Below are 57671 nucleotides of genomic sequence, written 5' to 3' on the forward strand. Positions count from 1 at the left end.
TCTACAAAGCCTTGTGCGTAGTAGTGGGAGATTGCTCACACTTTAGTTATTTAGAGGCCGCTTACCTTCATTGGGCTTTTTAGACAGCCTCGGCCCTTAGTGATAGCTGAGTTCCAAAGGTATGGCATGTTCCATATCATTGTTACTTCAGGGTGAAGCAGTTGCTTACTGTTGCTGTAACCCAAGAAGATGGCACATTTATTTCTCCTCCTTATGAAGGAGGAGATTAAGAGGTGGTTGAACATAACGGCGAGTGAGGCTACCAAAAAATGCAATTTCAATGCCGTTCTTACCGGCATGCTGACCCACTCCTGACCTCTCCCTACTGCTCGCAGGGAGAGGGACGCTTGTCTGCATTCCGTGTTAGGCAAAAAGCTCCATAGCCTTTCTTAGAATTCCAGCTAAACTGCCAGGCAAAATACCCACTACTAAAGTCTCTTCCCCTACGGGTAGGGGAAGAACAAGATGGGGTCAGGAAATAGCAAGTAACCAAACCTGCTAAATATATACCTTTTTCCCTCTAGAGATGAACGGTCGACCGCTACAAAAATTTGATTACCTTGATTCTGTCCGACGAACCTTAAACACCGCTGTGTTGCATTAGATACTTGAACATACTTTCGTTAAAACATCCTCAAATTTATTTTCAAAAAATCTGTAATAATTTCGTTTTTGCTAGTCTAACATAGTAGAAGGCACAACAACCTTAACCTTTTGGACGCTATATCTACTATGATTTTATCTTTTTCAAGGATACAAATTCGACTACATACAATACTTGCCATACTCCTGCTTTTCTTAGCACCAACAGTAGTTGAGGCTCAATCAGAAAGTCCCAAAACGGTGTATAATGAGCCGGCATTTACCGCAGAGATCTATGGCTCGGGCACTCCTCTTTATATGATTCCCGGTTTGGCAAGTAGTGGGGAGGTTTGGCAGGGCACTGTTGATAAGCTCAAGGATCAATATGAGTGCCATGTTTTCACATTAGCCGGTTTTGCCGGGAAAGAGCCGATAGATCAAAAACCCTATCTGAAGACCATAAGAGATCAGCTGATTGACTATATCGAAAGTAATGGAGCAGGAGTCGTAATGGGACATAGCCTGGGAGGCTTTTTATCGCTATGGATAACAGCTGAGGATGATCGACTTGTAAAAAAATCAGTAATTGTTGATTCATATCCCTTTTTAGCAGCCCTGCGCCAGCCAGAGGCTACCGAAGAATCGGTGCAGTTTCCCCGCCAAATGATGATTCAACAGATGACAGCAATGGATTCTGCCCAGTTTCGCCAGCAGCAGAAAAACACCCTATCAACGATGATATCAGACGAAAAAAATATTAAGAAAGCATTACAGTGGTCAATGCACTCCGACCGGGCCACCATCGTGCATGCGATGGGTGATTTAATGCAGGCAGATCTTCGGGATGAGCTTCGCAATATCAAAACACCAACTTATGTTATGCTTGCTGGCAATTTTTCGATGAATGGGAGGTCGCTATATACTAAAGAACAGGTTCAGCAGATGGCGCAAGAGCAGTATCAACATCTTTCGGAAAAGACCATAAAGGTGGCAGAAAATGCCAGGCATTTTATTATGATGGATGATCCAAAGTGGTTTTATCAAACGCTTAGGCAATATTTGAATGCAGAATAAGAAGCAACACAGCGAACAATTTAAGCGTCTTTATCAGCGTCACAGTGATAAAGTATATCGTATTTGTGTGGGATATTTGAAGGATCAGAATGAAGTAAAGGATCTATTCCAGCAGGTGATGTTGAGTATTTGGAAAAACCTGGATTCGTTTCGGGAAGAGGCCCGGATAACAACGTGGATCTATCGTATTGCTGTAAATACAGCTATTACGTTTACAAAAAGCAGGAAGCGCTTTGATCAACGTTTTCAGCTGGAATCCGATTTTACGGATATGGAATACGAAGGAGTGGATGAGCTTTCAGCCGATCCGCTGCCTCAGCTACAAGAGCTTCAGGATTGTATTCATAAGCTCAAAAAGCAAAACCGATTAATTATCACACTTTACCTGGAGGGGCTAACCTACAGCGAAATCGGTGAAGTGGTGGGCATCTCTGAAAACTATGTAGGAGTAAAGATAAGTCGTATTAAAAAGGAACTTGAAGAACGAATGAGGTAACCCAATGAATTTAGACGAGCTAAAATCAGATTGGCAATCAATGGACAAACCATCAACATTTGAAGTGGATAGTAAGCAGTTTAAAAAGATGATTAACTATTTTGAGCAGATTCAACAAAAAACAAGGAAAGAGAATATTATTATGAGTATTCTCTTTGTGCTGAGCATTGCCTTTTTATGGGCTATGTATTCGTTTATGAATAATGCTTCGTGGTGGGTATGGAGCGGGGTCAGTATTCTAAGCGTTGAGATGGTTGCTGCGGCAGTATTTGCCTGGTATCGCAATACCGGTAAAAAGTGGAAACAGCTGCGCCGGGAGAGTCAACAGTATTTGAGTTTGGCTATCAGAAAGCTAAAATATCGAAAATTCTTGATGCTTGTGATTATCCCTATTTACACCTTGTTGTTAATTGTAGCTATTAACCTCATTTATATAGATGTACTCAGTGATCTTCGCCTGCTGTGGCGATGGGCTATTCATTGCGGGGTGAGTGTTGTCTTGGCCGGCTTTGTGGGATTTGAGATTCGCCGTAGATATAGGAGAGAACAACAGGAGATTACTCCTCTCATCGATGAGTTTGAAGCGATCAAGGAAGGGATGGATTAGTATATTTTATACTATATTTTAAAAAATAGTACCAATTAAAATTAGTAAGATATCTCACATGTTTATGTGACTGTTTTGGTGTGCCAATATATTAACTTATAGATAACCGTTTAACAGAAACGCTAAATTCCCAGAGACGAAGATGATGAGAAAAGCTACTGCCATATTTGTACTGTTATTTGTGATTTCATGTAGCGGAGCAGAAGGGCCTGCGGGGCCTCAGGGACCGCAAGGACCGGCATCCGGCAAAGTTTATGAGATAAATCGTAGTTTTACTGAATCCAACAATTATACTGTATTCTCTGAATTCCCTGATGATATTACTGTGTTGGAAAGTGATATTGTAATGGTCTATCTATTGTGGGAAATAGATCCGGAAACAGGAAATGATGTATGGCAGCCGCTTCCCGTATCAGTATTTTTTGATAATGGAGAGTTGCAGTATGGTTTTGACCATACCTTGGCAGATGCCAAGATCTTTTTAACGGGAGATGTTGATTTGAGCACTGTTGGAGATGAGTTCACCAAAGATAGAAAATTTAGAATAGCCATTTTGCCTGCTGATTATGTGCAATCAAAGAAAGTAGATGTATCGAACATGGAGGATGTAGTGAATACCGTGGGTCCCTTAAATGTGGAGCACTTAGAGCTCTCAGAAAATTAGAATATGTCAGACTTTCCAAGTTTTTAAAAACTTGGAAAGTCTTTCTTCCAGGCTTGGTGCCTCTTTATTCTAAAAGTAGGCGATTAATTTTATTGTAATTCTTTCTCTTATTATGATAGTCAATAAATGACTGTTTATTGCCAAAGAAATTAATGACTTGTTGCCTTTTTACCTTACTAGCACATTGGCTAACTAGTGAGTTATAGGATGAAAACTTCCAGCCATAATACCTGTTTGTCAGGTGATGATGAATTGGGTTGTGATGGATGTAATGAATTAAATGCTTAAGGTAATGTTTAGAGTCTACTTGTACCCGTTTAAATTTCTTTTGGAAGAGGCTTCCTGTTCTATCATAGTATTTGTTAAATGATTTAGTATAGGATATAAATAATTTTCTGAATTGGTTCAGGATTAATTCTGATTCAGTTTTTTCAGATTTACAGAACTTCGAAAGATGATCACTATCTTTAACCTTAATGAGGAAATGAAAGTGATTAGGAATGAGGCAGTACACCCATACCTCTACATACTCATCCAGGTATTGGCTCCATTTCTGTAAGAAAAAATGATAGTTTTCATCGTTTTTAAATAACAATTCCGAACCAATGGCCCGATTGTAAACGTGATAGAAATGTCCAGCTACGAATTGTGAACTGTATTCCCTCATGATGAATAACGCTGGTTTTATCGTATAAACAACGTTAGCAAACTAATTATTAAATTTTAGACTTTCCAAGTCTCTAAAACTTGGAAAGTCTTTTATTACTCCGGATCATAGCTGAGGTTAGGTCCCAGCCAGCGTTCCACTTTTTCTACACTCATTTCTTTACGTTCGGCATAATCTTCAATCTGATCTTTTCGGAGATTCCCCACATTAAAGTAATCCGATTCGGGGTGGGCAAAATACAGTCCACTTACGGATGCAGCCGGATGCATAGCGCACGATTCGGTTAGGGTGATGCCCGTTGTTTCCGGGACATCCAACAGGTCAAAGAGGATACGCTTCTCGGTATGATCCGGTTGGGCAGGGTAGCCGGCTGCCGGACGAATACCATCATACTGCTCTTTTATAAGCTCTTTGTTCGTAAGGTCCTCATCAGGAGCGTAGCCCCAGATATCGGTACGCACTTTTTCATGGATAAGCTCGGTAAAGGCTTCTGCCAGTCGGTCAGCCAGTGCCTTGGTAAGGATGGCATTATAATCATCATGATCATCCTCAAACTGTGTAACCAGCTCTTCGGAGCCAAGGCCGCAGGTTACGGCAAAGCCCCCCATGTAATCCTTGATGCCGGAACTTTTGGGAGCTACAAAATCCGAGAGTGCTTTGTTGGGCTGTCCCCGGCGTTTTTGAGCCTGCTGGCGCAGCATGTGAAGAGTAGTAAGCACTTCCTCCCGACTGTCATCGGTATAGAGTTCTACATCATCGCCCACGGCATTGGCAGGATATAGTCCCATCACAGCCTTGGCTTTTAAAAGTTTTTGATCCACAATTTTGTCCAGCAGCTCATTGGCATCTTCATAGAGTTTCTGTGCTTCTTCGCCATACTTTTCATCTTCGAGTACCTCCGGGAAACGTCCTTTCATCTGCCAGGCAATAAAGAAGGGACCCCAGTCGATGTAGTTGCGAATCTCATTAAGCGGATAGTTGTCAAAGACTTGAGTGCCCAGTTTATTGGGTTTTATGATTTCCGACTCTTCCCAGTCAATATCCGTTGCATTCTCACGAGCTTTATCTATTGGGAGATACGTTTTGCGGTTTGATCGCCCTTCATGACGTTCGCGTAACTTCACATACTCATCTTTGGTCTTGTCGACGAAATCGTCGCGCAGCGTTTTAGATACCAGGTTCCCGGTAACGGATACACTGCGAGAAGCATCCAGTACATGAATAACCGGCTGTTCATAGTTAGGTTCAATTTTAACAGCCGTATGCATGCGCGAGGTTGTGGCTCCGCCAATCATCAGCGGCTGGTCAAACTCTTCGCGATCCAGCTCCTTCGCCACGTGCACCATCTCATCCAGAGAAGGGGTGATAAGGCCGCTGAGGCCGATAATATCTACCTTCTCTTTACGGGCCTCTTCCAGGATTTTATCCGCCGGAACCATTACGCCCAGATCTACTACATCAAAATTATTGCAGCGCAGCACTACGGACACGATGTTTTTTCCGATATCGTGAACATCACCTTTAACAGTAGCAAGCAGTACTTTCGCCTTGGGCTCGCTGTTTTGGTTTTTCTCTTTCTCCTTTTCGATATACGGTATTAAGTGAGCAACCCCTTTCTTCATAACCCGGGCACTCTTAACGACCTGCGGAAGAAACATCTTGCCTGAGCCAAAAAGATCGCCTACCACGTCCATACCATTCATCATGGGACCTTCAATAACCTCAATAGGTTGGTCAAACTGCTGGCGGGCTTCTTCCACATCATCCACAATGTAGTCGACAATTCCCTTCACTAGTGCATGTTTGATACGTTCTTCTACCGGTTCTTCGCGCCATTCGGCGGTCTTTTTTTCTTTCTTCGTGCCTTTGTCTTTAATCTTTTCAGCATGGTCTACCAGGCGTTCGGTGGCATCATCACGACGATTAAGGATAACATCCTCAACAAGTTCTTTTAGCTTGTCAGGGATCTCCTCATAGACTTCCAGCTGTCCGGCATTGACGATCGCCATATCAAGCCCGGCCTGTATAGCATGATATAAAAAGGCAGCGTGCATGGCCTCGCGGACCCGGTTGTTACCACGGAAAGAGAACGAAATATTACTGAGTCCCCCGCTTACTTTAGCCAGCGGCAAGTTCTCTTTGATCCATTGCGTAGCTTCAATAAAGTCTACCGCATAATTACGATGCTCTTCAATACCGGTAGCTACGGTTAGAATGTTCGGGTCTAGGATGATATCCTGTGGCGCAAAGCCCACTTCTTCAGTGAGGATGTTATAGGCTCGCTGGGCAATTTCAATACGTCGCTCGTAATTGTCGGCCTGTCCCTTTTCGTCGAAGCCCATCACTACAACAGCACCGCCAAAATTGAGGATCTCGCGGGCATGTTCTTTAAACTCTTCTTCACCTTCTTTAAGACTAATAGAGTTTACTACACATTTCCCCTGTATGGCTTTAAGGCCGGCTTTGAGTACCGACCATTTCGAAGAATCCACCATGACCGGAACCCGGGAAATATCGGGCTCTGCAGCTACCAGCTGTAGGAAGTCGACCATCACTTCTTCCGACTCCAACATACCTTCATCCATATTGATGTCGATGATCTGGGCTCCGTTTTCAACCTGCTGACGGGCAACAGAGAGTGCTTCTTCGTACTCTTCGTTTTTAATAAGACGTTTAAACTTTCGTGAGCCCATCACGTTGGTACGTTCCCCGATATTTACAAAATTGGTATCAGGTCGAACGACCAGCGGTTCCAGTCCACTGAGCCGCAAGTACGGTTCTTGTTCCGGTATCTCACGAGGCGAGCATTCTTTTGCTGCTTCTGCAATAGCTTCAATATGTTCGGGCGTGGTACCACAGCATCCGCCGACCAGGTTTACAAAATCGGAATCAGCATAATCCCGAAGCTGTTCCGCCATAAATTCCGGCGTTTCATTGTATTCGCCCATCTCATCGGGGAGTCCGGCGTTGGGATACAGGCTGGTATGGCAGGTTGCAACATTAGCAAGCTCTTCGATATAGGGTCGCATCTGTTTAGAACCCAGCGAACAGTTCAGCCCCACGCTGATCAGGTTTTTAGTGTGGGATACCGAGATCCAGAACGCTTCGGTTGTTTGTCCCGAAAGGGTGCGTCCGCTTTGATCCACAATGGTCCCAGAAATCATAACCGGCAACTCTTTGCCGATCTCTTCGTTGAACTTGTGGATGGCATAGATGGCGGCCTTGGCATTTAAGGTATCGAAAATAGTTTCGATAAGCAGAATGTCTGCGCCCCCGTCGACCAAGCCTCGAATCTGTTCGGTATAGGCTTCTTTGAGTTGGTCAAAAGTGATATCGCGATAGCCGGGGTCTTCCACATCCGGAGAAAGGGAGAGTGTTTTATTCGTAGGCCCAATGGCACCGGCCACAAAACGGGGCTTGTCCGGGTTTTGTTCCGTAAACTTATCAGCTACCTCGCGGGCATTTTGGGCCGCAGCAACATTAAGCTCATAGGCCAGATCCTCCATATGGTAGTCGGCCTGCGAAATGGAGGTGCTGTTAAAAGTGTTGGTTTCAATAATATCGGAGCCTGCAGCCAGGAATTGGCTGTGGATATCTTTAATGATCTCAGGTTGGGTGAGACTTAAAAGGTCGTTATTGCCTTTTAGCTCAGAATCCTCGAAATCCTTAAATCGTTCGCCTCGATAATCGCTTTCGGAAAGGTCGTGATTCTGGATCATTGTGCCCATGGCACCATCCAGAATTAAAATACGATCCTGTAACAGATCTTTAATTTGATCAAATTTCATGTAAGTAAATCTCAGGTAATAGGTTATAAGGTACTTTTGGTTGCACAAAAACTTTTCAACTAAGCCACGAAGTGATTACCTTAACACTGTTTTACCATTCTAGATGTGATAATGCTAGAATTGCGTAGCTCGCAGAAAAATTTTTGGACTCTAAGTTACAAATAATAGTAGAAGAAATGAAAGTTATAGAACATTACGATCAAGCGGATGAACCTTTGATCTCTTTCGAAATCATTCCACCTAAGAGAGGGGGATCGGTGAAGAAGGTTTTTGAATCGCTTGATAAGGTGATGAAATACAACCCGCCCTTTATTGATGTGACCTATCATGCAGCCGAATCGTACTATGAAGAGCTTAGCGACGGCACCATAAAGCGGCATGTTAAACGGAAGCGACCGGGCACAATTGGCCTTTGTGCGGCAATAAAGCATAAATATGGGGTTGACCCCGTGCCGCATCTTATCTGTGAAGGATTTACAAAAGAGGAAACCGAAGATGCTCTTATCGAGCTCAACTTTTTGGGGATTGATAACGTGCTGGCTATTCGCGGCGATGCCCAGGAGAATGCTACACCGCGTCTGAAAAACGGTACGTTCAATAAATATGCTATTGATTTGGTGAACCAGATCAAGGATATGAATAGAGGAAAGTACCTTGAAGATATTGTAAATGCGCATGAAACGAACTTCTGTGTGGGCGTGGCCGGCTATCCTGAAAAGCATTTTGAGGCACCAAACCTTGACTTTGATATCGAACAGCTTAAGAAGAAAGTGGATGCCGGCGGTGATTATATCGTCACGCAGATGTTTTTTGACAACGAGGCCTATTTCCGTTTTGTGGATAAATGCCGTGATGCCGGTATTAAATGTCCCATTGTACCGGGGTTAAAAGTACTTACCCGAGAACGACACCTTAACTTTTTGCCCAAGTTTTTCCACTTGAATATTCCGGAAGCATTATCCGATGAAGTACAGGCCGACCCTGAAAATGCGCGAGAGATCGGGGTTGAATGGGCCGCCCAACAGTGCACCGAACTACTTGAAGGGGGCGTGCCCGGTATCCATTTCTATATTATGGGCGACCCTACTCCGGCTCTTGATGCAGTAGATCAACTTCCATTGGGCCATGACGTGGTGAAACGGTAGTAACTTATTGTTGAATTTGATGAAAGAAACCCCGGTATCGAGAGAATGCCGGGGTTTTTTATTGTAGGGGCAAGTCGTCGCCCCTCCCTTAATTGAAGTACCAAATTAGGCCCCGTCCTGTTTTTAAAAATATAATAGCCGTTGAATAGCTTTAGAGCCGGCTTTCGGTTGTCGTCGGTCTCCCCGGGAAATGACAGTATTCCATGCCGACGATTTTTTGTTGCTATTATGGGCAAAAAATAGGTATATATGAACTGCAGTGGCCCATTTTGCCACGGCTTTTAATAGCACCTTAGAGGAATTGAAATTTAACTAATGACGCTATATCCCCACCGCTGTAATTCTTTTAATAGCACCTTAGAGGAATTGAAATCTCATTAGTGAGCTCTTGTAATAAGGGCCGCCCGGGCTACTTTTAATAGCACCTTACAGGAATTGAAATTAATTCCTAATTCGTAATTTATAATTTTTAATTAACTCTTAATAGCAGCTTGTAGGAATGGAAACTGCTTTTACGGTCGTCAGCCGTCGGTTAACGGATCCATGAAGCTGGAATTAATTTTTAATTCGTAATTGATAATTTTTCATTGTCATTTACAATAGCACCGTAAAAAAATAAGAGTAAGTACGGACGCACTATAGCACGCCCGTACGTTAATCTTTTACCGAACAAAAACCGGTTCCGTTTTATCTTCGGTATGCTCTTCGCTGTAGCTATAATCATTACCGTTAAAGCCTAGTAACCCATCGTAGGAGCTGACTTCATTTTCGATGAGATAACGAGCCATAGTCCCACGGTTCTTTTTGGAATAAAAACCGATAGTCTTCAGTTTACCGTTTTTGAAATCCTTGAACTTCGGACTAATAACATCCACTTTTAAATCGTTTGGCTGCAAGGCTTTGAAATACTCTTTGCTGGCCAGGTTTACGAAAAGCTCGTCATTATCCAGTTCATCATTTAACGCTTCGGTAAGGCTGTCGTCCCAAAAATCGTAGAGCCTGTCATGGCCATTGACCTGCATTTTTGTTCCCATTTCCAGTCGATAGGGTTGCATTAAGTCAAGTGGACGGAGGATGCCGTACATACCCGAAAGGATACGCAGGCTATTTTGCATGGTATCGATATGCTCTATGCTATAGGCATCCAGCTCTTTGAAGGCCGAACCGTTAAAAGCATAGATGCAAGGGCGCGCATTTTCCTTTGTAAAAGGGGGAGAAAACTTTTGATAGCGTTCATAGTTCAGGTCTGCCAGATTCTGGCTGATATCCATAAGCTCTTTGAGCTCATCTTTCGACATCTGGGCCAGTTCATCATTCAGTGTTTCCGCTTCATCTAAAAAACGCGGTTGTGTCGCTTTATCTGTTGGTAATTCACTTTCGTAGTCCAGTGATTTAGCCGGGGACATTACAATTTTCATGGCAATAGATTATTAATATTAAATATTCTTTTTCTGAAAGTAGGATCTATAACCTGATTTACAAAACGAATCATTCCATGCTCAGCGATTTCTAGTTTTGAGGAGCGATTCCTTTTGCTAAGGAGATTAAAATGATTTTCTAGTAGAACAGGGAGCCCAAACTTGACAGCATATAAAGCTCTTTGAACGATTAGTTGGAATTTTCGTAGTAGATAAGTCCACCGCCGTTGCCGCCGGACCAGAAGTCAGGATCTCCGTCTCCGTCCAGGTCACCGAATCGCGGGGCCGCCAAGCGGGGTACTTCAAGAGGCAGGGGGAGTTCTTCTGCAGAAAAAGCCGGTTGCCGGGCCGTGCCGGTATTCCGGTAGAAGAGTAGTCCCTCAATTTTGGTACCCAGAAAGAGATCTAAATCACCGTCCGAATCAATATCATATAGTTCCGGGGCACTGCGGTGCTTGGCTTCAACATTAGCGAAGGCTCCTTTTTTAAGCACAAATTTAGCTTTCCTCGGTGTACCTTCATTTTTATAATACGCGATGCTACCACCGGAATTTCCTACTAGTAGATCTAAATCTCCGTCCGCATCGAGGTCGCTAAGTACTGGCGCACTGTTACTGCCACGCTCTAGCTCTATCAATGACTTGTTGGCTAATTTAAATCCATCCGTTGTGTTTCTGTAATAAGCGATACGTCCTTTCCAGGTACCCAGCAAAAGGTCATCTCGTCCATCACCGTTGAGGTCACCTAGTGCAGGTGCGTAGTGATAGGCATTGGGCAGCTTCAAAGTCTCTTGCTGATATAAAGATGTTTTCCCTTTCTCACTTCTATTTTCAAATTGGTATACAACGGAGGTATTACGGTTGCCGGGCTCAATTTTATTGGCAAGAAGCAGGTCCTCATCTCCATCTCCGTCTAAATCGCCTATTGCAGGCATACTTTCATTTCCGATATCAATAGTGTTTAAAAACCGCTTGGATTGGCGTTTAAAGGAGCCGTTATCTTTTTGCTCGTAAAAGTGGAAATTATCTGATAAGGATTGGTTGGCATTATAGGCTCCTCCCAGTACACCGATGAATAAGTCAAGATCTCCATCTTGCCCCCAATCGGTAAAGGCCGGGGCATTATAGCCACTCGATTGCACTGGGTTCGGGGAAGGAAAGGGCCGGGGTTCTCCTTGCAGTACGGGATTTCTGCACGAACCGGTATTTTCAACTAGAAGCAGGCTCGGCTCAAAGAAATCACCCCAAAAAAGATCTTGATCGTTGTCGTTGTCGATATCAACGAAGGTAAGGGTGTTAGCTCCATGCATAGTACCGATCTGTTTGACAATCTCGATCCCTTCAAAGCGCTTGTTGACAAGCTCGAATTGAGGGATGTCTTGGTTGTCAAGCCCGGTTGATTCATACCGCATAACGGTTCCATCCAATCGACCGATAAAGAGGTCAAGATATCCGTCACAATCAATATCCGTTACGTTGGGAATGTTTTGGCGGTCTGAGAATAGGGGCTTCCCATTTGCACCTTTGAGCGTATCGGCCGCCAGGGTAAAGTCGGGCTGCTCTGTTGATCCGTCATTGCGATAATACCGGATGTAGCTGTAGGGTTGTTCAGCAAGCAGATCCATGTCTCCATCCTGGTCCATATCAGCAAAACGAAACCATTCGCCGATATCAAGGTTACGGAATTTATCAGTCTGCCAGCTAAGCGGGAATGATGATTCAGAAGAGGAGTGTTCGAAATGGATAAGCTTATTCGAGTTTTCCTGGACAAAAAGATCGGGGTCATCATCGCCGTCAATATCCACAAACTGCGGGCGTGGGTTATTAAAGCCGCCTAGAAATGGTTGGTCGATTGGCGCCCCGCTGCCGTCATAAACCGGGAATGGTGCTACGACCCGATGATATTTCGTATCTGCCTGACCAGAGCCATCATTTTGTTGGCTTGTAGAACGAATTCCACTGCAGCCGGATATTAAAATTAACGAGGTGGCAAAGACAAGTAGATTAGAGAACGTTTGATATGGCATTTTCTTGGAATACGTTGAAAATTGCAATAGGAGGTAAAAATGAGGGCTTACCCTCTGTTTCAATTATTGCCGTGCTCGCGTACCAATACCTGTTGCATAGGTTTCCACTTCGATTACCTTTTCAATATCGTAGGTTTCTGTGTTAATAACAGTAATAGTACCGGGAGGATCAGCGGTAGCGGAGGAATGGCTTGCCTGGTATGTTCCTTGGCGATTGTTGTTTGAGATATACAGGTATTGGCCATCCGTTGAAAGCGCACTTCCATGCGGTTGTGCAATGCCATTAGCCGTAATAGTTGCATCTACGGTAGGTGTTTTTATATCAAGTGCTGTAACCGTATGATCTCCTTTATTGCCAAAATAGACAAACTGGCCATCAGGCGAAAAGACCGGGTGCCAGGGCTGAGCGCCAACCTCAATAGTATCGGTTAAAGTTGGTGATGCGGGATTACTCAAATCAAAAATAAGCGCTTGCCCGGTCATTTGTGCTGTAGCCACCATTCTCTCCCCATCGGGAGAAATAGCAAAATCAACAAATACATGCGTTTGGCCGTCAAGGGTGGTTAGATTTGTTTCGTTAGTTTCGAGGTTATAGGAAAAAATCTGGTTTTCAGCCAGGCTTGCCACGTAGATCCAGTTCCCTTTGGGAGAGCTGGCAATAGCATGAGGACGTCTGAAGAAAGTCTGAACCTCTTTCATTAGCTTCATATCAGAGCGGCGAATAACGCCAATACTTTGCGGGGGATTGACAGCACTCATGGATCGGCCGACAATTAGCAAGTCGCGTGTTGGATGTAGAGTAATTAGGCCGGGAACTTCCATTTCTGCTTGGCCCACAAGTTCATTCTCATGGTTAAATTTAAGAACACGATTTTCTCCGATCAGGGTAACGTACCAGTGTGAGCCGTCGGGCTCTGCGACAGTGTGGTGTGGTTTAGCGTTGGCCGAAAACCCCAATTCTTGGAGATCAATATTGTCGACAACTTTATTGGTCTTTACATCAATGACGCTGAGTGTTGCTTGTCCCTGGTTACAGACGTAAATCTGTTGACCCAAGGAAGAACTTATGTGATCTGACTTTTGCTTAGAATGATTGTTTTGAGCCGACAGAGGGACTGTTAACCAGCAGACGGCCAAAAGTAGAAACAGGATATTACGTAAAGAAGCGATCATCATGCACCGCATAAAACAGAAGTGTTATTCAATTATTGGGAATGGGGCGATAAAAAAAGATGGTGCCTAAGAGGCACCATCCAAAATAGTATTTAACGCGAGGGTGATGTTGGGTTAGAATCGCCCGGATCCAAGATGAAAAGTCCTTCTTGTCCACTGCTCATAATAACAACACCACTTTCGAAATAGGGATAGTTACTCCATGTACCGGCAAAGCCCGGTGTATCTTCGCCAAAAGGCGCAGTATCAAAGAAGCCGGTTTTTACAGGATTTTCCGGATCGCTGATATCTACAACCTGTAGCCCGCTCACGTAGTTAGACTGGTACATCATTCCGTCTTTGATGTACAAGTTGTGATCAGAAGAAGCGTTATCAAATAGATATTCGCGAACAAATTGCGGGTCATCCAGGTCTGTTACATCCCAAATCAGCGTACGCGTATGGTCTACATTTCCGGTAAGCTCATCAAGCTCATCATTTTGGAAGAAATACCGGTGATCTTCTGTGAGCCATCCCTGGTGTACGTAAGCATAGTCAGGGTACGAGGCGGTTGAAAGTGCTTTGGGATTTTCTTTATCCGTAACATCGGCTATGCTGATGGCAGTCTCATTGGCACCGAGGCAGATTTCATGTCCTTTGTAATCTTTATCAGGTCCATCATAGACTATGCATTGTGCATCGTGCGAATAACCGGTTCCGCTTCGACCTGTTGAAGGATCAGCAAAACATCCTTTGAATGTTGGATTGGTGGGGTCATTGATGTCTACCATATGCAGGCCGCCTCCACATGTTTTACCGCCGCCGCTGCTTCCCACAACGTATGCGAAGCCAGTATCTTCGTTAATTACCACATTGTGTGCGCTGTGAATCTCATCGTAGTGTGCAGCTTCTTTCAATGCAAGGGGGGTGCCGTTAAAGTCCCGAAGGTCCGTCAGGTCAACTACCTGCATACCGTGCATCCCGGCATTATCTGCGACTACATAAGCGTGATTATCATAAACCTTGATATCGCGCCAAATACTAGCATTTGATTTTTCCGGTTTGGGCAGATTCCCGACGTAAACCGGATCAGTTGGATTGCTGATATCTACAAATGAGGTACCATCCATTCGACCGACAATGGCATATTCCTTCCCGGTTTTGGAATCAGTCCAGCCCCAGATATCGTTGAGGCGAACACCCCGGTCACCGCCCATTTTGTTAATAGGCAGGAAGGAAAGAAGGTCTACGTTGTTACATCCAAAAAGGGAGGCTTTGCCATCGGCACATTTTACCTTGCCACCTGTGATGGGTTCAAGAACTGAACTGCTGTTGCTGAGTACAGTAGCTTGAGCATTCCATGTACCTGCTTCGTTACGCTCAAGTATTCCGGCTGTTCCGGCACCATAGTCAGCGCCAACAAGACCGGTAACTGCGACATCACCCTCAACGGCAATAGTGCCTGCAAACTGATCTCCCTGGCTGCGCTCAGGACCTTCAATTTTAGAAACACTAGCCCATTTGGCACTGTTGTCAGACGAGCGGTTGAATTGATAGAGCGCGCCTTTTCGGTTGTCTGCCCCGGGTGCACCGACCCACAAGTCGGCCCCATCAAAGGTAAGGGAAGCTCCAAACTGGTATCGAGAACCACTGTCATAGGCTACAAGTTTGCCGTTGGCATTCCATTCTTGAGTGTTCGTATCACGCTGGAAAACAAATACAGCACCTGATCCGCCTGCATGGCGCGGTGCACCAATAAAAGCTTGGTTCCCTTGTAAGCCTAATGTTGAACCAAACGCAGCTCGTTGATCTACACGATTACTTGTAAGCACAGATTCCATCTCCCATGATCCGGAATCACTACCTTGATAAACATAAACAGCTCCGCCTTGTTTTTTTGGTGCCCCAACAAGCAACCTGGAGTCATCCACCGATAGCGCAGCGCCAAAACTAACGCCTTGTGCAGTATCAGGATTTGTAATGTGTGCTTGCTGTTTCCATGCTCCATTACCAGTTTTCTGAAATACGTACACGGCACCAAGACCTTCATTTTCGCCGGGTGCCCCAATAAAAGCGCGGTTTTTATGCAGGGCGATACTGTTACCAAATCCACCTCCGGCACTGGTGTCAGAGAGTGCTATTTGTGCTACTTCCGTCCAAGTGTTGTCATTTTCTTTTTCAAATACATACGCCACGCCACGTTCATCATTTTGTTGAGGCGCTCCAATTAGTATGCGGTTTTCAGTGGCAACCAATGATGAGCCAAAGCCATCACCGATGTACCCGTCAGAAGCTTTGAGCTGTGCCTGCTCTGACCAATTGGATTCGGAACGGCTGTAAATATAGACAATACCGGGTTGGTGTGCATTTGCAGGTTCGCCAATAAAAACGGTGCCATTGGCAACATCTACTGATCGTCCAAAGCCCAACATCGTTTCAACGTGGCCAGAGGATGTTGTTTGAGCCTCGGCCGTAGTGAAGGGGCTAATGCAAATAAATGCTAATAATGATATTACTAAACGTTTCATGAGATTCATTTAAAAATTTGATAAGAAAAGGTCACTTCAATTAATGCTTCTATTATAATTAAAATAAGGTTGGATTAGCAATGCATAATAATTTATAAAGTGTAAAAAATGCCTAATACGTATTTCATAATGCGCTTATTTGTAGGAAGGGCATCGGAAAGTTATATGGGTTCAGGCAGTTATAGATTATCAGCCCACTATGTCCAGCTTCATTCAGATTGCTCCTCATCATTTCCTCAGGAAAACACCAAAATTTACTATCGCTGATAGTGGGATATTTGTATGCTAGGTTCGCCAAAATATTGCCATGCAAGTAACAGGGATTGGCTGAGCTGTGGCACGTCTCAAGGGTAGGCATCAGCAAAAATGGTTCTGGCTATATTAATACCTCAATTTTGATTTCCAGACAGCCTCTCAAACTTTGTTGATTACTTTCCCATAGGAGCAATGTTCCCGCGTATCTCCCCGTTCCGATGGTCAAAAGTATTAATCGTTATGTATAGTTTTCCTTCTTTGAGTAGCTGTTTTTCGGCGGCCGACAACACAAAACGGTTTTCTTTTGTCTTTAATTTTCCCCCGTTTTGTTCCTCATTGAGATCAGTTTTGAGCTTGTACAGCTGATTTCCGCCCTCCCCGCGAATATCAACCATAATATAAGCGCCCGAGTATCGATTGGTGAGGTTTTCAAAATCCCCATGAACAGTAAGAGTGTCTCCTTTAAGTTTAACAGTAACCATTCCCGAACCACTGGTAGCAACACGGGGTTTCATTTTGTAACCGCCCAGGGTAATCATTTGGGAGTTTTGAGCATGAACATCGGTTGGCATGCTGTAGAAACAAAAAAGAAGTACTATAATGGCACTTGAAAGTAGCTTCAGCTTTTTCATAGTCATACACTCTGTCAGTTATTGGTTAGTACTATAACCCTGCACTGCAAGTTATATTATATTAGACCTCTCGATTTTTAAACCAAGCCTCTATTTCTTCCGCACTTTTAGTGTTAAGAATCCGATCTTTCTCAAATTTCGCTTTTCGGGCTATGCGGACGCCATAGGGAATGTCATCAATACCATCTTTGCTATGCGCATCGGGGTTAATGGAGGAGAGTAACCCTACTTCTTTGGCTTTATTGCCGTGGCGCCAGTCCAGATCAAGCCGGTAAGGGCTGGCATTAATTTCAATGGCCGTATTGTGTTCTGCTGCTAGCTCAATAAGTTCATTCATATCAAGGTCACTGCCATCGCGGCGCAGCAGAAGACGTCCCGTCGGGTGCCCTACAATGCGGGTATAGGGATTCTTAATGGCATTACGGAAGCGAGTCATCATTTTTTCGCGTGACATATCCAATCCGTTGTGGACGCTGGCTATAACAAAGTCGAACTGGGCCAGTAGTTCATCCTCATAATCCAGGCTGCCGTCACTTAAGATATCCGACTCTATACCTTTAAAGATTCGAAATGCTGTGCCCTCAGCTTCAAATTGTTCATTAAGCTGGTCAATCTCTTCCCATTGTTGTTTGATCTCATCAACAGTAAGCCCGCCGGCATAAGCGGCTGTTTGTGAGTGGTCGGTGAGCCCAAGGTATTCATAACCGCGCTCGATACAGGCCTCGGCCATCTCCTGTATAGAAAACTTGCCATCACTCCAGGTGCTGTGGGCATGGATTACTCCACGAATATCATCATTTTCAACAAGATCCATCGTTTTATTGGACTCAAAAAAGTCAATTTCGCCGCGGTCTTCTCGCAGTTCGGGAGGCACAAAATGCAGCTCCAGCTTTTGGTAGATATCTTCCTCTGAGGAGTAGTCGATAGGTTTATCGAAATCGGTACTTCCTTCCTCATCGAGTTCGAAAAGTCCATACTCATTGAGAGAAAGCCCTCGTTTGCGTGCTCGTTGTCGCAGCACTACATTGTGCTCCTTGCTGCCGGTAAAATACATCAGCGCAGCGGGAAATTGGTCCGGCTTGACGATTCGAAGATCCACTTGTCGACCATCTTTGGTACGGATGGAGCTCTTCGTGTCGCCGCGGCCAAGCACCTCGACAACCAGTTCGTGATCCACAAAGGCATCAAAAAGATCGGTAATATATTTTTCATCGGCGCCGATAAGGATATCCACATCGCCAATCGTTTCTTTAGAGCGTCGTAGTGAGCCTGCTACTTCAATAGCTTCTACGCCTTCTTGATCTTTCATAAAGTCGAAGACAGGCCGGGCAATCTCCAGGGCCTCATCAAGGCGGCAGCGTTCATCAAACTGCTGCATCCATTCTATCGATTTTACTATCTTTTCTGCGGATTTTTTTCCGAGTCCATCCAGGGATGCTACTCGTCCGTCTTCACATGCCGCTTTGAGTTCATCGAGTTCTGAGATCCCGAGCTCTTTGTGAATTTTTGCAATATTTTTAGGTCCGAGGCCCGAAATGTTCAGCCATTTTATAACGCCGGCAGGTATGCGTTCGCGCAGACTTTCCAGCACTTCAATTTCTCCGGTATCAGCATAAGAGCTGATATCAGAGGCGATAGAATCACCGATTCCCTTGATATCAGTGAGCGTATCATTCTCAATGTATTCGTTGATATCTTCATTAAGAGATTCGATAGTTTGTGCGGCGCGGTCAAAGGCAATAGCGCGGAATCGATTTTCGCCGGCCAGCTGCATAAGTTGATAAATTTCGCGCAGACGTTCTGCAATTTCATCGTTTGTTACGGGCATAAAAGAGATCTAAACTTTTTAAAATGAAAGTACCAGATTCGTTGTAAAAGTTCTACAAGATAATGCTTCTTATTTTGGGATTTAAAAACCATTTAGTACTATCAATGATTCACCCAAAGAAAATTATTTTATGAAAAACTATCTATTACTTCTGGGAATTGCTTTTATAGTATCTTGCGGGCAATCAATGGATACCGCACCGGCAACAGAAAAAGCTGTAAATAGGGTTTTGGATGATTGGCATGCGGCGGCCGCTGATGCGGATTTTGAACGCTATTTTAATCATTTTGCCAGCGATAGCGCCATTTTTATGGGAACCGATGCCACAGAGCGTTGGACGGTAGCAGAATTTCGCCCTTGGTCTAAACCTTACTTTGATCGTGGTAAGGCCTGGAGTTTTACACCGGTTGAAAGACATCTGTATTTTTCAGAAAATGGCACTACTGCTTGGTTTGATGAAGCCTTGGATACCCCGAACTTAGGTCCGGCTCGCGGTACCGGGGTCTTGATATCAAAAGGGGGAGAGTGGAAGATCGCCCACTATAACCTCTCTATTCCCATACCCAATGCCATTGCCGATACGGTTATAAAGCAGGTAGAACAGGCCTTGCAAGATACAACAGCACAGTAAGTTATTACTAATAATCTATATAGTCGTTTATGAGATTCTTAAAACCTCACTTCTTTTCTTTTTTATTATTTGGATTACTGATTTCTGTTTCAGCTACTGCTCAATCCCAGTTGCAATCTCCGGAAGATTTTTTGGGATATGAGCTGGGGAGCCAGTGGACTCCACATCATAAAGTAATGGACTACTTTTGGCATGTGGCTGAGCAGTCAGAGATGGTAAAGGCAAAAAAATATGGGGAAACCAACGAGGGTCGCGAGTTGATGCTGGCCTATGTTTCCAGCACCCAAAATGTGGAGAGGCTGGATGAGATTCGTAAGAATAATTTAAAACGTACCGGTCTGTTAGAAGGTAAGCCTAAGGCTGGTAATACCGCCATAGTTTGGCTGAGTTATAATGTGCACGGCAACGAAACATCCAGTAGCGAGGCTGCGCTGAAGACCATTTATGAGCTGGTTCGCCTGGATAACCCAGATACCAAAGAGTGGCTGCAGAATACGGTGGTAGTGATGGATCCGATGTTAAATCCTGATGGACGTGATCGATATGTGCACTGGTATAAAGAGACGGTAGGCGATTCTTTTAACGCATATGGGGAAGCCCGTGAACATCATGAACCTTGGCCCGGCGGACGTACAAATCACTATTACTTTGATCTGAACCGAGATTGGGCTTGGTTGACCCAAAAAGAAAGTCGAGCAAGGGTAGAGGAGTTCCAGAAGTGGATGCCCCATATCCACGTTGATTTCCACGAACAGGGATATACTTCTCCATACTATTTTGCTCCAGCTGCTGAGCCTTTTCATAAGGCTATTACCGAGTGGCAGCGAGACTTCCAGTATACCATTGGTGAAAATCATGCGAAGTATTTTAATGAGAATAGCTGGCTTTACTTTACGCGCGAAGTTTTTGATCTCTTTTACCCCAGTTATGGCGATACGTATCCTATTTTTAACGGCTCTATTGGCATGACCTACGAGCAGGCCGGTGGCGGATATGCCGGTCTCGGAATCAAGAAGCCGGTAGGGGATACGCTGACGCTGAAAGATCGATTGACCCATCACCATACTACAGGGTTGTCGACTGTGGAGATTAGTTCAAAGAATGCGGATAAACTGGTTGATAATTTTGCAGACTATTTTGAAGAAGCTCAAAATAATCCCGAAGGTAAATACAAGACTTTTGTAATAGAAAAAGAGAACAATCCGGATAAGCTACAGGCTCTATTTTCTCTCTTGGACAAGCATAAGGTAGAATATGGGCAGGCCGGGCAAAACGAAAATGTTTCAGCTTATAATTATAAGACCGGTCAAACACGGAGGGTGAGGGTAGAAAAAGGGGACTACTTGGTGAGTACCTACCAGCCTAAGGGGGTATTGGCGCGCATTTTGTTTGAACCCCGTCCGGAGCTGGCTGATTCCGTAACTTATGATATTACGGCTTGGTCACAGTATTATGCCTATGGACTAGACGGTTATGCTGTTCCGGAACAACTGGATGTAGAGGCGGCGCCGGCTCCCCAAAAAGAGATTAATAATACCGCTGATGAGAAAGCCTATGCTTACCTGGCAGAATGGAAAGACTTGTCAGATGTAGGACTCCTGGCCGATCTGTTAAAGCATGATATTAAGGTTCGCTTTTCAGAAAAAGCATTTAAGATAGAAGGGCAAGATTATGCCCCCGGAACGTTGGTTATTACCCGATCAGATAATAAGAATAGAGGCAAGGATTTTGAAAGGCTTGTTACCGAGCTGGCGACAAAGCATAATCAGCAGGTAGATGCGGTCTCAACCGGTTTTGTACAGTCAGGGGCCGATTTTGGTTCATCCTCGGTACGTTATCTCGAAAAGCCTCGTATCGCGCTGCTTTCCGGTGAAGGTACATCCTCTAACAGGGTTGGTGAAGTGTGGCACTATTTTGATAAACAGATCAACTATCCTGTTACCCTTGTTGATACTGACTACTTTAGTAGCGTGAACCTGGATAATTATGAGGTGCTTATTATGGCCTCCGGCTATTACGGTAGTGAAATTGACAGTAGCCAATTTGATGAGCTGCGGAATTGGATTTCGGAAGGCGGTAAGTTAATTGCTTTGCAGGGAGCAAATAGCTACCTGGCCGGCAAAGATGGATTTAATATTGAAAACAAGTCGGATGATGGGAATGGTGGAGATTCTCCTGATTCCGGTACAGTGCTTGATGAATATGGAGATCAGCAGCGAGAACGTATCTCCGGCTTTAACAGCGGATCGATTTTTAAAATTAGTTTGGATAACAGTCATCCCTTGGCCTTTGGATATGATGATCATTATTTCTCCCTGAAGCTTAATGCCGATGCATATAGCTATCTTGAAGACGGGTGGAATGTTGGGGTAGCAAAAGGGGATGCCCGGATGAGCGGTTTTGTTGGATATAAAGCCAAAGAAAAGCTTCGCAACACTCTTACTTTTGGTGTTCAGGAGATGGGGAGTGGTTCGGTAGTATATATGGTTGATAATCCCCTGTTCCGGGCTTTTTGGTATAATGGGAAGCTTCTTTTTGGCAATGCAGTGTTTATGGTAGGGCAGTAGTGTTACTATAGGGCTTTGCAAAACTAGTCACCTCTTGTCATGCTGTCCACCGGCTGGCGGATCAGCATCTCATATACCTGTTATTAGCATTAAAACTGAGATCCTGAACTGATTACTACGCCAAGGCTTCGTAGCACAGGTTCAGGATGACATGCTGGGTTTGGTAAAGCTCCCTACTATAATTCTTCTTGTTTCGATGCTCTGGGTTGGCTTGATATTTTGGGTAAGCTCCCATCTCTCGTCGGACGGCTGGGGTTGCCGTCCGGCGAATAGATACCATGGCAGGCGTTGATTTAAAAGTTTAAAAGCAGTCTCCCTTTCTTAGTCCGCGTAATATCGAAAAGGCAATAAAAAATCTTCCTTGTGGCACTAAGGATGAAAGAATTGGTAGTGTAAACGGAAGGAGGTGCAGCTATGCGCCTCGAAGTTTTAACGTAGTGGCGGAGGATGGTCACTTTTGTATTGTTTCGATGCTTTAGCGGTAGTTGGCTCTGCGTCGGACCGAACTTCTCACCATGTGTGTGAATTCTTTCAGTCAAGAAAAACAAACACCTACATCTTGCCTCATTCCCAAAGCCAATAGTTAGTATATTTTTCAGCTTTTTGCTTTCCCACCTAACGAGGGCTTACCCCATCCGTCGAGGGAAAGCGGTAATTTATATATCTTATCTTTTGAAACTTCCGCGATAGGCCCTTATCTTTGGGCGCATTCTAACTATACCCAAGGTTGGGGGTGCTTGCAATAGCAGGCTGAGATCATACCCTGAGAACCTGAACCGATTAAGATCGGCGTAGGGAAACCATGGCAGCGGTAGTGCTCCAAATATTGGTGTACGCTTCTGCCGGATTGATCAGCATTTCTTGCAAGTTCATCTCCCGCTCTTATGAATCCTATAAGACGGAGGAACTTATGTATTCCAAACTATTACAAACAACAGCATTTTTATGCTTATTTATGGCGATGAGCTCGGTGCTTGTGGCCCAAACAATAACCGGTACTGTTACCGATGCCCAAAGCAATGAGCCGCTGGCCGGTGCTAATATCATTCAGCTCAATACCGGTAATGGAGTATCGGCGGATAATAACGGTGAATTTAGCCTGACGTTACAAGATGGCGAATCGTCTAAGATAAAGGTGACTTTTGTTGGCTTTAAATCCAAAATTATTGATACCGCAGAAAGGGATGAAGAGCTTACTATCACCTTAGTGTCCAATACGATAAACAGTAACGAGGTTTTTGTGAAGGCGCTTCGCGTTGATGAAGCCTCTCCCATGGCATTTGATAATGTAAGCCGCACAGACATCGAAGAGAAGAACCTGGGGCAGGATATGCCCTATATGATGAGCAGTTCACCCTCGGTGACTACAACTTCTGATGCCGGGGCCGGAGTCGGTTATACCGGCATGCGCATTCGTGGTGTTGACCAGGCACGGATTAATGTGACCATTAATGGAATTCCGCTGAATGATGCGGAATCTCATGGTGTGTACTGGGTTGATATCCCGGATCTGGCATCATCAGTTGAAAATATCCAGATACAGCGTGGAGTCGGTACCTCTACAAACGGGGCCGCCGCTTTTGGTGCTACCGTAAATGTGCAGACCTCACAAATGAAAAACGAAGCCTATGGCAAGGTCAATACCGGCTTGGGATCATTTAATACCCAGAAAGCAAATGTGATGCTGGGGTCGGGCCTTATGGATAATGGTTGGCAGTTCGAAGGACGTCTCTCAAAAATTACTTCTGACGGATATATCGACCGGGCGTCATCAGACTTAAAGTCGTTTTACCTTTCGGCTGCCAAGCATGGTGAGCGAAGTTTATTACGAGCTGATGTGTTTTCCGGCAAAGAGAAAACCTACCACGCTTGGAATGGGGTGCCCGAAAGTGAGGTCGAAAGCGGAAACCGAACCTATAACTCTGCAGGTACAGGAAAGCCGGGTGAACCCTATGAAAATCAAACCGATAACTACCAGCAGGATCATTACCAGCTGCATTATTTCTATGAGCTGGCCGATAACTGGAATGTCAATGCTTCACTCCATTATACCTATGGACGTGGTTACTACGAAGAATATAAAGCCGATCAGAAGTTTGACGAATACAGCATAGATTCTATTCAATTTCCGGATACCACGATATCGAGTAGTGATTTGGTACGTCGTAAGTGGCTGGATAATCATTTCTACGGAACGGTATTTTCAACGAGCTATGAGTCTGATGTATGGTCGCTTACGTTAGGTGGGGGCTATAATGAGTATGATGGCGATCACTTTGGAGAAGTGGTCTGGGCAGAGTATGCCGGCAATACCGATGTAGAAAACCGTTATTATGATAATAATGGCTTTAAGACTGACTTCAATACCTATCTTAAGGGGCAATATTATGTAACGGAGGATCTTACACTCTATGCCGATGCTCAAATCCGTAACGTTACGTATGAGTTTTTGGGTAAGGATCGGATAAAAGACCAAAATGGCAATTACAATGTTGTTGATGTCCGGCAAGAAGACAAGTTAACTTTTCTGAATCCCAAGGCCGGGCTTACATATAATAAAGGCAACCACCGTGCCTATCTTTCGTTCAGTGTGGCAAATAAAGAGCCCACTCGTGAGGAATATGTGGATTCTACGCCGGAAAGTCGTCCTAAGTATGAAACCCTCTACGACTGGGAAGCCGGCTACAAAGGTAGTTTCAATCGTTTCTTTGTAGGCGCCAACCTTTACTATATGGATTATAAAAATCAGCTTATTTTAACCGGTGAAATCAATGATACAGGCTCTGCTATACGCCAGAATGTAGATGACAGCTATAGAGCAGGTATTGAATTGCAGGCCGGAGTTGAAATATTAGAGGGGCTGGAGTGGAATGGAAATGCTACGTTTAGTAAGAATAAAATAAAAGAGTACGAACAGTTTACTCAAGTTCTCAAATACATAAATGGGGAGTTAAAAGCTGTAGGTACAAAGAGCAGAGGAGTTTTTAAAGATACTGATATTTCATTTTCGCCTAACTTTATTGGTAATTCAAAGCTTCGTTTTCAACAAGCTGGCTTTTCTGCTGTATTAAATACGAAGTATGTGAGTCGGCAGTACCTTGATAATACTCAAGCTAAGAGCAGGTCTATTGATCCCTACTTTGTTAATGATCTGCGCATAGGATATAGCTGGGAAGAAGTACCTATGGTAGAAAATATTGAGGCCAACTTTGTGGTCAATAATATTTTCAATGAAATGTATGAAAACAAAGGATATGTCTGGGATTATGTATCAGCAGAAACCAACGACTACAATTATTACAATTATTACTATCCGCAGGCCGGACGCAATTTTATGCTCCAGCTTTCGTTTACCTTTTAGATAGACGTTGTGTTAGGTTAGTGTAAGAGTGAGAAGGCAGGTCGAAAGGCCTGCCTTTTTCTTTTAGATAAGCTTTTGAAGCAAGTTCTTGATTAGCAGCTAATTTATTTTTCAGTACGATTATATAAAGTATCCATTTGTTTATTTTGATATGGTGAGGTGGGCTTACTATCAATAACCTGGATGAAAATAGCTCCGCTGATAATAAAAATAGCTGATATAATTTCCGGTAGAGAGGGGTTTTCTCCAATGCTGAGCCAGGCAATGAGCAGGGCGGCGATAGGTACCAAATTGCCATAGAGTACTACCTGGGTAGGCCCAAGCTTTTTAAGTGCCCGTACTTTGATCCATTGCCCGAGTCCTACTCCTATACCCCCACCGGCCAGGATTGCAAACCAGGTCCAGGGGCCGAGTGATAGCCAGCTTACCTCGACTAATGCAGGCGATGCAATAAAAAGATAGAGTGTGCCTCCTATAGCTGTACGAAGAGCCACTATCGGAATTGGGCCATATTCCCGTGCCAGGGGTTTGATCAAATGTAGCTCAATGATGGTTAGAATGAGGGCAATAATTAGGATAACATCTCCCAACCAGTAGCCTTGCTCGGGTCGCAAGCCATCCCATCCCAAAATAAATGTTCCGGTTACTGCAAACAAAACCCCGAGGAAACCATAAGTTCCCATCTGTTCTGTTCGTAAAAAATATCCGCATGCTGTGCTAACTGCGGGTCCCAGTGCCAGCCATAAAGAAGCTCGTGCTCCATGGGTAAGCCCAAGCCCTTCAATGCCCAACCAGGGGGCAAGAGTAGCACCAACAACAGAGATAAGTATCAGCCGTGGCCAATGTTTCTTTTTAATACTGGGAAGAAAGGAGACGGAATTTTTTTTATGTCCTGATTCGGCACGGTACTGCAGGTATAGCACTAAAAACATAGCTAACCCTCCCATTGCAAAACGGGATACACTGAAAGAGATAGGAGACATCTCTTTCAGTGCAATTTCCGCCAAAATAAAGTTGGCTCCCCAAAGAAAGGTGAATAAAATGAGAATACTGTGATGAGGCCAGATCCCACCATCAGATGTGTTGGTATTTTGAGTATCTCTTTGGATCTATCGTCAGGTTATACCTTAATTGTAAAGGGCACCTTGGTCTCATCCCAATGCAGTACTACCGTCGCCTTTTTATTTGTGACTTCTTCGAAATAGAACATCATGCGCTCACGGTAGTCTGCTTTTTGAGGTTCAACGGTGAATCGAAAAAGATCTTTACTTTTATTGTATTGGGTACCCCAGGAAAGTTTGGTATTAATAATAATGGTCCATTTATCTTTGCCGGGAATGGTATAAAGAGAGTAGGTACCTGCTTTTAGCTTATTACCTTCTATAGTAACGTCCTTAGAGACTACAAGTGCTGTAGACTCATTAGCCCCGGTACGCCATACATCTCCATAGGGTACAAGCTCGCCGAAAATTTCTCGGTTATTAACTGCTGGTCTTCCATAAGTAAAGGTTATATCAGTAGTACCTATTGTTTGACTAACCGTGGCATTGGGGCTGGTTCTGGGTTCTTCGTTGCCCCGTTCCTGGGCCCAGTTCGTAGAGGTGATCGTTAAGCCCAACAGAAGTATTAGACCAACCTTGAGTGATAGTTTTTTTAGTAGATCCATAAGTGTAGAATTTTACTGCGGTTTATTAATCACATTATTTAACTAAAAACAGGAGCTCTTTGTTCGTCATGCAATATGAGTATATCGTTGCTAGTATAGCATAGCAATTTTTTTTACAGGATTATACAGTTCTGTTGGTACCTCACAGGTTATGCAACTTTTTTCATCTCAATTATGGCTGTATATGGGATCTGAGTTATAATAATTATATAGTATTAATATTTTTTAATATATTGGTTCGTATATATAGCTCATTCATTTTAAAAGTTGTTTTTGGTATTTGGGGACACAATGAGAGAAAATGAAAGCCAGGTATTTTCTTCTAATGATTTAGAGAAACTTTTTAGTAGCAACACAGTCATACTTTTTCGATGTGATAGTAAGGAAGGTTTCCCATTACTATCAGTTAGTGAAAATGTTAAAGAGATATTGGGTTTTAAATCTTCATATTTTTTAGAAGGTGAAAATCGTTGGTCGAATCGTATCCATCCGGATGACAAAGAAAGAGTGTTACATCGGTTTGAACAGATAGTTCAACAAAAACAAGGTATCATTAATGAGTATCGGTTTAAGCGAAAAGATGGTACTTACATTTGGTTGCGAGATGAACTCAAACTAGTCAAAAACAATGGGGATTCTTCTCTTATTTATGGGTCCTCTATCGATATTACAGAACGGAAAAAAGCTGAATTGGCGCTTAAAGAGAGTAAAGAGCAGTATCAGTCGGTTGTTGATCATATAAAAGATATCACCTACTCTATTAACCCCGACGGGGAGATTCTTTTTCTAAATAGCTCATGGGAAGAACGTACAGGCTATACAGTGGAAGAAACAAAAGGAAGTTCTTTTTGGAACTATCTCCATCCGGAGGATATCGGTAGTATCGAGGAGATGATTGAGGATTTGATAAAGCAGAGGGGAGAGTCGGCAAAAAAGGTTGTTCGAATCCGTACAAAAAATGGTAGTTATTATTGGGTTGATTTGTATGCCAAAAGTTTGAAACGAAAAACTGCTGAGGGGTTAATTGTCAGCGGTACAATTTCTGATGTGTCGGACGGACTTGCCCGTTTACAGGAGCGCGCTGCAATAAATAAGCAGCTCGAAAAACGTGTTCAACAACACTCAGAGGATCTGCGTGAGGAGATAAAAAAGCGGAGGGGGGTAGAGAAAGAATTAAATCAACGCTTGCGGTATGAGCAGGCTCTTTCGAAGTGTTCGAGTTTACTGCTTGAGCATACAAATTCAGGTGCATTAGAAGAAAGCTTGAAAATTCTTCGTGAAGTAACCCAGTCAGACAGGGTCTATATCTCAAGAAATGTAGAAGTCGGAGATAAACTCTGTTTAGAGCCTCTTATCGAAGTTACAGATCAAGGCACGGAAATTCCCAAGGTCAAAGCCGATCAGCTTGTTAGTTATTCCGAGGTGCCCTGGTGGTATCAAAAGCTGTCCAATAATGAAATTATTAATACGCGAGTTGATGATTTACCCGACGAGGAAGGGGTGATACTACAGGCACGTGATGTGAATGCGGTGCTGGTAATCCCTATTTCTATTGGAGAGGAATGGTTTGGGTATATTGGGTTTGCCGACAATGAAAAAGATCATCTTTGGGATAAGAACGAGGTACGTCTTTTACAAACAGCTGCAGATATAATATCAGCATATAAAAAGCGTAAAAAAATTGAGAAAAACCTGATAGAACATAAAAATTATACCGAGGCTATTCTTAATAGTCTTCCCAGTATCTATCTGTTGGTAGATGAAGAGTTGGATAATGTGCAATGGAATGCTAGTACCAAATTCTTTACCGGGTATAGTGAAGAAGAACTAGCAGAAAGAAGTGCGTATGACCTTATTGTGCCAGAGCATCATAATCGCTTAACACAAGCTAAAGAGAAAATACGCAATAATGAGGGAGGCAGTTTTGAATTAACCCTGCTTAGTAAGCTAGGTCGTAAAATCCCGTATTACTGGCGCGGGTATTACATAAAGTTAAATAATAAGCACTACTACATATGGGTAGGTATCGATATTACCCGGCAGAAAGAAACTGAACAGGCTTTGGTAGATGAAAAACGGTTTAACGAGGCCCTTGTAGAAACACTGCCGGGGTGTTTCTATATGATCGATGAAGAAGGGCAATACCAGACCTGGAATCAAAATTTAATTGATGAGTTTGGGTACACCGATAGTGAGCTGAAAGAACTCTCGCCCCTGGCACTGTTCTCCAAATCGGCACAAAAGAAGGTTGTAGAGTTTGCTAATAAAGTTTTTGAGGATGGTGAAGCTTCTGTAGAGGTCTCGTGCCTGACAAAAACGGGCCAAGAGATACCATATCTGTTAACGGGTAAACTTTTTCGCCAAGAAGGTAAAGACTACCTGCTGGGGGTTGGCCATAATATTACCGAACAAGTAGAAGCCCGGGAGAAGCTCAGGAAAAACGAGGAGCTGTTTCGAAACCTGTTCTTACAGGCTCCTTCGGCCATTGTTATGGTAACTCCGGATAATGAAATTAAAGATATTAATAGAAGTTTTGAGAAGCTTTTTGGTTATTCAATAGATGAAATTAAGGGCAAAGATATTGATAAGGTGCTGGTGCCAGAAGGTGAGCGCGAAGAAGCCCCCACGTTGCCTGCCAAGCATAACCGTATGATGGCAAGTTTCCACCGAGAAGCTCAACGTCGTGCAGCCGACGGTTCGCTGGTAGACGTTTTTGTAGCAAGTATCCCGGTTGTTGTAGATGGGAAACCTATTGCCGGTTTTGGCATGTATATCGATATAACGGAACAGAAGAAGTATGAAGAAGAGATATACAGTTCGCTTAAAGAAAAACACGTCTTATTACAAGAGATTCATCATCGGGTTAAAAATAACCTTGCCGTAGTATCGGGACTTATTCAGCTGCAGATGTATGAAACTGATGATGAAGAGGTTCGGGATACACTTCGTGAAAGCGAAAGTCGTATCCAGACTATGGCTTTGATTCACGAAAAGTTATATAAATCACAGAGACTCTCCGAGATCTCGTGTCAATCTTACATTGGTGATCTTTTAGAAACGATACGCTCAACTAATAATACGGCCAAGGATATTACGCTGGAAAAAAAGATAGATGCGGTTAACCTAAGTATCAATCAGGCCGTGCCTTTTGCTCTTTTAATAAACGAGGTAGTTACCAATGCATTTAAACACGCTTTTAAAGGGCAGGAAGAGGGTAATATTTGTATTACCCTGCAAGGTGACGACAATATGGTGAAGCTGTCAATACAAGATAATGGCATTGGCTTGCCAGAGGATTTTAAACCCAGAGAAAGTGATAGCCTGGGCATGACATTGATTTATAACTTTATGGATCAACTAGAGGCAGATGGAGAGATAGGAACCGATGACGGTACTTATTTAAACCTTACTTTTGAAGTCCAAAATGTGAATGGGTCGTCTGCATCATCACTGTTGAGCTCATCGTATGGAATGTAAACATGTCGGTAGAAATAGACGGCACGGTTCCTAATCCCCGGATATCAATCTGTGTTACGATTCTTCTTTCTTCTCCTTTAGCATGTGAGAGAACTCTTTGCGGAATTTCTTCAGTTTCGGCGCAATTACGACCGTACAATAGCCTGCATTGGGATTGTTCTCGTAATAGTTTTGATGGTAGTTTTCCGCTTTTGAATAATTTGTTAACGGTTGAACCTGAGTAACAATAGAGTCTTTCCAAAGATCAGAGCTATCTGTTTTCTTGAGCGATTGCTGAGCGATATCTTTTTGCTCTTCATTATGATAAAAAATTACCGATCGATACTGAGGGCCAACGTCAGCACCTTGCCGGTTTTTGGTCGTTGGGTTGTGGGTATGCCAAAATACCTCGAGCAGTTGCTTAAAAGATACCACAGACGGATCGTAGGTGATGCGTGTTACTTCGGCATGGCCGGTTGCACCGGATGCTACCTGTCTATAACTGGGATCTTCAATTTCTCCCCCGGCATAACCGGCAACAACAGATTCCACGCCTTTCACTTCTTCAAATATTGCTTCTACACACCAGAAACACCCGGCCCCGAGAGTTGTTTGTTGCAGCTTTTCAACATTCTCTTCCATGGATATATTATTAGTTTGTTGAGCTATTGCAGTAGAAGATGCTAATATCCCAATTGCACTTATTGTGAGTAATAGTCGAATAATATTCATAGTAATAACCTGGATCCTGGATTTAGTGATAGTTGATCCTTCTTTGTAAATGGGCACGCGGCGAGTATGCCGCACCACTTACAGTAGATGTATTATGCCTAACAGTTATTACTACTTTCGGGTTTCCTCGTATGCCTCTATAAATTCATCAGGAGTCTGCTTGGCAATAAGTTCGGCAATAGCTTCCAGTGGGAGATCATTAATTGTCTGAAAACGGAGACAGGATCGCCCCATGTCCATTTCCTTGTTCGATTCCTCAAACTTTTCTTCTAACCATTCCTGGATCTCTTCATCTTGGTATGCCGACATCAGGTAAAGGGCATTGTGGTTTTTTTGAGCAGCCAACCCTACATAAGTTAGCGGTTGGTTATTATAGGTGTCAGGGTATTTTTCCAGCGGGATTTCATAGTTGATCATCCCCCAGCTAATGGTCTCTTCATATCCATCAGGAAGATTATCAAGGATCAGCTCTCGAATTTCTTCGATTGTTTCCCTTCGGTATTCGGGAAGTTCCTGAATATAACCTTCAACGGTTTGGGTCTTACTCTTTGCCATAATAAAAATTGATAGTTTAAATTATTGAATAATTCCTGCTAACGAAATTGCATTAACTAAGAAGTTCCGCCAATAGTTGCATCAACAGTGATATCTGTTAACACCGAGTTCGCAATAAAACATCGCCTATGTGCCCGATGATGCAAGTTGTTGTGTGCGGTACGGTTTGGGTGCTGATTCTGTTTAAAGGTAACCACTGGTTGCAATATAACCTCTGTAACGGCCAATTTCCCCTTCTTATTCTTTTGCATCTTACCTTCGGCATGGTCAGAATAACCGTCGACAATATACCCTTCCTGAGCTGCAATTGAAAGAAACCATAACATGTGACAACTCGAGAGGGAGGCAATAAAGGCTTCTTCCGGATCAACTACCGCAGGATCTGAAAAGGGTTCTGGAACAACCTGTGGAGAAGCTGAAGCTGCTATAGTAACACCGCCGTCAAAGGCCCATTGGTGTTTGCGTGAATATTTGTTGTCGGTAAAAGCGTCTCCGTTTCGCTGCCATTGAATGGTTGCCTGGTATCTATGCATGGTGTTTTCTCATTTGTGGGCGTTAAAAGTAAGGGGATGTTGTTCGAACATCTATGGCTGATTGCAGGCTATTTATTGGTTTTATTGGGTTGCCTACATATAACGATCAACCTTGTGAAAGAAGAAAGTATAAGATCTGAAACTCATATTCATCTATTATATCGCCACAAAAAGCTGCACAACAAAACAGTGTCAGTCTAAATAAATAAAAGTTTAGCTTTAACTAAGAATATATTTTTAATACATTAAATAATCTAATAAGGATAAAGCCTAATGGTCACACTATGTTTGATGATAAGATTCCTAGAAAACTGTTTCTTAAATCCGGCCTTATATCGGGGGCTAGTGCACTTCTTGGTTCAATGTTTTTTGGCAGTGGAGATAACCAAACCTCCGGGGAGCAATATTCCGATGAACCAACTAATAAGGGGCCGGCCCATCCGGGTGTCGACCACAATGGAATGACGGCCGTTGGGCAAGTTGATCATGAAAAAAATGGGTTTGATCCTCATGAAATGCTTACCGACTGGGATACCGGGAAAGTCTCAACGCTGCCGAACGGACAGACCTTGCGGGAGTTCCAAATGGTTGCAGTAGATAAAGAGATTGAGGTTGCACCGGGCATTCATTTTCCTGCCTGGACCTATAATGGTCGTGTGCCGGGCCCCACAATGCGATGTACGGAAGGGGATCGGGTGCGCGTGGAGTTTATTAACTCAGGTTCGCATCCACATACCATTCATTTTCACGGTATACATTCGGCTTCAATGGACGGGGTGCCCGGAAATGGCCCGGGAATCATCAATCCCGGCGAATCTTTTACCTATGAGTTTGATGCCGAGCCATTTGGCTGTCATCTTTACCACTGCCATTCTATGCCGCTGAAACGCCACATGCACAAGGGGTTATATGGAGGATTCATTGTAGATCCGGATCCCCAAAAGCATCCGGAGTATGAAGAGGAAGCCCGGTCACGTCTTTTAGGCTCTGCCGAAAATGAAGAGTGGCAGGAATTTTTTATGGTGATGAATGGCTTTGATACGAATTTTGATGACGATAATGAAATATATGCAGCCAATACGGTTGCATTTGCATACCAGCAGAAGCCTATTCCCATAAAGCATGACAAACCCACACGCGTATACCTGGTAAATGCCACCGAGTTTGATCCAATAAATTCGTTTCACCTTCATGCGAACTTCTTTGATTACTATGATCATGGCACTACGCTTTATGCCACCAAAGAAACAGTGGACACTGTAATGTTATGCCAGGCACAACGAGGAATTTTAGAATTTTCATTCGAAGATTTTGAACCCGGCCGATATATGTTCCATGCGCATCAGGCTGAATTTGCTGAATTAGGATGGATGAGCCTTTTCGAAGTTATTAATGAAAATAAAGCAGCAGTATGAGTACCGATTGGATAGAACGATTGCCGAAATGGATTTGGGCTGTAATTCCGCTGGCGTTATTATTTGGGGCTGTGGTCCTGTTTTTAGTTGAAAACCCGTTGCAAAATTTGGGGATTAATGCCCCGCCTGTACAGCAGTTAACGGTAGAACAAACGAAGCTGGATGATGACGGTATCCACCTAAAAGTCCGTGCAAACGGTTCGGAGCCGGTTTCGCTGGCCCAGGTGATGGTTGATGAGGCGTACTGGAAATTTTCGATGAAGCCCGAAAGTCCCATTCCGCGTCTTTCTTCATCGTGGGTAACAATACCTTATCCATGGGTAAAGGATGAATTGCACGAAATAACCCTTTTGACAGATGTAGGGGCTACCTTTTCTCATACCATCGAGGTTGCTACCCCCACTCCCGAATTAACAATGGAGCGTATCTGGGGATATATTTTGTTGGGCATTTTTATTGGTGTAGTACCGGTAGCGCTGGGATTGATGTTCTATCCCTATCTGAAAACGAAAGGTGATATGGTATTACAGTTTCTGCTCACTCTTACCCTGGGATTACTGCTCTATCTTTTTATAGATACGTTGCAAGAAGGATTAGAACTGGCAGAAGAAGCCGCAACGGTTTTTGAAAGTAGCTTAATAGTTTGGTTAGTGACCGGACTATCCTTCCTGTTAATTTATGCCGTGGGTCGCAGTAAAGGAAAAGCCCCTGAAGGGCTATCCCTGGCAACATACCTTTCCATTGGCATTGGATTGCACAACCTTGGAGAGGGATTGGCCGTTGGAGCGGCATTGGCATCAGGAGAAGCAGCTTTGGGTTCATTTTTAGTTGTAGGATTTACGCTACATAACCTCACAGAAGGGATTGGCATCGCAACACCGTTGCTGCAGCGTAAGACAAAGCTGTTGACTTTTGTTGGACTTACCCTTCTGGCCGGACTCCCTGCTGCTGCGGGTACTCTCATTGGGGCCTTTTCATATAGTCCACAGTGGGGAGCGGTATTATTTGCAGTAGGTGCAGGAGCAATATTGCAAGTCATTGTTGAAATTAGCAGTTATATTATGCGAAATACAGAGGTAGGGCAACGCTTCACGGTTCCTAACCTTGCCGGTTTTACACTGGGTATAGCGCTAATGTATGGAACAGCACTATTGGTAGCAGTTTAATAAAGAAGGATTGCCGAACCTGTTGCTACTCATTATTGATATTTGGGATATAAAGTGGAGCTATATACATTAGCCTGTTATTGATAGTTCTGTCATAGACAATTCTTAAAATACTGGTGTATGAAATATCGTTTTTTAGGACGTTCAGGCCTTAAGGTATCGGTACTCTCATTTGGATCATGGGTTACGTTTGGAGAACAGGTAGGTGAGGATGCCGCATACGAGTCGATGAAAATAGCTTATGATGCAGGCGTTAACTTTTTTGATAATGCTGAAGCCTATGCCGATGGTCAATCAGAGATTATCATGGGGAATATTATCAAGCGAGCAGGATGGAAACGATCTGACCTGGTACTTTCTACAAAAATATTTTGGGGTGGCGAGGGACCCAACGACCAAGGGTTATCCTTTAAGCATATCAAGGAAGGTACCGAGGCGGCACTCCAAAGACTTCAAACCGATTACGTGGATCTCATTTTTTGCCACCGCCCGGATAAACATACGCCAATAGAGGAAACAGTTTGGGCCATGAATCAAATGATTACAGAAGGCAAGGCTCTTTATTGGGGGACCAGTGAATGGTCGGCAGGTGAAATTCGGAAGGCCTATGATATTGCACGGCGCGATCATCTGCGACCACCATTAATGGAACAGCCCCAGTATAATATGTTTCACCGTGAAAAGGTAGAACAAGAGTTTGCTCCCCTTTATGATGAAATCAGATTGGGAACAACGATTTGGAGTCCCTTGGCAAGTGGACTGCTGACGGGTAAGTATAATGATGGTATCCCCGAGGGAAGTCGATTAGCTATGGAAGAATATAATTGGCTGAGAGAGCGGCTGCTTGAAACCGAAGATGGTCGACAGAAATTAAAAAAGGTACAGAAATTAGCTAAGATCGCTGATGAACTGGGAATACCATTATCGCAATTGGCACTAGCGTGGTGTGCAAAAAATACAGATGTAAGTACCGTTATCACCGGGGCTTCAAAGCCGGAACAGGTAGAGCAAAATATGAAGGCAGTTGAGGTGATCGATTTGTTGACTCCTGATCTTATGGATGCAATTGAAACGGTATTAGACAATAAGCCCGAAAAAACCTCGGATTTTCGTACTAATTAACAAATATAGTCATGGTTAGGTATTGTTACCCATGGTTAGGCGCTTAGCACCAATATATAAGCCTTTTTGTTATTTAATAAGCAAAACTTGTTTATAAAGGGGTATTTACTGTTCTCTGTGCTCTATTTGGACTAATGGCTGTTATTTGAAATAAATTAACTGTATCCCAGGGACCTTTGCAAAACCAGGCAATCATCCTGAATGTAATGAAGGATCTCCCTTTCAACGGCAGCAGATGGATACTGGAGATTCTTCGACAAGCTCAGAATGACGAAATCAAAGGTTTTGCAAAGCCCTATCCCAATGAATTGGGATAGCAATCCCTGTCGAAAATTCGAAATTAAGTTAGTTTCTATTATGGACACAGAACGGATAGTTATTTCTCAATATGAAAAATATCCCATTCGATGTTGTACAATCAATTAAAATAACCGAAAACATTTTCCTGACGAAATATTCACTTCCTTTAATAATAAATATGAATGCACAAGCAAATATATAGGTATAAGGTTAGCTGCGGTTAAAAAATTAGTTGCCCATAAATCTTGGTGCTCTGTTTTCGAGCCAGAAAATGGCAACAATAAAACAGATATTGAGTGATTTGCGATACGCAAATAATAAATAGTGCGCCTGCAACGTTTAAACAGGTAAATCATAAGATTGCATATACAATTATCAGCGTTTTACTCATGCCTATAAAGTTCACCTTCATAGAGAATGGTGTATTGGTTACGAAATCGGATAGGAATTGATCTACCGGAAATAAGCACCGAAAAGTGAAGGTGAGGAGCGGTACTGTACCCGGTATTTCCACTTCGTCCAATAACTTCTCCAACAAAAACAGATTCTCCGACCTCTACAAATGCCCCTTGGTATTGAAGGTGTGCATAATGAGCAATCGTCCCGTCGTTCTGACAAATAATGATCTGGTTTCCTTGTTCCATCATACTACGTTCTTGTCCACCCTCTTTGTATTTCTCTACCACATGAGTTACAACCCCGCCACGGGCGGCAGATATAAAGTCCCCTTCCGGAACGGCAAAGTCAAAGGCGTACTTTGCCTGGGGGGTATTATGGGTAAAGGTGCTTTTATTCCCCTGAGTTAACCGGTAGGCTTTGCCCTTGGGATAAGGAAGATTGTATTCGTAGTCGTCATCATGTACGGCATTGGGATCCCCAAAAATATAGTCAAACTGAAATACATCTTTTATCTCTCTGATAAGGTTACCAGGTGGATTTGCCATTTGGAATACCAAGCGTTTTTTATTTTTGGCAATAGTTTTTTTGAAACTGGTATCCAGTTGAGTTGAAGTAACATTGAGATTGATAGTGCAGGGAAATCTGTTTTCTACTTCCAAGAAAAGGGAATCATTCTTAAGGTTTGGATAAGCTAACAGGTGTTGACTATTGACGTTATATACAGATAGCAGTAATAGGCAGGATGCCAAAATAAGAGTTTGGAGAATGTTATTTCCATCTGTTTGATATACCATGTAGTTAGCTTAATAAATGATAAGTACAGATGCCACTAAGGGATCTCAACTGAGCTTGGCTCCGTTTGGTGTTTGTTTGTCGGGTACGGCCAGTACTACTTCCTCTTCATTGCGGTAAAGGCCGGTAACAAGGCATTCAGAGATAAATGGACCGATCTGTTTGGGCGGAAGGTTAACCACGGCAATAACCTGTTTGCCGACCAACTGTTCGATATCGTAGAGATCTGTTATCTGGGCACTGCTTTTTTTAGTTCCGATCGAGTCACCAAAATCAATTTTTAGTTTATATGCCGGGTTGTGAGCTTCAGGGAATTCATTTGCTTCAATAATAGTACCAATTCGAAGTTCAACGGATTCAAAATGCGCCCAATCGATTGTATCCATAGTAAACCAGATAATAATTGTAGGTTAGCCAATTTTTGGTGACTAATGAAATAACGAGGTGCTTAAGTTTTGTTGTATGAAAAAGTAACCAAATCTATGAACCGGTCAAAAGTTCAGGTATGGCGCTACGGTTTTTTTAGAGGTCCTTGGCCCACGGTTAAGTTAGTTGTTTTTTGTTGACCCTATTTTATTCTTTCCCTGCAAGTATGGGAAGAGACTTTGTTAAAAAGTGTAGAGTTTGAAGTTTAGCTGAGATACGTTAAAAGGAGATGCTCATTTTATCCCGGCACGGACAGTAGTCAGGATAGGAGTGGTGCAGAAAGCCTATGTTAAGAGGATTTCTAATCCAACAGTGACTGCTTGAACGCAGTTTGCAACAAGAATTCTTTTCGCCAGATTTTTCGTAAAGGGGTATAGGGACTAGAGAGTATAATATTTATAATTCGCGATTCGCAAACCTTGTATATAGGCTAATATTTATGTATGCTTATACCTTATGAAAGAACACAAAGGAATGCGTCCCCAAGATATTGTAATACTGCTCAAAATTGTTGCCTTGGGAAAACAAAGTTGGTACAAAAAGGACCTGGCCAATCAGCTGTATATTAGCAATTCGGAAGTGAGTGAATCGCTAAATCGTTCCGTTATTGGTAATCTTATCGAAAGAGACAAGGTTACGGTACGTAAAGAGCAGTTATTGGTATTTTTGGTTTATGGAATAAAGCATGTGTTTCCTGCGGTTCCCGGTCGTTTGCAGAGAGGCATGCCCACGGCTTATTCAGCTCCGCTATTAGAAAGGGAGTTTGTAGTCGATGATCCGTATATATGGCCTGCAAAGGGGCACACTACCAAAGGAGTATCCATTCCTCCGCTTTATCCTACAGTACCAAAAGCGTGTGCCGATGACGAAAAGTTATATGACTTGTTGGTGCTGGTGGATGCGCTCCGGGTCAGTAGAAAAAATGAGGCGGTGGTCAACATGCTGAAAGAGAGGATCTATCAAGAAAATTAGTAAAAATATATAAAATGTTTGCACATACAAATAAAAGTATAGTTTGTATATAACAGTTGTAGAGCCTGCTGAGGCGTAAAAAGAGACTAAGCTATTAAGATAGGCCCTTCCGGTAAATATCGGGGACTGATAGTTATATAGCTTGAGACTGTCCTGAACCACTGGAGTCACTCTTTTTGAAAATGATCTCTGCAGATAAACCTTGTTCGGTTTCGACACTAAGTTCTGCTTCCAGCTGTTGAACAAGAGTATCGATAATCAAGTATCCCATATTATTGGTGTCTCTTGGTTGGTCTTCATCCTTTAAGCCTTCACCATGGTCGGTTACCCTCAGTGCCACTTTCTGATCAGAAATTTTATAAAATTTGATCTGAACCTCTCCACTCTCACTTTCAGGGTAAGCATGATTATAGATGTTGTGAACCAGCTCGCTTAAAATTATGGAAAGCGGAATAGCCTGATTTACATTAAGCGGAACAGGTTCAGAATCTATTATAAAATTTAGATTAGCTTGCGATGGTTTTCGATAATTTCGGAAAGCATCAGTTAACTCAAAAAGTACAGAACCAAATTCAACACGAGAAAACCCTTCTTTTTGATAAAGATTCTCATGGATCATCTTCATAGACTGGATACGCATGCGGGTCTTTTGCAACGTTTTTGTCTCTGAGGATGAATCTACATCAAGGTCGAGGAGGCTTGATATTACAGCTAAATTATTTTTTACCCGGTGGTGCACTTCTGTTTCCAGTACTTCCTGGTTACTACGAAGTCGTTGGATTTCCTCTTTTTTGAGGATGAGTGAGGTAATATCATCTTGTACTCCCATATAATAAATGGTAGTACCGGTACTGTCTTGAATAGGGAAAAGGCTCAACCGGTTATAAAACAGTTCTCCGTCTTTCCGATAATTACGTAATACTACTCTACAACTTTGATCCGTTTTAATAGCTGATCGCACTAATTGAAGACCTGCTTGATCTTTTTCGACGCCTTGTAAAAATCGACAATTATAACCGATGGTTTCTTCTCGACTGAAGCCGGTAATTTCAATAAATGCATTATTACAGTATATAACTGGTTGTTTGTCTTTTGTCATATCTGTAATGACCATCCCTTCGGGACTTCGATCAAAAACAGTTTTTAATTTTGCTAAAAAAGGTTTTAGCTCATCGTGGCTAGACATAGCACAAGTACATTATTAACAGTAAAATATCTTCAATGTTAGGTTATCGGCATATTACATCAAAAGTTAATTAGGACAGGCAGTTAACTGTACACACACAACACAAAGGACAGGATAGTAATATCAAGAAGCGACTAACTGTTGTTGTATAAATAACCACATGTAAAACCGGAGGGTAGACCGTTTCCACAGCGGTGGTTGTTATTCTCACTCATGGTATTTTTAGGAGATATAAAACTTGGGTTAGTTAAATGATAACGCCCAAGAGATCTTAGAGCTGAATCTTTTAACAGATTCAGTATTCTCGGAAAACAGCATATTCTGTTTTCTTGTTTCTTAATAAAAAGAATAATTTATCGACCTAGAAGTAAGAATGCGAACGGACTGGCTATATCAACAACTCCCAATAAGTAAGAAGGTGATATTTTTCTGCAGATTAAAGTTGTGTAAATCTAGGGGGGAGATGTTTATTCGTATAGGGGCTTTATAAGGCTCTCCATATCTTTATCGGAAAACATCTGAATACCAATAGAAGTTAATCTTTTAGGGATGAAAACTGTTTTCTGAATCGGTGCGCATGATTCGAGAGAAGATAAGTTTAAATAGGTTATTTTTATCCCCGGTAAGAACACTAAGGTTACTGCCGTAATATTTCTTAAACTGCTTCATGAAGTGCGAGCGGTCATAATATCCAAACTTCATCAGTATATCTTTGACAGATTCTGTCCCTTCGGCAATCTGGGCACAGGTGAAATTGAAACGTACCTGACGAATGAACTGTCCCGGAGTAAAACCAAGATGGTTACTGAATTTTTTTTCAAGATATCTCCGGCTTATATCCTCATGTTCGCAAAGGTCTTTTACTTTCAAGATCCCCTGCTTTTGGTAGATCAAATCAACGATTACATCAAGGTGGGTATATTTAGGTGATACCGGTAGTTTTTGTATCAGAAAATCTTCTAGCAGGTCAAATCGTTTTTCGGTTTCATCCACTTGAAGTAGCTGATTTCTCAGTTGGTCAGCCTCCTCCCCAATAACCTCATCTAATTTTATAAAATCATTTTGAATGTCAGCCAGGTAGATATCAAACAGTTTATAGCTGGCTGTAGGTTTAAGGGCTATGCCATAGAATAATAATGGACCGTCACTTGCAAAAGAAAAGGTGGGAAAGTATTGCCCGCTCAAGGTATAATTGGGAGCGTGATGAATGCCATCGATACTTTTAACCCGCGAATCTCCTTTCAATGAAATGCTAATGGTACCCGTACCCATTGGGATAATACGATTTTCTTCAAAGGTACTGGGGCCGGGGATGTTGACTTCATAAATACGCTTTACAAGGTGAGAAAGGTCTTTCGGTGGTATTCTGTGCTTGTGCATATTACCCTATTTCGCCTAAATATTTTATCTCCCTTAAATAATTAAAAAAGAACTCTATTTGCAATAATAGATTTAAGAGTAACTGCTAAAGAGTTGTTACGACAAAAAAATGCATTTAATGGAACGCTAATTTTCTGGAATGAGTTCAGACAGGCAGTAAGTTGAGTTTTTTAACTAGCAAGACGAATGGATATCCATAAGTATGGGGGTAAACTATTTTGTGCTTAAGGTTTTCAAACTACTGCATGGTTGGACGCCCCGGAGGGTCCGGAAGTTCACTTTCTCCGCCGCCGGTTAGTAGCACAGTACCAAGGGAAATAGCAGCTGAAGCACCCGCTGAAATCAGAAGGAATTTCCGATTCTTTTTAAAGAAGCCTTTCTCGGGGCTATTGTCTTTATGAGTGTAGGGCTGTAGATTATTCAGTTTATCAGAAGGTTGGTAGGGAGTACTAAGAGGGGCAGCTGCCAGGTTATTTATGTAGGGGGTGTTATTTTCCAGATTTCCAACCTCATAGGCATAGGATTGCCATGATTTCATTCCTACTTTTGGATTTTTTCCACGGAAATCAAGAACGATCACAGCATATCCTTTATCGGAATAGGAAGGGGTTTCCCAACTTTGTTTAAAAGTGATTACATAAACATCCTTTACTTTGGGATGTTGATAGCTTCGAAACTGCTCAAAATGGATTTTCGGTTTTTTAGCTGATTGGTTGATAATATCAATATAGCGTTGCTTGGAAACACGGCGGTACTGAAAATAAGGACCTTGTTGTTCATCGTGACGGTAGCGTGCAATATTTCCTTTAATAATAAGGGCATCAGCAGCTAGCAGCGAGTCAATTGCTGCGCTATTCCCATTTGTCAGTGCAGTTTGATAGCGGCGAATATAGTTTTTAATGATCCGACTTTGATCCGGAGTAGTCCAAATGTTACGATCCAGGGCCAGCTGGTAATTATGAATAGGGTCTCCCAATTTGGTACCGATCAGTTGCCCTCTCCAGTTAAAATGAAGTATGAGTTCTTTATGAGAGAAAGCATTGGCAGGGGCTGTTTTCACAAATAATTCCCGCACTTCATAGGACCCATCTTTACGGTTTAGGAGCTGTACATTATCGGGAACTCGAAGACTTTGAATGTTATGTTTATCTGCAAGTGAGTTTAACAGCCCGGTGGCTGGATGCTTGCCGGTAAGCGTAAAATCTTTCCAGCTGCCAGGGTTATTAATGCCGTGTTGTATCTCAATAATGCGCTCTTTTATCAGTTGAGCCGTAGGGTTTTGGGGATCTGCATGAAGAGTAAAATCACTATTCTGCTGGGCAAAACTCTGTTGGCCGGCAAACAGAATCAGTAGTAGTGTAAAAAAGCATTTATGTAAGTGCATAGTGAGCATCGATTGCATAGCATCCAGATTTATGGTCCGTGAAATCATTATTTAATAAGTGTCATTTTCTTAGTTATAACTTGCTGGCCTATTACTATACGGTAGAAGTAGGTACCACTGGCCAGCCTGCTGCCGTCAAAAGGAATTTCATACCAACCCGCTGATCGGTTTTCATCAATAAGCGTATGTATTTTTCGTCCCAGTATATCATAGACAGCAAGTTGTACATCAGCTTTTTTATTCAAGCCAAAACGAATAGTGGTCTGGGGGTTAAATGGGTTGGGATAATTCTGGTTGAGGGTTATTTGTTGAGGGGCCAGGCTTTCGGCAATACCTTTTAAGATATTTTCGGAACCGGTATAGATATCAAACGTTTTTTTTCCGTTACCGGTTATGAAATTATATTCCTGATCATGGTTTAGAATCTTTGTGCGTCCTTCTTCAGAATCAACAATAAGTACACTGGTAGATTGTTCCAGACCACTCATGTGCACCTTCCAAGTGAGCAGGTCTTGTGGGCTGGATTTCACTTCTATTTGGTAGTGATTTTTTTCCTGCTCATAAGTATCACCCACAGTTTGCAGTAGCCGGTTACGATTTCTGTTGTCTTTATTGATGAAGGCTGCACCAAATTTGCTGAGTTGCAAGGGAGGATAGTAGCGAGTGACTTCTTTTTGCCGGGGCAAGTCATCCACATATCGTATACTTAGCAAGGTATTGGTCTGTTGCCTTTTGCTGGTTATCGTGATATTAACTTTTTGGGGATTCGCTTTTTTAGCCAGTTCCTTTTTTGTTGGCGGCTCACGCTTATCCAGGCTGGTATAAGGAACAGAAAGCATAACGTCGGTATTTTTGTCGTTATACACATAGTATGCTTTGAAGGGATCCATTTTTTTACTGTTTAAGTAGCTGCCTTCATAGTTGTAGAGGTTTGTGCTTAGTCCATTGAATGTTTGAACCTGCTGCCAGTTTACCGATCGGTTAAAAGGCGTGCTGATGATATTCCAGCCCGGAGTAAGAGTAATCGCATAGGTGTCATTTTTTGATACCGGGACCGGCGGTTGTTGCTCATTGATTTTCAGAGGTTTTTTACTGAGCACCCAATAGCCCTTGCCGGTCGTGAAAGAAAGTGGATTATCCTGGGTATGTTCGTGTAGAAAATCTTTTTGGGTGCCATCATCTTCAAACACTTTCCACTCGGTACCGTATTCACCGTCAAACAGCTGTTCTACGGGGATAGACTTGGCGACCGGTAAGCCTATAAGCTGATAGTCGTATGAATCCCATTTCTCATCACTGCCTCTGCTTCCTGTTGAAGTATCAAATGTTATTTCTGTCGATAACTGCAGTTGCTCAGCTCCCCGGGTTTGGAATTGGTCAGGAGAAGACCAGTTACTGGTAGAGGGTGATTCGGTACGAACCCTCCAGTAATAAGTAGATCCTGATTGTAACCCTGCTACACTTAGTTTTTTTGCAGATACAAGTGAATCGAGAACCAGCTCTTGCATCTGGCTGTCGGTGGCAAGTTGCAGCCGGTACTTTCCGTCCTGGTAGTCAGAGTTCCAGGAAAGGGTAGGGGCAATACTGATCTTATTTTCATTATTCGTTGGGAATGCGAGAGTTGGACTAATAGATTTTGTCATAAACTCATAAGGTCCGGCCCAGTTACTGTTTCCCCCCACATTAATTGCCTGTACACGCCAGCTGTAGCTGGTGGCATGATGGAGAGAGGCTTTTGGTGTAAATGAAAGACTTGTAGTTTCGGTTTGTGCCACCGGTGCGCTAAAGTTTCCTCCTTGGGAGATCTCTACTTTATAGGTGGTAGCATTATCAACGGCTTGCCATTGCAGTTGAGGTGTTAGTATTATGTTATTCTTCCCATCTTCCGGTGCTTGCAGGGTGGGTTTTGCCGGCACATCAGGAATTGTTGAGAACTTAAAAGTTTCAGACCATTTACTGTTCCCGGTACTGTTACTGGCACGTACGCGCCAATAGTAGGTTGTTGCATTTTGTAGTTTATTTTGGATGTGATGTGTAGTGTCCTGAATACCAGAATAGTCAATAATTAGTTTATCGGCAGAAAAAGTAGAGTTGGTAGCTAATTGAAGCTCATAGCTTTTAGCACCATATGGTTTCTGCCATTGAAGAGTTGGCAGAAGACTGATATTTACTGTGGCCTTACCGGGATTAGCAAGTAGTACCTTATCAGGGATAGCTGATTTCGCAATGATGGGATCGCTTTTTGTACCAGGCAGTCCCTGAGCTGAAACGTTGATAGCAATGGTTTCTTCACTGAAATTCGGTGTCACATAATCAAAGGTTAGTCCACTAAATGTTACTGTTCCTTTAATGAGGGTAGCCGTTGCCTGTTTAATCGAACTATCTTCATCATTATTAGAAGAAATGCTGTTGAGGGTGCCGTTAGCATCAGTAAGAGTAAGCTCTACAGCTTGAGAAAAATCGGTATCTGTATTTCCAAAAACATCTTGGGCCGTGATTGCAGGCGGGGTAGCCAGTGGCGATCCCGATACGAAATCTGAAGGTTGTGTAGTAAAGACCAGCTGGGTAGCTTCAACAGCGGTAGTACTTCCAATACCATTATTTATAGTGGTTGTCTTGCCCATCTGTGTACCTGTTCCGTCAACGGTAAGATCGCTGTCACCATCCACAGAAAGAATAATGGTTTGCCCATCCGTCAGGCCAGTTGTAGCACTGTAGTGCGCATCGACGGTATAAACTTCACTGCCACCCTCGGAGATAGAAAGAGATAACCCGGAAAAAGTAAGGGTGCTGGCATTACTGTCAAAAGTCCCGGTTACGTTCGTAGTATCCGGTCCGTTCAAGCTGAACGTTATTTTGTTTGGATCAGCAGTTCCACTGACGTGGAGTTCAATTGCAGTAATACCCAAGGGGAGGCCATCATCGCTGCCACCGTCGACGAGGTTGAAATCAAAAATATCCAGTGATTCAGTTTTAGTGTTGACCGTAGAGCGTAAAGCTACGGGCTCCGTGACCCCGGGTGCCGCAGTGAGATCACCGTCATTGTTTTTATCTTCTCTTGAAACCGTTACCTCATATGTTTTGGTGCTTCCGTCTTCGGCCGTTACAATGACATTGACCGTATTTGAACCATAACTTAGCGGTATGGGATTAGAAGCCTGACCGCTGGGTACTACTAGCCCATTAACCGTAACGGTGGCATTGTCGTCAGCAAGGGTAGGGGAAGTGGTAACGGAGGTGACGCTTGCTGGGACCGAAACCGTATAATTTGTAGTATTGGAGGCGAAGGTCGGATTGGGGGTGCCATTAGAGAATGAAAGCGCCGATAGGTTTTTATTTTGGCTCAATACATATTTTCCGGGAGGTGGATCCTGGGCCGTTGACTGCAGGTACGGGTACGAGATGGTGCCGCTAGATGGCTTTTCGATCTGCCAAGTTGAGCTGAAATCCCATCCCGCTGCGGTGAAAGTTGTTTGATCTTTCATCTCGGAAGTGGGCTTTCCGGTTCCTCCGGCACTGGTAGCATAGCTGCTGGTTTCGGTATCCCAAAAAGAGTTTGTGATATCCTTTTCAGAAGCTTGGTTACGGCCAATAAAACCACCCACATCTGTTTGCTGGGATGTATTGTAACTTATCTTAGCCGTTGAAAATGATTTATCTACCGAGCCATTGCTGGTGTTAGTACCAATAAGTCCTCCGACATATTGTTGTGTGGCGGTTACATCCCCAAGAACATAGGACTGATTAATACTGCCTCCATTTTTACCAACCAAACCACCAGTGTTATTAGCTCCGTTGATGGTTCCTGTGGCATAAGATTGGGTTACTGTCCCGTTTTGCAGTTGCCCAACCAGCCCGCCGGTATTTAAAAGCCCCTCAATACTTCCTGCTACAGATACCGTTTGAATAGTACCACTACTTTGACCAGATAAAATGCCGACGAAATGCTGACCTGTTATATCAGCGTTTTGAATAGTCAGCTCTTTGAGGCTTCCACTTATTTTTGCAAATAACCCTACATGCTGGGTGTTATTTGTTGATGTTTTTTCGATTGTCAGGTTGCTAATAGTGTGGCTATTTCCATTATACTGGCCGCTAAATGCCGTTGAGTTTGCACCATCAGAACCGGTATCCCAGCCAATGGGGTCCCAGTTGGTGTAGCCGGATAAGTCAATATCGGCAGTCTGGATAAAATAGTTATCAAGGAAGTCTCGTACTTCATTAAGTTGGTCAGCCGTAGCTACCTGGTAAGGGTTTGCTTGCGTGCCGCTGCCACCGGCAAAAGGAGAAGCGACGAGGCTGAAAGCATTTTGTGCAGCTGTGCCGGCCACGTTTCCGTCATTAGGGGTGATCTCAAAACGGATGTATTTATGGGCATCGTCGGGAGCCAGCGTATAGGTTTGGGCAGTGGCTCCGGCAATAGCTATCTGGTTAGTGCCAGAGGCATCGTCGGCCCGGTACCATTGGTAGGTACTGCCACTTTCGGTATCTCCGTCGCGGTCGCTAAAGTCGTAACTGCTGGTAAGTTCTTGGCCAACAATCATGGAGCCGGAGAAGGTAACATTTGCAACGGTTGGAGTATTATTGTTTTTGTAGATTAGGCTCTGGATAGTACTCCCATCGGTGCCGGCAATGATCAGGTCGAGGTCACCGTCGTTGTCAAAATCGCCCAGATCGGCCGCGCCATTGATAACCCCGGTAAGTCCGGCGCTAATGTTAGAAAAGTTGCTATTTTCATTTTCGTAAATGAGGCTTTGCGAATTGTTCCCGTCGTTACCGGTGATGAGTAGGTCAAGATCACCGTCACCGTCTAGGTCACCCCAGTTAACAGAGCTGTTATATACTCCGGTAAGACCGGCATTGATGGTGGAGAAGGTGCCGTCTCCATTATTTTCGTAAATAAGACTTTGGAGACTGCCACTGCTATTGTCACCAGTGAGGATGAGGTCGAGATCACCGTCACCGTCAAAGTCGCCCCATTCGCCGTCGCCAATACCAATTCCGGTGAGTCCAGCGCCGAGTTTGGAGAAGCTGCCGCCGTCATTTTCATAAATAAAGCTTTGGGGACCACTGCCATCACTGCCGGTGATGAGTAGGTCAAGATCGCCGTCGCCGTCGAAATCTCCCCAGTCGGCGGAGCCATGCTGGAGCCCGGTGAGTCCGGCACCGATAGTGGAAAAGCTGCCGCCGTTATTTTCATAAATAAGGCTTTGGGGACCAACGCCATTATTACCGGTGATGGCCAGGTCGAGGTCACCGTCGCCGTCAAAATCTCCCCAGTCGGCCGAACTAGCAAAGAGGCCGGTAAGGCCGGCCCCGATGTCAGAGAAGGTGCCATCGCCATTATTTTCGTAGATGAGGCTTTTTGGACTGGTGCCATCGTCGCCTGTGATGACTAGATCGAGGTCGTCGTCGCCGTCAAAGTCGCCCCACTTAGCTGAGCCTCGGGAGAGCCCGGTAAGCCCGGCATTGATATCGGTGAAGGTGCCGTCACCGTTATTTCGATATATGAGGCTTTGAGGGCCGCTGCCATTATTGCCGGTAATAGCGATGTCGAGGTCGCCGTCATTATCAAAGTCGCCCCAATCAGCTGAACTTTCATAGACGTTGGTGAGCCCGGCCGAGACTTCAATAAAATTGTCGCCACCGCGGTCCACAATGCTGAAGAGATCGGTAGTGGTTGCATTGGTGCCATCGTAAGCTCGTTGTACTTTAATATGGTATTGCCCGGCCTCCAGACCTGACGGAACTGTGGTGGTGAGAATACCGCCCGTCAGCCCGGTTGGGGGAGCAGTGGTACCGCTTCCGCCGCCTGCGGGTACAAAGGTAGTGGTATGGTCAGAGGCGTTGGGGTCAAAACCGCTTCCCAGGATATCTACTTCGGTGCCCGGGGCCCCGGAAGACTGTTGGGTACCGGTAAGTTGCAAATCACTTGGTTGAACCTGTTGGAAGGTACTCTTCCCGGCTGTGCCGGCCACGTTTCCGTCATTGGGGATGACCTCAAACCGGATATGTTTTCTGGCATCATTAGAGGTGAGAGTATAGGTTTGACCATTAGCACCGGTAATGGCTGTTTCGTTAGTGCCGCTGGTATCGTCGGCCCGGTACCATTGGTAGGTACTGCCACTTTCGGTATCTCCATCTTGGTCAGTATAGTCATAGTTGCCGATAAGTTGTTGGCCGATATCTAGGGAGCCGGAGATAGTAATATTTGCAGCAGAGGGGGCATTGTTGTTTTCATAAATCAGGCTTTGGAAGCCATTGTCACCATTGCCATTGACGGCTATGTCAAGGTCGCCGTCGCCGTCAAAATCGCCCCAGTCTGATGACCCTCGATATAGTCCGGTAATTCCAGCGCCCATGTCTGAGAAGTTACCATTGCCGTTGTTTTTGTAGATTATTTGGGCGCCATTGAAACCACCTGTAATGATGAGATCCAGGTCACCATCACCATCATAATCGCCCCAGTTTGATGAACCTCGAGATAGTCCTGTAAGTCCGGCGCCGATATCAGTGAAGGTGCCATTGCCATTGTTTTCGTAGATAAGACTTTGATCGTTATTATTGTTATCGAGGCCCGTGATGAGCAGGTCGAGGTCACTGTCATTGTCAAAGTCACCCCAGTTCGCTGCTCCAGTGCTGAGACCTGTGAGGCCGGCGCCAATATCTGAGAAGTTGCCATTCCCATCATTTTCATAAATCAGGCTTTGGTAAGTGCCGCTGTTAAGGTAACCGATAATGAGGAGATCGAGGTCGCCGTCACCATCGTAATCACCCCAGTCTGCTGAGCTGAGTAAGACTTTGGTGATTCCTGCACCGATAGGAGAAAAATTACCGTTCCCATTATTTTCGTAGATCAGGCTTTGGGGGGCATAACTGTTATCTGCACCGGTGATGAGGAGGTCAAGATCGCCATCGCCGTCAAAATCGCCCCAGTCTGATGACCCTCGAAATAGTCCTGTAAGTCCTGCATTGATGTTTGAAAAATTACCGCTTCCGTCATTTTCATAGATTAGGCTGCGCGGGACATCATTAATATCCATGCCAGTAATGATGAGATCCAGGTCACCGTCATTATCGTAATCGCCCCAGTTGGCCGAGCTGTACTGGAGCCCGGTGAGTCCGGCTCCTATAGTGGAAAAGCTACCGTCGTCATTTTCATAAATAAAGCTTTGGGGTCCACTGCCATTACGCCCGGTCATTAGTAGGTCGAGGTCCCCATCCCCGTCGTAATCGCCCCAGTCCATAGCGCTGCGAAAGAGTCCGGTAAGTCCTGCCCCAATGTCGAAGAAATTATCTCCGCCACGATCCACCACGTTATACAGATCCGTTGTGGTGGCGGTTATCCCGTCGGAGGCCCGTTGTAACTGAATATGATAGGGACCCGCAGCCAGCCCTGCTGGTACGTGAGCAGTAATGATGTTGCCGGTGAGCCTGGTTGGATTAGCTGTTGTTCCAGCCCCTCCGCCAACCGGTATAAAAGTAATGGTATGGTCGGAGGCATTTGCATCGAAACCGCTGCCCATGATATCTACTTTGGTGCCCGGGGCCCCGGACGATTGCTGGGTGCTGCTGACAGTAAGCTGGCCCAGGCTAATATGGGATAGCCCAAGCAGCATCAGTAGGAGGATGCCCAGGCATTTAATGAGACGTTGTTTCTTAACGGACTGCTGTTTCACGAGACTGTTTGTCTTAGGTATTTGCATGGGGGGGCAGAATAGTGATACTTGTTAAAATGAAACGGGGTACAAGACAGTGGGGATGGGATATTGCCGGGTAATTCGACAGGTATTAACATTTAAACTGCTTTGCTGTCTATAAGTTATAGAACAGCAGCGACGAAATGCATAATGCCATTAATTTGGGCATTGTAATTCTCCAATATCCACTGACTATTATTTAATGTATGTGATATTTTGTGATAAACGGGCTGTTTCGCACTACGAATCAGATCAGTAAATGGCCCTTTTTTGAGCTAAAAATGTAAGCCAATCTCTCTTGATCAGGAAGTAAAAATGCGAACGGACCGGCTATGTTAATAGCTTTTAATGTTTGGTATGGCAAGAGATGGTAATGCAGAGTAAGCCTCTGTCAATGTAGGGGGGGATTATCTATGGTTTTATTGAGGAAAACTCGAATAATTAATAGAGGGCTTTGCAAAACCTTTGATTTCGTCATTCTGAGCTTGTCGAAGAATCTCCAGTATCCATCTGCTGCCGTTGAAAGGGAGATCCTTCATTACATTCAGGATGACTGCCTGGTTTTGCAAAGGTCCCTAATAACGAATTGAACTAATTTTATGGGTGAAAGGTGTTTTCCGAATCGGTGCGCATGATGCGAGAAAAGGCGATCTTAAACAGATTATCCTCGTCACCGGTAAGTACACTCAGATCGTTACTATGATACTTTTTAAATTTCTTCATGAAGTGTGAGCGGTCGTAATAGCCAAATTTCACCAGGATATCGTTGACGGGCTCTGTGCCCTCAGCAATTTGGGCGCAAGTAAAATTGAAGCGAACCTGGCGAATGAATTGGCCGGGCGTAAAGCCAATATGTTTTTTGAACTTCTTTTCGAGGTAGCGGCGGCTGATATCCTCATGCTCACAGAGCTCCTGTACTTTAAGGATACCCTGCTTTTCGTAGATCAGGTCAATGATCACGTCAATATGATTGTATTTCGGAGATACCGGCAGCATCTGTAGTATGAAATTTTCCAAGAGATCAAAGCGCTCTTCGGTATCCTCAAGTTCAAGCATACGGTCACGAAGTTGGTCTGCTTTGTCACCCATAACTTCATCAAGTCGAATAAAATCGTTTTGAATCTCAGCCAGATAGGTATCAAAGAGCTTATAGGTGGCTGTAGGTCGCAGGGCAATACCGTAATATTGCAAGGGAATATCACTGTCAAAAGAAAAGGTGGGGAAGTACTGCCCACCCAGCGCATATTTGGGAAAGGGTCGGATGCCGTTAATGCCTTTAATTCGGGGATTCCCCTTCATCACCACGCTTATGGTTCCCATGCCGATGGGGATTACCTGGTTATCCTCAAAGGTGCTGGCATGCGGAATATCAATTTCATACATGCGTTCTACGATATGAGAAAGTTCCTTTGATGCTACCCTATGCTGATGCATGCTACCCTTTAATTTGCAGTAAATGATATGTTTGCCTAACGCTCCTTTTGTTCTTGATCATAACTAATTAAAAAAGGTTGTTATTGGCAAATAGGTATTTATAAGTGAATATTGATAGATATTTATTTAGAGCATGTCAGCAGATAGAGAAAGTGACAGAATATTGTTAAATACTACCCAAAGCAGATATCATAAAGATAAATTCTAAGTTTATTGTTTTACCGATGGAATACACGAAAGTAAGCGATCTCGATTTCGAAATATCCAGGATAACACTGGGAACCTGGGCCATTGGCGGATGGCAATGGGGCGGCACGGATGAGCAACAGTCTGTTGATACCGTGCTTGAAGCATTAGAAATGGGGGTGTCAACGATTGATACGGCTCCCATATACGGCTTTGGTAAAAGCGAGGAGTTGGTCGGCCGGGCTGTAAAGGAATTTGGCAATCGGGAAGAGGTTCAGATTGCTACCAAGTTTGGACTGCAGTGGGATGATGATGAAAACGTACGGCGAAACTCCTCTCGCGAACGTATCCTCAAAGAGTTTAATGATTCGCTGCGGCGGTTGCAGACCGATTATATCGATATCTATCAAATTCACTGGCCCGACCTGCAGACCAATTTCAGGGAGACGGCCAACACCTTGCTGCAGCTCTTGGACAGTGGAAAGATTAAAGCTATAGGCGTTTCGAATTTTTCGGTGGAGCAGATGGAGGAGTTTCAGCAGTATGCCCCCATCCATGTGGCGCAGCCGCCCTATAATCTGTTTGAGCGGGGCATTGAACATGATCTGCTGCCGTATTGTAATGAGCATAATATCTCGTTACTGACTTACGGCGCGCTGTGCCGGGGGCTGTTGAGCGGTAAGATGGATGAGGATCAGGAGTTCCAGAAGGGTGACCTGCGTAGAAATACCGATCCGAAGTTTCAGGGTGACGTCTTTAAAAATCATTTGGATGCGGTCGAAAAACTGAAAGAGTATGCTGCTGAAGAACTGGACAGGAGTGTGCTTGGCTTAGCTGTACGCTGGATTTTACATAAAGGAGTGGATTCGGCCATCTGGGGTGCCCGCCGACCGGAACAAGTTACTTTTGACGAAGCCACCGGCTGGGAGTTGACGGCAGATCAGGTAAAAGAGATCGAAACTATTGTTGAGGAAATGGTAGAAGACCCCGTGAGTCCGGCATTTATGGCGCCGCCGGAGTAACAGAGGAGGTCTTCTCCATTCGCAGGTGCATACTGATCCCTGCCGTGATTCCTCAAAATTTGAAAATAGGGTGTGTTTGGTACGTCACTTCGATACCCTCTTTGGTATAAAATCGTTCTTTACGGTCGTGTCCGTCAATATGAAGCAGGGGTTGGCGGACATAGATTTTGCCCCCACATTTTTTGTGAATGAGATTTGTTTTTCTAGGGGTATTAAGCGTAAGCCTACCCGGGCCGACATCGATTTTGGGAATCACCTGGAAATTATGGCTGCCGCATTCCAGGCATCGTGGCTGAGACTCCCTTTTTTCTAGCAGACTTGCCAGTTCAATCTGTTCGGCAAGGTAGCCGGTTGGAGCCGATTTCCCTTTTATTTGTTTTACCTTTTTATGTAGAGCTGTCTGATCCGGCAATATTTCCACTGCTGTAATACTTTCGCAGTTATAACACACACCGGCCCTTCTTGGAATCGAAAAACGATAAGTACCAATCTGATAAAAGAAATCTCCCCATGTGCAGGTTGAAGAACCCTCCAGGTCACATCCGGAACACCAATAATTATGGAATGCAGACATGGTCGGTTCTATTGGTTATCAGTTGTAGTTGCAAAAAATATCATCGTAGTTGGGGAGGGAAGGCCGGAGCCGTGGTTAAAATTACTATGTTGTGAGTTTCTTGATGGTATGCCTGTTGCAAATTTTATAATCATCTTGCACGTGTTTTATTTAATGGCCGTCATTATATCCACTATAGGTTATCGGCAAAACCGAAATTTTGTTAAGGCCTGGATCAGGTGAATACATTTTTTAATGATCTTTTTTGGGGATTTATTAATGGGTAATCTGAATTCAATTAGCGAGTGTAACATGAAGGAGTTCTCCGGGAGATTTACTGAGGTCTCTCGTCAAGTGGTTTATATTATTTTGGTATATCCGAAAAAAACACTGAGATCAGCTAACAGGTGGTTCCAGTGCTTTAGTAATAACGCTTAAATTATCATCAGAAAATTCTCTTCTTTATGAAAAAAGAGGCCAAGATACGGTGCAAGACCAGGGGATTGGCAACCACCCCTAACCCCTCCTTGATAAGGAGGGGAATTTTGTAGCTGAGATGTAAAACTAATAGCACAATATATTTAAACAGGGCGCTATATCTTATTGTTGCTGTAGCCAATGGAGATGGCACATTTATTTCTCCTCCTCATGAAGGAGGAGACTAAGAGGAGGTTGAAAATAACGGGAGTTATGCTGCCAACAGTCGAAAATCCTACACCTTCACTGCCGGCATGTTGCCCCACTCCTGTCCTCTCCCTACTGTTCGCAGGGAGAGGGACGCTTATCTACAATATGTGCTGGGTTTAAATGCGTGTATCCTTTTAGAGACACTCAGTTTAATTTCCAGCTGAATACTCAATAAAAAAGTCTCTTCCCCGATGTGTAGGGGAAGAACAAGATGGGGTCAGAACCAACTCAATACTCACACTCTCAAAGTCTCACATCTCGTAGGCGAAGAACAAGATAGGGTCAGAAAATAGCAGCCAACCAAAGCCTTGGCATAGGCTGATCTGCGGGGCATCTCTTTCAGCATCTCGATTTCCCAGACTTCTCTGAAATATTCGAGCATATTATATTGGCATAGCTATGCATCTAACAGTATACTTTACAGGAGATAAGCAGCGATGAATAAAATGTTATTGTCACAGATAATTAAGATCAGTTCCGGGCTTGGACTTTCGTCTGCAAAGGAATTTGTTACGGCCCGGGAAGAGTAACAGTTTTCATATTACCAGCAAATAAACATTTAACCCATGACTAAATTTTTAGGTACATATCGCGGAGCCGCCGTATATGAGGTTGAACAGTTTGACCCATCGGAAGGTGAAAAGGTTGATGTAAAACTTATAGCTAATGGTTTTCATCCCGGTCAACAGAACATGAAGGTGGATTTTGCCGAGGAGGCCACATCGGTAAAGGATGCCCAAGAAAAGATAGAGACAGCGATCGACCGGTATTTAGAGGAGTATGGTTTGAATCAACTTGAAAGTGATAGCGAAGACAATGGTAGCAACAGCTAACGAAATTTCTTATGAAGAGCATTTGCTGGTCGAAGAGGGGCAAGATATTCATGAGCACCAGCAGCAACTTTTATATGAGCAATCGCTGAAATCTGGAGAGAGGATAAGGGTCAGTATAACAGAAAGCTTGAGGGCGTCGAAGCACAGATCCAGCCCGACCTGTTGCGTCAAACATATCAAGGAAGCAACTGCCGATCATTCAGTTGAGTAATTTGATATTGAGCAGTTGCAATAAAAAACCGATGTTTGTAGTCAGCTAATAAATTAATAGATTCGGGGCTATGAAATCTCCTCACAACTGGAAGCAAAAGTGGATTAAGTGGCTTCGGCGATGGCGAAACTTTAGAAAAAAAGCCAATCTAAGTTTCCACTACCTGCAAGATGATATTTACGAAATTGACAAGGTCGCACATCCGTATCTGCGAGCCTTGAGCGTGCTGCTGAGCCTGCTGGTGATAGCCAGCATTCTTATTCCTATTGGCTTTGAACTGACCCCCGAGCTGGTATATCTGAATCGTCAGATAGAAGGATGGATCTTGTTTGGCTTTGTTGCCAGCTTCTTTATTCGCTTAATTTTGACCAGCGATCGAAAGACCTACCTCAGGAAACGATGGTTTGAGGCTGTCGTTTCACTGTTTTCAGTGTTTCTACTCGTTGATATTGGGGTCTCCACAATTGGTATTATTGATTACCTCTTTAAGGGCGCCGCCCATCCCGAAGAGCTATTCCTGAAGTTTCTAAAAGGTTATCTTCTTTTTGTGGTGGCGGTAAAGTTCCTGCAGTACCTGCCCGAACTGCTGGGGCAACAAAAGAATACCGGACGGTTTTTAATCTATAGTTTCTTATCGCTCATTGCCGGTGGTACCTTTCTACTTATGTTGCCTGGTGCCACTCAAGACGGACTCGGACTTGAATTTATTGACGCCCTCTTTACCTCCACCAGCGCGGTTTGTGTGACGGGCCTTATTGTGGTTGATACGGCCACTCATTTTACGCTTTTTGGGGAGCTGGTGATTCTTACCTTAATCCAGCTTGGCGGTATAGGAATTGTCACTTTTGCTACCTTTCTGTTTTTATTTATCAGCGGAGGCCTGGGCGTCGGACAGATGAACACTCTTAAAGGAATGGTCGGGGAAAGCAATGCGAGCCTGGTGACGGCCACGCTAAAACGAGTGGTGGGATTCACATTTTTGGTCGAGGCCATAGGTGCCGTAGGCTACTACCTGAGCTGGGAGGTCTCCTTCCCGAGCCATGGGCAACGGATCTTGTTCTCCATATTCCATGCGATATCGGCTTTTTGTAACGCAGGCTTTTCGCTGTTTACCAACAGCCTGGCGGATCCGGCGAATGCCACCAACCTGGGGATCAATATTACTACGATGATACTTATCGTTTTGGGAGGATTGGGCTTCACCGTTATCTGGGAGATGATCAGAACCCGAACGGACCGCTCGCGCTGGCGACGGCGGTTATCGATACATACCCGGACGGTGCTTGTGACTACGGCGGTACTTATTGCGGTGGGAACATTGTTTATCCTTGTTATGGAATGGAACCAAACGCTGGCCGGCTACAGCTGGGGGAATAAGATTATGGCGTCCCTCTTTCAGAGTATAACCACGCGTACTGCCGGATTTAACACCATTGATACCGGGGCTATCGGCATATCTGCTACCCTGGTGATGCTGATTCTGATGTTCATCGGGGGTTCGCCGGCTTCTACCGCGGGGGGGATCAAGACCACAACCTTTGCAGTGGTGATGCGCTCCATTGTGATGACCGTACGCGGATACAACAAGATGGAACTGTTTAAGCGAACGGTACCCAATCATGTTATCTTTCGGGCTATGACCGTCATTTTATTAGCCGCTTCTTGTATTGGCGTTAGTACCATTTTATTATCGCTGGTAGAAGATCATGGCTTTGTGGATCTGTTTTTTGAAGAAGTGTCGGCCTTTGCCACGGTGGGTTTGTCCCGGGGTATTACCGGGGATCTAACATCGTGGGGAAAATTTATTATTGTGGTTTCTATGTTTTTGGGCCGTGTGGGGATTCTCACATTTATGGCGGCCTTTGCCACCAAAGTAGATACCAATAAATACAAGTATCCCGAAGAAGATATTATGGTGTCATAACAGGATGAATTGTTGAAAAATCACGCAATGGATGAAAATATAGTTTTAAAAATATCCTGAATAGAATACTATGGGTTTAAATAACCTGGTTGTCATCCCCCTAACCCCCTTCGAAGGGGGACAGAAAACGGGTATTGGCAGAATGTTAACGGTTCGCCTTAAAAGATTTAGATTGGTTGTAATTTTGTGTCACTTTTTTTACAGCCTCTTGAAGGG

39 protein-coding genes and 1 riboswitch are annotated in these 57671 nt (G+C 43.8%); of the genes, 18 read left to right on the plus strand and 21 right to left on the minus strand.

The annotated features are described in order from the left end of the window. Positions 1 to 732 precede the first annotated feature (732 nt). The 4 genes from G3569_RS11275 (at position 733) to G3569_RS11290 (ending at position 3423) form a co-directional block, all read left to right on the plus strand. A complete protein-coding gene (locus G3569_RS11275; protein ID WP_165269185.1) occupies positions 733 to 1656 on the plus strand; it encodes an alpha/beta fold hydrolase in 924 nt (307 codons plus the stop codon). After that, entirely contained in the window at positions 1646 to 2152 is a 507-nt protein-coding gene (locus tag G3569_RS11280) for an RNA polymerase sigma factor (protein ID WP_165269187.1), read from the plus strand. Before G3569_RS11275 ends, G3569_RS11280 begins: the two co-directional genes overlap by 11 nt. 4 nt (positions 2153 to 2156) lie before the next feature. After that, positions 2157 to 2759: a hypothetical protein gene (locus G3569_RS11285; RefSeq protein ID WP_165269189.1), complete on the plus strand. Its 603-nt coding sequence runs from the start codon at positions 2157 to 2159 to the stop codon at positions 2757 to 2759. Between the two features lie 142 nt (positions 2760 to 2901). Continuing rightward, on the plus strand, positions 2902 to 3423 hold the full coding sequence (locus tag G3569_RS11290; protein WP_165269191.1) for a hypothetical protein: 522 nt from the start codon (positions 2902 to 2904) through the stop codon (positions 3421 to 3423). A gap of 762 nt (positions 3424 to 4185) precedes the next feature. On the opposite strand, the gene metH is transcribed toward G3569_RS11290, so the two are convergent. After that, a complete protein-coding gene (gene metH / locus G3569_RS11300; RefSeq protein ID WP_165269195.1) occupies positions 4186 to 7878 on the minus strand; it encodes a methionine synthase in 3693 nt (1230 codons plus the stop codon). A gap of 176 nt (positions 7879 to 8054) precedes the next feature. Between metH and G3569_RS11305 the strand changes: the two genes are divergently transcribed. After that, positions 8055 to 9023 (plus strand): methylenetetrahydrofolate reductase, encoded by a 969-nt coding sequence (locus G3569_RS11305; protein WP_165269197.1) that lies wholly within the window; start codon positions 8055 to 8057, stop codon positions 9021 to 9023. A gap of 662 nt (positions 9024 to 9685) precedes the next feature. Here the strand turns inward: G3569_RS11305 and yaaA are convergent. From yaaA to polX, 6 genes are all read right to left on the minus strand, one after another. Next, positions 9686 to 10441 carry a peroxide stress protein YaaA gene (yaaA, locus tag G3569_RS11310; RefSeq protein ID WP_165269199.1) on the minus strand — a complete coding sequence of 252 codons (756 nt, stop codon included), beginning with the start codon at positions 10439 to 10441 and terminating at the stop codon, positions 9686 to 9688. Positions 10442 to 10631: 190 nt separating this feature from the next. Then, on the minus strand, positions 10632 to 12467 hold the full coding sequence (locus G3569_RS11315) for an FG-GAP repeat domain-containing protein (protein ID WP_165269201.1): 1836 nt from the start codon (positions 12465 to 12467) through the stop codon (positions 10632 to 10634). 63 nt (positions 12468 to 12530) lie between these two features. Further along, positions 12531 to 13652: a YncE family protein gene (locus tag G3569_RS11320; RefSeq protein ID WP_205720161.1), complete on the minus strand. Its 1122-nt coding sequence runs from the start codon at positions 13650 to 13652 to the stop codon at positions 12531 to 12533. A gap of 80 nt (positions 13653 to 13732) precedes the next feature. Further along, the gene (locus G3569_RS11325) at positions 13733 to 16147 is read right to left on the minus strand and encodes a choice-of-anchor B family protein (RefSeq protein WP_205720162.1); all 2415 of its coding nucleotides are present in this window, start codon (positions 16145 to 16147) and stop codon (positions 13733 to 13735) included. 428 nt (positions 16148 to 16575) lie between these two features. Then, the gene (locus G3569_RS11330; RefSeq protein WP_165269205.1) at positions 16576 to 17034 is read right to left on the minus strand and encodes a CHRD domain-containing protein; all 459 of its coding nucleotides are present in this window, start codon (positions 17032 to 17034) and stop codon (positions 16576 to 16578) included. A gap of 61 nt (positions 17035 to 17095) precedes the next feature. After that, complete coding sequence (polX, locus tag G3569_RS11335) at positions 17096 to 18862, minus strand: DNA polymerase/3'-5' exonuclease PolX (RefSeq protein ID WP_165269207.1); 1767 nt, start codon at positions 18860 to 18862, stop codon at positions 17096 to 17098. Between the two features lie 130 nt (positions 18863 to 18992). Between polX and G3569_RS11340 the strand changes: the two genes are divergently transcribed. From G3569_RS11340 to G3569_RS11350, 3 genes are all read left to right on the plus strand, one after another. Next, on the plus strand, positions 18993 to 19493 hold the full coding sequence (locus G3569_RS11340) for a nuclear transport factor 2 family protein (protein ID WP_205720163.1): 501 nt from the start codon (positions 18993 to 18995) through the stop codon (positions 19491 to 19493). Between the two features lie 29 nt (positions 19494 to 19522). Continuing rightward, positions 19523 to 22060, plus strand: a complete 2538-nt coding sequence (locus G3569_RS11345) for a M14 family metallopeptidase (protein ID WP_165269209.1) — start codon at positions 19523 to 19525, stop codon at positions 22058 to 22060. Between the two features lie 719 nt (positions 22061 to 22779). Then, positions 22780 to 22875: riboswitch (TPP riboswitch) on the plus strand. A gap of 95 nt (positions 22876 to 22970) precedes the next feature. After that, complete coding sequence (locus G3569_RS11350) at positions 22971 to 25421, plus strand: TonB-dependent receptor (RefSeq protein WP_240894695.1); 2451 nt, start codon at positions 22971 to 22973, stop codon at positions 25419 to 25421. Between the two features lie 104 nt (positions 25422 to 25525). Here the strand turns inward: G3569_RS11350 and G3569_RS18935 are convergent, their stop codons facing one another. Both G3569_RS18935 and G3569_RS11360 read right to left on the minus strand, forming a co-directional pair. After that, on the minus strand, positions 25526 to 26530 hold the full coding sequence (locus tag G3569_RS18935) for a DMT family transporter (protein WP_350356559.1): 1005 nt from the start codon (positions 26528 to 26530) through the stop codon (positions 25526 to 25528). An 11-nt stretch (positions 26531 to 26541) separates the two neighbouring features. Beyond that, a complete protein-coding gene (locus G3569_RS11360) occupies positions 26542 to 27087 on the minus strand; it encodes a DUF2911 domain-containing protein (protein ID WP_165269213.1) in 546 nt (181 codons plus the stop codon). Positions 27088 to 27378: 291 nt separating this feature from the next. Between G3569_RS11360 and G3569_RS11365 the strand changes: the two genes are divergently transcribed. Beyond that, complete coding sequence (locus G3569_RS11365) at positions 27379 to 30564, plus strand: PAS domain S-box protein (protein ID WP_165269215.1); 3186 nt, start codon at positions 27379 to 27381, stop codon at positions 30562 to 30564. Positions 30565 to 30618: 54 nt separating this feature from the next. Here the strand turns inward: G3569_RS11365 and msrA are convergent, their stop codons facing one another. From msrA to G3569_RS11380, 3 genes are all read right to left on the minus strand, one after another. Further along, positions 30619 to 31275, minus strand: coding sequence for a peptide-methionine (S)-S-oxide reductase MsrA (gene msrA, locus G3569_RS11370; protein WP_165269217.1), 657 nt, complete (start codon positions 31273 to 31275; stop codon positions 30619 to 30621). A 111-nt stretch (positions 31276 to 31386) separates the two neighbouring features. Beyond that, on the minus strand, positions 31387 to 31830 hold the full coding sequence (locus tag G3569_RS11375) for a DUF1801 domain-containing protein (protein WP_165269219.1): 444 nt from the start codon (positions 31828 to 31830) through the stop codon (positions 31387 to 31389). Positions 31831 to 31886: 56 nt separating this feature from the next. Next, positions 31887 to 32363 carry an OsmC family protein gene (locus G3569_RS11380; RefSeq protein ID WP_165269221.1) on the minus strand — a complete coding sequence of 159 codons (477 nt, stop codon included), beginning with the start codon at positions 32361 to 32363 and terminating at the stop codon, positions 31887 to 31889. Positions 32364 to 32647: 284 nt separating this feature from the next. Here G3569_RS11380 and G3569_RS11385 point away from each other — a divergent pair, with 284 nt between their 5' ends. From G3569_RS11385 to G3569_RS11400, 4 genes are all read left to right on the plus strand, one after another. Beyond that, on the plus strand, positions 32648 to 33778 hold the full coding sequence (locus tag G3569_RS11385; protein ID WP_205720164.1) for a multicopper oxidase domain-containing protein: 1131 nt from the start codon (positions 32648 to 32650) through the stop codon (positions 33776 to 33778). Next, the gene (locus tag G3569_RS11390) at positions 33775 to 34944 is read left to right on the plus strand and encodes a ZIP family metal transporter (RefSeq protein WP_165269223.1); all 1170 of its coding nucleotides are present in this window, start codon (positions 33775 to 33777) and stop codon (positions 34942 to 34944) included. The genes G3569_RS11385 and G3569_RS11390 overlap by 4 nt, the downstream gene beginning before the upstream one ends. A gap of 120 nt (positions 34945 to 35064) precedes the next feature. Continuing rightward, the gene (locus G3569_RS11395; protein ID WP_165269225.1) at positions 35065 to 36066 is read left to right on the plus strand and encodes a potassium channel beta subunit family protein; all 1002 of its coding nucleotides are present in this window, start codon (positions 35065 to 35067) and stop codon (positions 36064 to 36066) included. Positions 36067 to 36242: 176 nt separating this feature from the next. Then, on the plus strand, positions 36243 to 36383 hold the full coding sequence (locus tag G3569_RS11400; RefSeq protein ID WP_165269227.1) for a hypothetical protein: 141 nt from the start codon (positions 36243 to 36245) through the stop codon (positions 36381 to 36383). 366 nt (positions 36384 to 36749) lie between these two features. Here the strand turns inward: G3569_RS11400 and G3569_RS11405 are convergent, their stop codons facing one another. Then, complete coding sequence (locus tag G3569_RS11405) at positions 36750 to 37559, minus strand: M23 family metallopeptidase (protein WP_165269229.1); 810 nt, start codon at positions 37557 to 37559, stop codon at positions 36750 to 36752. A gap of 45 nt (positions 37560 to 37604) precedes the next feature. Beyond that, complete coding sequence (locus G3569_RS11410) at positions 37605 to 37943, minus strand: tRNA-binding protein (RefSeq protein WP_165269231.1); 339 nt, start codon at positions 37941 to 37943, stop codon at positions 37605 to 37607. Positions 37944 to 38439: 496 nt separating this feature from the next. Between G3569_RS11410 and G3569_RS11415 the strand changes: the two genes are divergently transcribed. Then, positions 38440 to 38955: a hypothetical protein gene (locus G3569_RS11415; RefSeq protein ID WP_165269233.1), complete on the plus strand. Its 516-nt coding sequence runs from the start codon at positions 38440 to 38442 to the stop codon at positions 38953 to 38955. A gap of 133 nt (positions 38956 to 39088) precedes the next feature. Here G3569_RS11415 and G3569_RS11420 read toward each other — a convergent pair whose 3' ends face one another. The 6 genes from G3569_RS11420 to G3569_RS11440 all read right to left on the minus strand — a co-directional run bounded on the left by G3569_RS11420 (position 39089) and on the right by G3569_RS11440 (position 52039). Further along, a complete protein-coding gene (locus tag G3569_RS11420; RefSeq protein ID WP_165269235.1) occupies positions 39089 to 40141 on the minus strand; it encodes a histidine kinase dimerization/phosphoacceptor domain -containing protein in 1053 nt (350 codons plus the stop codon). Positions 40142 to 40684: 543 nt separating this feature from the next. Continuing rightward, entirely contained in the window at positions 40685 to 41521 is an 837-nt protein-coding gene (locus tag G3569_RS11425) for a helix-turn-helix domain-containing protein (protein ID WP_165269237.1), read from the minus strand. Positions 41522 to 41759: 238 nt separating this feature from the next. After that, positions 41760 to 42953 (minus strand): hypothetical protein, encoded by a 1194-nt coding sequence (locus G3569_RS11430; protein WP_205720165.1) that lies wholly within the window; start codon positions 42951 to 42953, stop codon positions 41760 to 41762. After that, positions 42953 to 50584 (minus strand): FG-GAP-like repeat-containing protein, encoded by a 7632-nt coding sequence (locus G3569_RS11435; RefSeq protein WP_165269240.1) that lies wholly within the window; start codon positions 50582 to 50584, stop codon positions 42953 to 42955. Before G3569_RS11435 ends, G3569_RS11430 begins: the two co-directional genes overlap by 1 nt. A gap of 440 nt (positions 50585 to 51024) precedes the next feature. Further along, a complete protein-coding gene (locus G3569_RS18410) occupies positions 51025 to 51174 on the minus strand; it encodes a hypothetical protein (RefSeq protein ID WP_205720166.1) in 150 nt (49 codons plus the stop codon). A 28-nt stretch (positions 51175 to 51202) separates the two neighbouring features. After that, complete coding sequence (locus tag G3569_RS11440) at positions 51203 to 52039, minus strand: helix-turn-helix domain-containing protein (protein ID WP_165269241.1); 837 nt, start codon at positions 52037 to 52039, stop codon at positions 51203 to 51205. A 224-nt stretch (positions 52040 to 52263) separates the two neighbouring features. Here G3569_RS11440 and G3569_RS11445 point away from each other — a divergent pair, with 224 nt between their 5' ends. Next, positions 52264 to 53247 (plus strand): aldo/keto reductase, encoded by a 984-nt coding sequence (locus G3569_RS11445; RefSeq protein ID WP_165269242.1) that lies wholly within the window; start codon positions 52264 to 52266, stop codon positions 53245 to 53247. Between the two features lie 52 nt (positions 53248 to 53299). On the opposite strand, the gene G3569_RS11450 is transcribed toward G3569_RS11445, so the two are convergent. Beyond that, positions 53300 to 53821: a hypothetical protein gene (locus G3569_RS11450; RefSeq protein ID WP_165269244.1), complete on the minus strand. Its 522-nt coding sequence runs from the start codon at positions 53819 to 53821 to the stop codon at positions 53300 to 53302. A gap of 1232 nt (positions 53822 to 55053) precedes the next feature. On the opposite strand from G3569_RS11450, the gene G3569_RS11455 reads away from it, so the two are divergent. The 3 genes from G3569_RS11455 (at position 55054) to G3569_RS11465 (ending at position 57455) form a co-directional block, all read left to right on the plus strand. Continuing rightward, positions 55054 to 55320 (plus strand): hypothetical protein, encoded by a 267-nt coding sequence (locus G3569_RS11455; RefSeq protein WP_165269245.1) that lies wholly within the window; start codon positions 55054 to 55056, stop codon positions 55318 to 55320. Further along, a complete protein-coding gene (locus G3569_RS11460) occupies positions 55304 to 55531 on the plus strand; it encodes a hypothetical protein (RefSeq protein ID WP_165269247.1) in 228 nt (75 codons plus the stop codon). The genes G3569_RS11455 and G3569_RS11460 overlap by 17 nt, the downstream gene beginning before the upstream one ends. 70 nt (positions 55532 to 55601) lie before the next feature. Continuing rightward, positions 55602 to 57455 carry a TrkH family potassium uptake protein gene (locus G3569_RS11465; protein WP_165269248.1) on the plus strand — a complete coding sequence of 618 codons (1854 nt, stop codon included), beginning with the start codon at positions 55602 to 55604 and terminating at the stop codon, positions 57453 to 57455. Positions 57456 to 57671 lie beyond the last annotated feature (216 nt).

The organism is Fodinibius halophilus (assembly GCF_011059105.1).
GTDB classification, from domain to species: Bacteria; Bacteroidota; Rhodothermia; order Balneolales; family Balneolaceae; genus Fodinibius; species Fodinibius halophilus.

What these genes read in the sequence shown, in the direction of transcription:
- G3569_RS11275 (WP_165269185.1), top strand. Translation starts at nt 733, where the DNA reads ATGATTTTATCTTTTTCAAGGATACAAATTCGACTACATACAATACTT.
- G3569_RS11280 (WP_165269187.1), top strand. Translation starts at nt 1,646, where the DNA reads ATGCAGAATAAGAAGCAACACAGCGAACAATTTAAGCGTCTTTATCAG.
- G3569_RS11285 (WP_165269189.1), top strand. Translation starts at nt 2,157, where the DNA reads ATGAATTTAGACGAGCTAAAATCAGATTGGCAATCAATGGACAAACCA.
- G3569_RS11290 (WP_165269191.1), top strand. Translation starts at nt 2,902, where the DNA reads ATGATGAGAAAAGCTACTGCCATATTTGTACTGTTATTTGTGATTTCA.
- metH (WP_165269195.1), bottom strand. Translation starts at nt 7,878, where the DNA reads ATGAAATTTGATCAAATTAAAGATCTGTTACAGGATCGTATTTTAATT.
- G3569_RS11305 (WP_165269197.1), top strand. Translation starts at nt 8,055, where the DNA reads ATGAAAGTTATAGAACATTACGATCAAGCGGATGAACCTTTGATCTCT.
- yaaA (WP_165269199.1), bottom strand. Translation starts at nt 10,441, where the DNA reads ATGAAAATTGTAATGTCCCCGGCTAAATCACTGGACTACGAAAGTGAA.
- G3569_RS11315 (WP_165269201.1), bottom strand. Translation starts at nt 12,467, where the DNA reads ATGCCATATCAAACGTTCTCTAATCTACTTGTCTTTGCCACCTCGTTA.
- G3569_RS11320 (WP_205720161.1), bottom strand. Translation starts at nt 13,652, where the DNA reads ATGCGGTGCATGATGATCGCTTCTTTACGTAATATCCTGTTTCTACTT.
- G3569_RS11325 (WP_205720162.1), bottom strand. Translation starts at nt 16,147, where the DNA reads ATGAAACGTTTAGTAATATCATTATTAGCATTTATTTGCATTAGCCCC.
- G3569_RS11330 (WP_165269205.1), bottom strand. Translation starts at nt 17,034, where the DNA reads ATGAAAAAGCTGAAGCTACTTTCAAGTGCCATTATAGTACTTCTTTTT.
- polX (WP_165269207.1), bottom strand. Translation starts at nt 18,862, where the DNA reads ATGCCCGTAACAAACGATGAAATTGCAGAACGTCTGCGCGAAATTTAT.
- G3569_RS11340 (WP_205720163.1), top strand. Translation starts at nt 18,993, where the DNA reads ATGAAAAACTATCTATTACTTCTGGGAATTGCTTTTATAGTATCTTGC.
- G3569_RS11345 (WP_165269209.1), top strand. Translation starts at nt 19,523, where the DNA reads ATGAGATTCTTAAAACCTCACTTCTTTTCTTTTTTATTATTTGGATTA.
- G3569_RS11350 (WP_240894695.1), top strand. Translation starts at nt 22,971, where the DNA reads ATGTATTCCAAACTATTACAAACAACAGCATTTTTATGCTTATTTATG.
- G3569_RS11360 (WP_165269213.1), bottom strand. Translation starts at nt 27,087, where the DNA reads ATGGATCTACTAAAAAAACTATCACTCAAGGTTGGTCTAATACTTCTG.
- G3569_RS11365 (WP_165269215.1), top strand. Translation starts at nt 27,379, where the DNA reads ATGAGAGAAAATGAAAGCCAGGTATTTTCTTCTAATGATTTAGAGAAA.
- msrA (WP_165269217.1), bottom strand. Translation starts at nt 31,275, where the DNA reads ATGAATATTATTCGACTATTACTCACAATAAGTGCAATTGGGATATTA.
- G3569_RS11375 (WP_165269219.1), bottom strand. Translation starts at nt 31,830, where the DNA reads ATGGCAAAGAGTAAGACCCAAACCGTTGAAGGTTATATTCAGGAACTT.
- G3569_RS11380 (WP_165269221.1), bottom strand. Translation starts at nt 32,363, where the DNA reads ATGCATAGATACCAGGCAACCATTCAATGGCAGCGAAACGGAGACGCT.
- G3569_RS11385 (WP_205720164.1), top strand. Translation starts at nt 32,648, where the DNA reads ATGTTTGATGATAAGATTCCTAGAAAACTGTTTCTTAAATCCGGCCTT.
- G3569_RS11390 (WP_165269223.1), top strand. Translation starts at nt 33,775, where the DNA reads ATGAGTACCGATTGGATAGAACGATTGCCGAAATGGATTTGGGCTGTA.
- G3569_RS11395 (WP_165269225.1), top strand. Translation starts at nt 35,065, where the DNA reads ATGAAATATCGTTTTTTAGGACGTTCAGGCCTTAAGGTATCGGTACTC.
- G3569_RS11405 (WP_165269229.1), bottom strand. Translation starts at nt 37,559, where the DNA reads ATGGTATATCAAACAGATGGAAATAACATTCTCCAAACTCTTATTTTG.
- G3569_RS11410 (WP_165269231.1), bottom strand. Translation starts at nt 37,943, where the DNA reads ATGGATACAATCGATTGGGCGCATTTTGAATCCGTTGAACTTCGAATT.
- G3569_RS11415 (WP_165269233.1), top strand. Translation starts at nt 38,440, where the DNA reads ATGAAAGAACACAAAGGAATGCGTCCCCAAGATATTGTAATACTGCTC.
- G3569_RS11420 (WP_165269235.1), bottom strand. Translation starts at nt 40,141, where the DNA reads ATGTCTAGCCACGATGAGCTAAAACCTTTTTTAGCAAAATTAAAAACT.
- G3569_RS11425 (WP_165269237.1), bottom strand. Translation starts at nt 41,521, where the DNA reads ATGCACAAGCACAGAATACCACCGAAAGACCTTTCTCACCTTGTAAAG.
- G3569_RS11430 (WP_205720165.1), bottom strand. Translation starts at nt 42,953, where the DNA reads ATGATTTCACGGACCATAAATCTGGATGCTATGCAATCGATGCTCACT.
- G3569_RS11440 (WP_165269241.1), bottom strand. Translation starts at nt 52,039, where the DNA reads ATGCATCAGCATAGGGTAGCATCAAAGGAACTTTCTCATATCGTAGAA.
- G3569_RS11445 (WP_165269242.1), top strand. Translation starts at nt 52,264, where the DNA reads ATGGAATACACGAAAGTAAGCGATCTCGATTTCGAAATATCCAGGATA.
- G3569_RS11450 (WP_165269244.1), bottom strand. Translation starts at nt 53,821, where the DNA reads ATGTCTGCATTCCATAATTATTGGTGTTCCGGATGTGACCTGGAGGGT.
- G3569_RS11455 (WP_165269245.1), top strand. Translation starts at nt 55,054, where the DNA reads ATGACTAAATTTTTAGGTACATATCGCGGAGCCGCCGTATATGAGGTT.
- G3569_RS11460 (WP_165269247.1), top strand. Translation starts at nt 55,304, where the DNA reads ATGGTAGCAACAGCTAACGAAATTTCTTATGAAGAGCATTTGCTGGTC.
- G3569_RS11465 (WP_165269248.1), top strand. Translation starts at nt 55,602, where the DNA reads ATGAAATCTCCTCACAACTGGAAGCAAAAGTGGATTAAGTGGCTTCGG.